Annotated in this window: 47 protein-coding genes, 2 tRNA genes and 2 pseudogenes (2 of these 51 cut by a window edge); 13 read left to right on the top strand and 38 right to left on the bottom strand. The window is 70.0% G+C overall.

The annotated features are described in order from the left end of the window. The 11 genes from OHT77_RS29630 to OHT77_RS29580 all read right to left on the bottom strand — a co-directional run. Positions 1-1064: the 5' portion of a bifunctional cytidylyltransferase/SDR family oxidoreductase gene (locus OHT77_RS29630; protein WP_328831461.1), read on the bottom strand. It extends 430 nt beyond the left edge of the window; the window shows 1064 of its 1494 coding nt (coding positions 1-1064); it begins with the start codon at positions 1062-1064; the stop codon falls past the left edge of the window. Between the two features lie 149 nt (positions 1065-1213). Beyond that, the gene (locus OHT77_RS29625; RefSeq protein WP_328831460.1) at positions 1214-2377 is read right to left on the bottom strand and encodes a hypothetical protein; all 1164 of its coding nucleotides are present in this window, start codon (positions 2375-2377) and stop codon (positions 1214-1216) included. 96 nt (positions 2378-2473) lie between these two features. Further along, positions 2474-4024 carry an alkaline phosphatase D family protein gene (locus OHT77_RS29620; RefSeq protein ID WP_328831459.1) on the bottom strand — a complete coding sequence of 517 codons (1551 nt, stop codon included), beginning with the start codon at positions 4022-4024 and terminating at the stop codon, positions 2474-2476. A 224-nt stretch (positions 4025-4248) separates the two neighbouring features. Continuing rightward, positions 4249-5685: a GTPase ObgE gene (gene obgE / locus OHT77_RS29615; protein ID WP_328831458.1), complete on the bottom strand. Its 1437-nt coding sequence runs from the start codon at positions 5683-5685 to the stop codon at positions 4249-4251. A gap of 158 nt (positions 5686-5843) precedes the next feature. Continuing rightward, on the bottom strand, positions 5844-6098 hold the full coding sequence (gene rpmA, locus OHT77_RS29610) for a 50S ribosomal protein L27 (protein WP_019063244.1): 255 nt from the start codon (positions 6096-6098) through the stop codon (positions 5844-5846). A gap of 14 nt (positions 6099-6112) precedes the next feature. Then, positions 6113-6433, bottom strand: a complete 321-nt coding sequence (gene rplU / locus OHT77_RS29605) for a 50S ribosomal protein L21 (protein ID WP_006374708.1) — start codon at positions 6431-6433, stop codon at positions 6113-6115. 230 nt (positions 6434-6663) lie between these two features. Continuing rightward, a complete protein-coding gene (locus OHT77_RS29600) occupies positions 6664-10635 on the bottom strand; it encodes an Rne/Rng family ribonuclease (protein ID WP_328831457.1) in 3972 nt (1323 codons plus the stop codon). Positions 10636-10897: 262 nt separating this feature from the next. Beyond that, positions 10898-11665 carry a TIGR03936 family radical SAM-associated protein gene (locus OHT77_RS29595; RefSeq protein ID WP_328831456.1) on the bottom strand — a complete coding sequence of 256 codons (768 nt, stop codon included), beginning with the start codon at positions 11663-11665 and terminating at the stop codon, positions 10898-10900. Positions 11666-11711: 46 nt separating this feature from the next. Further along, positions 11712-12824 carry a hypothetical protein gene (locus OHT77_RS29590; protein ID WP_328831455.1) on the bottom strand — a complete coding sequence of 371 codons (1113 nt, stop codon included), beginning with the start codon at positions 12822-12824 and terminating at the stop codon, positions 11712-11714. 15 nt (positions 12825-12839) lie between these two features. Then, positions 12840-13373, bottom strand: coding sequence for a GNAT family N-acetyltransferase (locus tag OHT77_RS29585; protein ID WP_328831453.1), 534 nt, complete (start codon positions 13371-13373; stop codon positions 12840-12842). A 3-nt stretch (positions 13374-13376) separates the two neighbouring features. Continuing rightward, complete coding sequence (locus OHT77_RS29580; RefSeq protein WP_328831452.1) at positions 13377-14024, bottom strand: TetR/AcrR family transcriptional regulator; 648 nt, start codon at positions 14022-14024, stop codon at positions 13377-13379. Between the two features lie 163 nt (positions 14025-14187). Between OHT77_RS29580 and OHT77_RS29575 the strand changes: the two genes are divergently transcribed. After that, positions 14188-14730, top strand: coding sequence for a cysteine hydrolase family protein (locus OHT77_RS29575; RefSeq protein WP_266768644.1), 543 nt, complete (start codon positions 14188-14190; stop codon positions 14728-14730). Between the two features lie 115 nt (positions 14731-14845). Next, positions 14846-15667, top strand: a complete 822-nt coding sequence (locus tag OHT77_RS29570) for a hypothetical protein (protein WP_328834377.1) — start codon at positions 14846-14848, stop codon at positions 15665-15667. 22 nt (positions 15668-15689) lie between these two features. Here OHT77_RS29570 and OHT77_RS29565 read toward each other — a convergent pair whose 3' ends face one another. Beyond that, positions 15690-16439: an SDR family oxidoreductase gene (locus tag OHT77_RS29565; RefSeq protein ID WP_328831451.1), complete on the bottom strand. Its 750-nt coding sequence runs from the start codon at positions 16437-16439 to the stop codon at positions 15690-15692. Between the two features lie 182 nt (positions 16440-16621). Here OHT77_RS29565 and OHT77_RS29560 point away from each other — a divergent pair, with 182 nt between their 5' ends. Next, complete coding sequence (locus OHT77_RS29560) at positions 16622-17470, top strand: helix-turn-helix domain-containing protein (RefSeq protein ID WP_328834376.1); 849 nt, start codon at positions 16622-16624, stop codon at positions 17468-17470. Between the two features lie 5 nt (positions 17471-17475). Here the strand turns inward: OHT77_RS29560 and OHT77_RS29555 are convergent. Both OHT77_RS29555 and OHT77_RS29550 read right to left on the bottom strand, forming a co-directional pair. Next, a pseudogene (locus OHT77_RS29555) lies at positions 17476-17771 on the bottom strand (LysR family transcriptional regulator); the annotation flags it as partial. A 91-nt stretch (positions 17772-17862) separates the two neighbouring features. Then, positions 17863-18678, bottom strand: a complete 816-nt coding sequence (locus tag OHT77_RS29550; protein WP_328831450.1) for a S1 RNA-binding domain-containing protein — start codon at positions 18676-18678, stop codon at positions 17863-17865. A gap of 125 nt (positions 18679-18803) precedes the next feature. On the opposite strand from OHT77_RS29550, the gene OHT77_RS29545 reads away from it, so the two are divergent. Further along, positions 18804-19493, top strand: coding sequence for a DUF899 domain-containing protein (locus tag OHT77_RS29545; RefSeq protein WP_328831449.1), 690 nt, complete (start codon positions 18804-18806; stop codon positions 19491-19493). 43 nt (positions 19494-19536) lie between these two features. Here the strand turns inward: OHT77_RS29545 and OHT77_RS29540 are convergent, their stop codons facing one another. From OHT77_RS29540 to OHT77_RS29485, 12 genes are all read right to left on the bottom strand, one after another. Next, entirely contained in the window at positions 19537-21588 is a 2052-nt protein-coding gene (locus tag OHT77_RS29540; RefSeq protein WP_328831448.1) for a restriction endonuclease, read from the bottom strand. Positions 21589-21786: 198 nt separating this feature from the next. After that, on the bottom strand, positions 21787-23754 hold the full coding sequence (locus tag OHT77_RS29535) for a TIGR03960 family B12-binding radical SAM protein (protein WP_328831447.1): 1968 nt from the start codon (positions 23752-23754) through the stop codon (positions 21787-21789). Positions 23755-23840: 86 nt separating this feature from the next. After that, positions 23841-25364 (bottom strand): CYTH and CHAD domain-containing protein, encoded by a 1524-nt coding sequence (locus OHT77_RS29530; RefSeq protein ID WP_328831446.1) that lies wholly within the window; start codon positions 25362-25364, stop codon positions 23841-23843. A 104-nt stretch (positions 25365-25468) separates the two neighbouring features. Beyond that, on the bottom strand, positions 25469-26665 hold the full coding sequence (rodA, locus tag OHT77_RS29525; protein WP_328831445.1) for a rod shape-determining protein RodA: 1197 nt from the start codon (positions 26663-26665) through the stop codon (positions 25469-25471). Further along, positions 26662-28923 carry a penicillin-binding protein 2 gene (gene mrdA, locus OHT77_RS29520; RefSeq protein WP_328831444.1) on the bottom strand — a complete coding sequence of 754 codons (2262 nt, stop codon included), beginning with the start codon at positions 28921-28923 and terminating at the stop codon, positions 26662-26664. Before mrdA ends, rodA begins: the two co-directional genes overlap by 4 nt. Before the next feature lie 96 nt (positions 28924-29019). Further along, positions 29020-29688 carry a rod shape-determining protein MreD gene (gene mreD / locus OHT77_RS29515; RefSeq protein WP_266768656.1) on the bottom strand — a complete coding sequence of 223 codons (669 nt, stop codon included), beginning with the start codon at positions 29686-29688 and terminating at the stop codon, positions 29020-29022. A gap of 12 nt (positions 29689-29700) precedes the next feature. Then, positions 29701-30642 (bottom strand): rod shape-determining protein MreC, encoded by a 942-nt coding sequence (gene mreC / locus OHT77_RS29510; RefSeq protein ID WP_328831443.1) that lies wholly within the window; start codon positions 30640-30642, stop codon positions 29701-29703. A gap of 158 nt (positions 30643-30800) precedes the next feature. Further along, positions 30801-31820: a rod shape-determining protein gene (locus OHT77_RS29505; RefSeq protein WP_019065566.1), complete on the bottom strand. Its 1020-nt coding sequence runs from the start codon at positions 31818-31820 to the stop codon at positions 30801-30803. A 276-nt stretch (positions 31821-32096) separates the two neighbouring features. After that, entirely contained in the window at positions 32097-32510 is a 414-nt protein-coding gene (gene ndk / locus OHT77_RS29500; protein ID WP_033285892.1) for a nucleoside-diphosphate kinase, read from the bottom strand. 78 nt (positions 32511-32588) lie between these two features. Further along, positions 32589-32954: a DUF4233 domain-containing protein gene (locus tag OHT77_RS29495; RefSeq protein WP_266768663.1), complete on the bottom strand. Its 366-nt coding sequence runs from the start codon at positions 32952-32954 to the stop codon at positions 32589-32591. 6 nt (positions 32955-32960) lie between these two features. Further along, positions 32961-34448: a bifunctional tetrahydrofolate synthase/dihydrofolate synthase gene (folC, locus tag OHT77_RS29490; RefSeq protein ID WP_328831442.1), complete on the bottom strand. Its 1488-nt coding sequence runs from the start codon at positions 34446-34448 to the stop codon at positions 32961-32963. 221 nt (positions 34449-34669) lie between these two features. After that, complete coding sequence (locus OHT77_RS29485; protein WP_328831441.1) at positions 34670-37294, bottom strand: valine--tRNA ligase; 2625 nt, start codon at positions 37292-37294, stop codon at positions 34670-34672. A gap of 136 nt (positions 37295-37430) precedes the next feature. On the opposite strand from OHT77_RS29485, the gene OHT77_RS29480 reads away from it, so the two are divergent. After that, entirely contained in the window at positions 37431-38438 is a 1008-nt protein-coding gene (locus OHT77_RS29480; protein ID WP_328831440.1) for a hypothetical protein, read from the top strand. A 79-nt stretch (positions 38439-38517) separates the two neighbouring features. Here the strand turns inward: OHT77_RS29480 and clpX are convergent, their stop codons facing one another. The 5 genes from clpX to OHT77_RS29455 form a co-directional block, all read right to left on the bottom strand. Further along, positions 38518-39804, bottom strand: a complete 1287-nt coding sequence (clpX, locus tag OHT77_RS29475; RefSeq protein ID WP_266768669.1) for an ATP-dependent Clp protease ATP-binding subunit ClpX — start codon at positions 39802-39804, stop codon at positions 38518-38520. A 160-nt stretch (positions 39805-39964) separates the two neighbouring features. Next, on the bottom strand, positions 39965-40645 hold the full coding sequence (locus OHT77_RS29470; protein WP_328831439.1) for an ATP-dependent Clp protease proteolytic subunit: 681 nt from the start codon (positions 40643-40645) through the stop codon (positions 39965-39967). 49 nt (positions 40646-40694) lie between these two features. Further along, entirely contained in the window at positions 40695-41297 is a 603-nt protein-coding gene (locus OHT77_RS29465) for an ATP-dependent Clp protease proteolytic subunit (protein WP_033285987.1), read from the bottom strand. A 254-nt stretch (positions 41298-41551) separates the two neighbouring features. Continuing rightward, a complete protein-coding gene (gene tig / locus OHT77_RS29460) occupies positions 41552-42937 on the bottom strand; it encodes a trigger factor (protein ID WP_328831437.1) in 1386 nt (461 codons plus the stop codon). A gap of 193 nt (positions 42938-43130) precedes the next feature. After that, positions 43131-43207 (bottom strand) — tRNA-Pro (locus OHT77_RS29455). 164 nt (positions 43208-43371) lie between these two features. On the opposite strand from OHT77_RS29455, the gene OHT77_RS29450 reads away from it, so the two are divergent. Further along, positions 43372-43445: transfer RNA gene (locus tag OHT77_RS29450), tRNA-Gly, on the top strand. Positions 43446-43538: 93 nt separating this feature from the next. Here OHT77_RS29450 and OHT77_RS29445 read toward each other — a convergent pair. Next, a complete protein-coding gene (locus OHT77_RS29445) occupies positions 43539-43733 on the bottom strand; it encodes a hypothetical protein (RefSeq protein WP_026178055.1) in 195 nt (64 codons plus the stop codon). A gap of 303 nt (positions 43734-44036) precedes the next feature. On the opposite strand from OHT77_RS29445, the gene OHT77_RS29440 reads away from it, so the two are divergent. Continuing rightward, entirely contained in the window at positions 44037-45170 is a 1134-nt protein-coding gene (locus tag OHT77_RS29440) for an acyltransferase family protein (RefSeq protein ID WP_328831436.1), read from the top strand. 10 nt (positions 45171-45180) lie between these two features. Here the strand turns inward: OHT77_RS29440 and OHT77_RS29435 are convergent, their stop codons facing one another. Next, positions 45181-45636, bottom strand: coding sequence for an HD domain-containing protein (locus OHT77_RS29435; protein ID WP_328831435.1), 456 nt, complete (start codon positions 45634-45636; stop codon positions 45181-45183). Further along, a complete protein-coding gene (locus OHT77_RS29430) occupies positions 45633-46820 on the bottom strand; it encodes a PP2C family protein-serine/threonine phosphatase (protein WP_328831434.1) in 1188 nt (395 codons plus the stop codon). Before OHT77_RS29430 ends, OHT77_RS29435 begins: the two co-directional genes overlap by 4 nt. 162 nt (positions 46821-46982) lie before the next feature. Between OHT77_RS29430 and OHT77_RS29425 the strand changes: the two genes are divergently transcribed. Beyond that, positions 46983-48242 (top strand): GNAT family N-acetyltransferase, encoded by a 1260-nt coding sequence (locus tag OHT77_RS29425; RefSeq protein WP_328831433.1) that lies wholly within the window; start codon positions 46983-46985, stop codon positions 48240-48242. Positions 48243-48260: 18 nt separating this feature from the next. Here OHT77_RS29425 and OHT77_RS29420 read toward each other — a convergent pair whose 3' ends face one another. After that, the gene (locus OHT77_RS29420) at positions 48261-49076 is read right to left on the bottom strand and encodes an Fpg/Nei family DNA glycosylase (RefSeq protein WP_328831432.1); all 816 of its coding nucleotides are present in this window, start codon (positions 49074-49076) and stop codon (positions 48261-48263) included. Positions 49077-49150: 74 nt separating this feature from the next. Further along, the gene (locus tag OHT77_RS29415) at positions 49151-49636 is read right to left on the bottom strand and encodes a ribose-5-phosphate isomerase (protein WP_266768680.1); all 486 of its coding nucleotides are present in this window, start codon (positions 49634-49636) and stop codon (positions 49151-49153) included. A gap of 215 nt (positions 49637-49851) precedes the next feature. Here OHT77_RS29415 and OHT77_RS29410 point away from each other — a divergent pair, with 215 nt between their 5' ends. After that, a complete protein-coding gene (locus OHT77_RS29410; protein WP_328831431.1) occupies positions 49852-51276 on the top strand; it encodes an amino acid permease in 1425 nt (474 codons plus the stop codon). A 6-nt stretch (positions 51277-51282) separates the two neighbouring features. Here the strand turns inward: OHT77_RS29410 and OHT77_RS29405 are convergent, their stop codons facing one another. Next, complete coding sequence (locus OHT77_RS29405) at positions 51283-53310, bottom strand: protein kinase domain-containing protein (RefSeq protein ID WP_443048151.1); 2028 nt, start codon at positions 53308-53310, stop codon at positions 51283-51285. Positions 53311-53583: 273 nt separating this feature from the next. Between OHT77_RS29405 and OHT77_RS29400 the strand changes: the two genes are divergently transcribed. Next, entirely contained in the window at positions 53584-54294 is a 711-nt protein-coding gene (locus OHT77_RS29400) for an LPXTG cell wall anchor domain-containing protein (protein ID WP_328831428.1), read from the top strand. A 199-nt stretch (positions 54295-54493) separates the two neighbouring features. Then, positions 54494-54709, top strand: a pseudogene (locus OHT77_RS29395) (BBE domain-containing protein); the annotation flags it as partial. 8 nt (positions 54710-54717) lie between these two features. Here the strand turns inward: OHT77_RS29395 and OHT77_RS29390 are convergent. Further along, positions 54718-55299, bottom strand: a complete 582-nt coding sequence (locus tag OHT77_RS29390; protein WP_266768689.1) for a biotin transporter BioY — start codon at positions 55297-55299, stop codon at positions 54718-54720. A 416-nt stretch (positions 55300-55715) separates the two neighbouring features. On the opposite strand from OHT77_RS29390, the gene OHT77_RS29385 reads away from it, so the two are divergent. Together OHT77_RS29385 and OHT77_RS29380 are read left to right on the top strand one after the other, a co-directional pair. Beyond that, positions 55716-56960, top strand: coding sequence for an ROK family protein (locus OHT77_RS29385; RefSeq protein WP_328831427.1), 1245 nt, complete (start codon positions 55716-55718; stop codon positions 56958-56960). A 223-nt stretch (positions 56961-57183) separates the two neighbouring features. Beyond that, positions 57184-57671, top strand: partial view of an ABC transporter substrate-binding protein gene (locus OHT77_RS29380; protein WP_328831426.1) — the 5' end (the start) only. 583 nt of this gene lie beyond the right edge of the window; the window shows 488 of its 1071 coding nt (coding positions 1-488); the start codon lies at positions 57184-57186; the stop codon falls past the right edge of the window.

The raw sequence follows: 57671 nt of genomic DNA, 5'->3' as shown, positions 1-57671 counted from the left end.
AGGTAGTTGACCTTCAGCGCCTCCTCGATCGTCGCGTTGTCCGTCTCGGCCAGCTTGCCGATGCGCAGCACGCCCGCGGTGTTGATGACGTAGTCGATGCGCCCGGTCTCGCCGTACGCCTTGGACAGCGCGTCGTCGACCTCCTCGGGGTTCTCGACGTGCGTGCCGGTGGTCGAGCGGCCCAGCGCGTACACCGTGGCGCCGTAGCCCTCGGCGACCTCGGCGATGTCCTTGCCGATGCCGTAGGAGCCGCCGAAGACGACCAGGGTCTTGCCGGTGAGCAGCTCGCGGTAGGCGGCCTCGTCGACCTGCTCGGGCGCGGCGGTGGAGGCGAGCTGGAAGAGCTTGTCGGCGATGAAGACGTCGACGGGCTGGGTGACCTTCATGTTGTACTCGTCGCCCGCGACGACGTGGATCGGCACGTCCGGCAGGTACTTGAGCACGACCGAACAGTCGTCCGTGGCCTGGAAGTTGGGGTCACCGGCCGCGACCTCGTAGGCGCGGCGGATCGTGGACAGCTTGAACGCCTGGGGCGTCTGGCCGCGGCGCAGCCGGGAGCGGTCCGGGATCTCGGTGATGAACTCGCCGTCGTCGCCGTGGGTGCGGGTCACGATGATGGTGTCGGCGGACGGGATGGCCACGTCCACGGCCTGGAAGCGCTCCAGGGCGACCACGCAGTCGTCGATCACGCGCCGCGAGAGCAGGGGGCGCACGGCGTCGTGGAACAGGACGTTGCGGTCCTCGCCCTCGGCCAGGCCCTCACCTAGGGCGGCGATGGCGCGCTCGGTGGTCTCGTTCCTCGTCGAGCCGCCCTCGATGATCCGGGTGACCTTCGTGAAGCCGGCCTTGGCGACGATCTTCTCGATGTCCGGGACGTAGCCCGGCGCCATCAGCACGATGATGTCGTCGATCGAGTCGGTGTTCTCGAAGGTGGTCAGGGTGTGCTCGATGACTGCCTTGCCGGCGATCTTCAGCAGCTGCTTGGGGATCGAGAGACCCACCCGCTGGCCGGTACCGCCGGCCAGGATCACTGCGGTGGTGCGGGGCTTGGCTATGTGCGACACAGGTGACCTTGACCTACCTCGGGACAACGGGGGAACTCGCAAATGGTCCCACTCGCGGTTACCGCAGTGCAAGGCGAGTGACCTCCGCCGCATAGGTGCGCGACACCTGTCATTCATCTTGCACTGCCGGTGACCGGGCGATGACACCCTCAGCGGCGGCGCAGCCTCTTCAGACAACGGTGTCCCAGAACGCGCACGAGTTCCTTCGACGACGTCTGGTGAACGGTCCGCGCCTTCGCCGGCGCGGAGTGCCGCACGGGCGCCGAGGCCGCCGCCGCGAGCGCCCCGTAGAGCGCCTGCGCGGCCACTTCGGGCGCGATCCGCGGCACCCCGGGCACCTTCTCCGCCGCCTCCGGCACGGCCGAGAGCAGTGCCGTGTCCCCTACGACCCGGACGCCCGCGGCGGCGATCGTCCCGGCCATCTCGGCGCCGATCGCGCCCGCCGCCTCGAGCGCCCAGCGGGGCGTGGTGATCTTCACGTCCTGCGGAGCAGGGCTGCACGCATTCTTCATATGCATGACCGCGCCGTTGCGCACGAGCTTGGAATACAGCTCGTCGGGGAGTCCATTTCCGCGGAATTCCACGTTCAGCTTCCGCAGCATTTCGGTCTCGGCGAGGGTGAGAGAGCGGTTCGCCGCGTCCGGCACCGGCCGCAGGAGACCGGCGGGCAGTCCGAGCAGCGCCTCGAAGGTGCGGAGCAGTCCGTCCCGGTCGCCGTCGTCCACCACGACCACGGTCACCCGCTCGGGGCCGACGACCCGGGCCCACCGCTCGACCAGCCGGTCGTGCCGGTGCCGCCGCCAGAAGCTGGGGTTGGGCTGCTCGTACGGCGCCTTGCGCAGCATGTGCTCCAGCCAGTCGCCGTAGCCCATGCGCAGGCCGTTCTGCACGTACTGCTGCCACTGCGAGGGCATGATCCTCGCCAGCGGGCGCAGGGTGATCAGGACGTGCACGCGCTCGCCGCCGAGCTGTTCCACGATCCTGGCCAGGGTCTCGTCGTCCTGGGCGTCGGCGAAGAACTCGCTGCTGATCACCGAGGTGCGGCCGCCGGTGGCGCGCACGGCGTCGAGGAGGCGCGTCCAGTGCTTGTCGGTGGGCACGGTGTCGCCCATCATCGCGGGCCGGGCGCAGGCGGCGAGGGCCGCTTCCATCGGGTGCCTGCTGTGCGCGGGGAAGTCGACGCCGTGCGCGGGCATCGTGTCCTTCGCGGCGAAGAGCGCGCCCTGGATGGCGGTCGTCCCGGTCTTGTGCGGGCCGATGTGCAGCAGCCGGGTCCCGACGGGCAGCGCGTCCTTAATACAATCCGTCTCCATGGTTAACGGACGGTAAGAGTTGTTCCTGAGTTTGCCCTGAGAGGAGCCTGGGACACAGATGAGTCCCAGGCTCCCGTCACACAGGGTTCACGGAGGTCAGACCACGCGGACGCCGGGATCGTCCGACTCCACCCGGAGCGAGGCATACGTGCTCGGGGTCGCCGTGGGTTTGAGCACGGTGTCCACGACTCTCACCTTCGCGTCGATGCCGTCCTTGCGGATGTCGAACAGGTGGTAGCCGCGGTGGGCGTCGATCACCTTCCAGTGCGGGTTGTCCGCCCTCAGCGGGTCCCACTGGGCGTGGAAGGCGGCCTGGTCCTGGTCGCCGTTGCTGGAGATCGACGTCCCCACGAACTCGGCGCCCACCACGTCGGAGTCGGGATCGGCGAAGTCCTCCTTGAGGTCGCTGATCATCGTGAGGTGCCGGTCGCCGCTGAGCACCAGCGGGTTGCGGACCGACGTGAACTCCTCCAGCAGCGCGTTCCGCTCGACCTGGTAGCCGTCCCAGGCGTCGTAGAACCACTCCTTGCCCGGGCCGAGCAGGATGTCCGTCTCGGCCATCATGATCTGCGAGGCGACGACGTTCCAGCGTGCGGGCGAGTGCTTCAGCCCCCTGAGCAGCCATGCCTTCTGCTCGGCGCCCATCATCGTCATCGCCGGGTCCTCGGCACCGGCCTGCGTGGTCGCCTGGTCGCTGCGGAACTGCCGGGTGTCGAGGACGTTCAGGCGCATCAGACGGCCGAATTCGAGCCGCCGGTACATCTGGATGTGCGGCCCGTTCGGTACGGCGCTGGCGCGCACCGGCATGTGCTCGTAGTACGCCTGGAAGGCCGCCGTCAGCCGGGCCACGAACGCGTCGTGCGACTGCTTGTCGGGGTCCTGCGGGACCTCCCCCGCCCAGTCGTTGTCGACCTCGTGGTCGTCGAAGGTCACCACCCAGGGGGTGTGCGCGTGCATGGCCAGCAGGTCGGGGTCGCTGCGGTACTGCGCGTACCGGTTGCGGTACTGCACCAGGCTGTACGGCTCCCCGGTCCCCTCGTGCCGGCGCGGCCCGCCGCCCGAGGGCGCCGACTCGTAGATGTAGTCACCGACGAAGAGCACGAAGTCGGGGTCCTGGGCCAGCATGTCGGCGTACGGCGTGAAGTAGCCGTTCTGCCAGTTCTGGCAGGAGGCGAGCGCGACGCGGAGCCGGCCGCCGGAACTGGTCGCGTGCGGCGCGGTGCGGGTGCGGCCGGTGGCGGAGATCTGCCCGCTGGTGCGGAAGCGGTACCAGTACTCGCGGCCGGGGCGCAGCCCCCGTACGTCCACGTGGACGCTGTGCCCCAACTCGGGCCTGGCGAGGGCGATCCCGCGGCGCAGGGTCTTTCTGAACCGGGCGTCCTCGGCGATCTCCCACTCCACCGGGACCACCCTGTCGGGCATCCCGCCGCCGTTCAGCGGGTCGGGGGCGAGCCGCGTCCACAGGACGATGCCGTCGGGCAGCGGGTCGCCCGAGGAGACGCCGAGGTTGAACACGCCGTCGGGGAGCGGGGTTTCGGCAGCCCGGGCCGAGGTCGGCAGCCAGAGCTGGGCGGAGGCGGCGGCCCCGAGCACCGCCGCGCCGGCCGCGAGAAAACGTCGTCGATCGGGTGATACGGCTCCGGTCATCGGTGAACTCCCTTGCGACGTTGGCCTCTTGGGTCACTTGGAAGCCTCACAGTGCGCGGAGTCCCGCCTGTTGAACAGTAAGTATCGCGTCCATGACAAATGAGCGCACAGCAAGAGACCCGTTACTCCGGGAGCAACGGGTCTCGGCCACTTTGGTCACGCCGGCGAACGATCTTCACGCCGAACGGACGAGCCCGGCGCGGGCGAGGCGCCGGGCGGGTCGGTCAGAAGGGCTTGAAGTCGTCGAACTCCTGCGCCGCCTCGTCCCGCTCGGCCTGGCTGTCACGGCGCCGCTGCGCCGCCGGGCGCGGGGCCTCGAAGCGGTGGTCCTCGCCACGGCGGCCCAGCATCTCCGCACCGGCCATGACGGTCGGCTCCCAGTCGAAGACAACCGCATTGTCCTCGGGGCCGATCGCGACGCCGTCGCCGGAACGGGCACCCGCCTTCATCAGCGCGTCCTCCACACCGAGGCGGTTGAGCCGGTCGGCGAGGTAGCCCACGGCCTCGTCGTTGCTGAAGTCGGTCTGGCGGACCCAGCGCTCGGGCTTCTCGCCGCGCACGCGGAAGAGGCCGTCCTCCTCCTGTACGACGGTGAAGCCGCTGTCGTCGACCGCCTTCGGGCGGATGACGATCCGGGTCGCCTCCTCCTTCGGCTTCGCGGCACGCGACGCGGCGACGAACTCCGCGATGGCGAAGGACAGTTCACGCAGTCCCGTGTGCGCGACCGCCGAGATCTCGAAGACGCGGTAGCCGCGCGCCTCCAGGTCGGGGCGCACCATCTCGGCCAGGTCCTTGCCGTCCGGTACGTCGATCTTGTTCAGGACGACCATGCGCGGACGCCGGTCGAGGCCGCCGTACTGCTTCAGCTCCTCCTCGATCGTGTCGAGGTCGGAGATCGGGTCGCGCTCGGACTCCAGCGTCGCGGTGTCCAGGACGTGCACGAGCACGCTGCAGCGCTCGACGTGGCGCAGGAACTCCAGGCCGAGGCCCTTGCCCTGGCTGGCGCCGGGGATGAGGCCGGGGACGTCGGCGATCGTGTAGACCGTCTCGCCCGCCGTCACCACGCCGAGGTTCGGGACCAGGGTCGTGAAGGGGTAGTCGGCGATCTTCGGCTTGGCCGCGCTCAGCACGGAGATCAGCGAGGACTTGCCGGCGCTCGGGTAGCCGACCAGGGCCACGTCGGCGACCGTCTTCAGTTCGAGGACGATGTCCTGGAGGTCACCGGGGACGCCGAGCAGAGCGAAACCCGGGGCCTTGCGGCGGGCCGAGGCCAGCGCCGCGTTGCCGAGGCCGCCCCGGCCGCCCTGCGCGGCGACGTAGGAGGTGCCGTGGCCGACCAGGTCGGCGAGCACGTTGCCCGCGCGGTCCAGCACGACCGTGCCGTCCGGGACCGGCAGGATCAGGTCCTGGCCGTCCTTGCCGGAGCGGTTGCCGCCCTCGCCGGGCTTGCCGTTGGTGGCCTTGCGGTGCGGGGAGTGGTGGTAGTCGAGCAGCGTGGTCACGGACTGGTCGACGATGAGGATGACGTCCCCACCCCGGCCGCCGTTGCCGCCGTCCGGGCCGCCGAGCGGCTTGAACTTCTCACGGTGGACGGAGGCACAGCCGTGGCCTCCGTTACCCGCGGCGACATGCAGCTCGACGCGGTCCACGAAGGTGGTCATGGGATGTGCCTCCAGTTACGTACAGGAAAGTCTTGGGGGTGCAGCCACGTGCTGCTACCAGTAGAAACACGCGAAAGGCGGACCCGCTTCCCGGAAGGGAAGTGAGGTCCGCCTCGCGAAAGCTTCCGATCAGTTGCCTGAATCAGCTACCTGATGTGTCAGGCGACCGGAACGATGTTCACGACCTTGCGGCCACGGTGCGTACCGAACTCCACCGCACCGGCGTTCAGCGCGAACAGCGTGTCGTCGCCGCCACGGCCGACGCCCGAACCGGGGTGGAAGTGGGTGCCGCGCTGGCGGACCAGGATCTCACCAGCGTTGACGACCTGACCGCCGAAGCGCTTCACGCCGAGCCGCTGGGCATTGGAGTCGCGACCGTTCCGGGTGGACGATGCGCCCTTCTTGTGTGCCATCTCTCCTCAGTCCCTTACTTCGCAGCCGCGGGGATCTCAGTGACCTTGATCGCCGTGTACTGCTGGCGGTGGCCCTGACGACGGCGGTAGCCGGTCTTGTTCTTGTAGCGAAGGATGTCGATCTTGACGCCCTTGTGGTGGTCCACGATCTCGGCCTGGACCTTGATGCCGGCCAGCACCCACGGGTCGCTGGTCACAGCGTCGCCGTCGACAACGAGCAGGGTCGAGAGCTCGACCGTGTCGCCAACCTTGGCAGTGGAAATCTTGTCAACCTCAACGATGTCGCCGACAGCAACCTTGTGCTGGCGACCACCGCTGCGCACGATGGCGTACACGCTGATCTCACTCTCTCGCTCTGGGACGGCACCCCCGCAGTCCAGCCGCCCTGCAGAGCAGACGGCCTCTCCCGGCGGAACACGCCCGGGAGGAAGAGGTTTACGGGGATGTGGCGTGTCACCTGTGGACACGCCGACAGTCAAGGTTACGGGGCCGCAGCCGAACGGGTCAAACCGGGCCCCTGCGGGAGTGCGACCGATCACATGGACCGGTCGCACACCCCCTGGGTTCAGCCCTCGTCGGTGGAGGCGGTGACGGAGGACGGGCTCGTCTGCTCCGCCGCCGCGGTCTTCTTCGACGTGGTCTTGGCGGCCTTCTTGGCCGTCGTCTTCTTCGCGGCCGTCTTCTTGGCCGCGGTCTTGGTGGCCGCCGTCTTCTTGGCGACCGCCTTCTTCGCCGGGGCCTTCTTGGCGGCCTTGCGAGCGGCCGTCTTCTTGGCCGGAGCAGGGGCCTCAGCATCGGCTTCGGCCTCGACGGCCGGCGCCTCGGACACGGCCGACGGTACGACCGTCACGGCCGCCTCCTCGGACGCGGTCGGCGCGGTGGCCTTGCGCACGGCACGACGCCGCGGGCGGGCCGGAGCCGCGCTCTCGGTGGGCGCCTCGGGCTGCTGCTCGACCGGCGCGGGCGTCTCGACGACCACCGGAGCGGCCTCGGTCACCGTCACCACGGCGGCCTCCTCGGACCCGGCCGGGGACCCGGCGGGCGCGGTCGCCTTCCGGGTCGCGCGACGGCGCGTACGCCCCTTGGGCGCGGCATCGTCGACCACCGGAGTCTCGACGACCGGCGCCGGGGTCTCCTCGACCGCGGGAGCCTCGACCACCGGGTCCTCCACGGCGACGGGCTCGGCCTGCGCGACGGCGGCCGGCTCGGCCTCCTCACGCACCTCGCGCGACTGCCGCTCGCCCCGCGGCGCACCGGCCGGAGCCGACGCCCGCCGGCTCGTCCGGCGCCGCGAACGCCCACCGCGGCCGGCCGCGGCCTCCGCCTCGGCGGCGCTGCTGTACAGGTCCTCGTCGGGCCGGAACTCGGGCTCGGCGAACGGAACCGGCGTGGCGACCTCGGCCGCCACCTCCGCCTCGGTCTCGACCTCGTCGTCGGCCACGTCGTGCTCGTGCGTGTCGTGACCGTCGTGGCTGTCGTGGCCCTGCCCGTCACCACCGCGCCCGCGGCGCTTGCGCTTGCCGCCGCCACCGACCGAGGTCGGCTGCTCCATGTGCACGATGACACCGCGGCCGTTGCAGTGGACGCAGGTCTCGGAGAAGGACTCCAGCAGGCCCTGGCCGACGCGCTTGCGGGTCATCTGGACCAGGCCCAGCGAGGTGACCTCGGCGACCTGGTGCTTGGTGCGGTCGCGCCCGAGGCATTCGAGCAGGCGGCGCAGGACCAGGTCGCGGTTGGACTCCAGAACCATGTCGATGAAGTCGATGACGACGATGCCGCCCAGGTCGCGCAGCCGCAGCTGGCGCACGATCTCCTCGGCCGCCTCCAGGTTGTTCCTGGTCACGGTCTCTTCGAGGTTGCCGCCCTGACCGGTGAACTTGCCGGTGTTGACGTCGATCACGATCATCGCTTCGGTCTTGTCGATGACCAGCGAACCGCCGCTGGGCAGCCAGACCTTGCGGTCCAGCGCCTTCATCAGCTGCTCGTCGATGCGGTACGTCGCGAAGACGTCGACCTCGGAGGTCCAGCGGGACAGCCGGTCGGCGAGGTCGGGGGCGACGTGCGCGACATAGCCGTGGATGGTGTCCCACGCCTCGTCGCCGCTGACGATGACCTTGGTGAAGTCCTCGTTGAAGATGTCGCGCACGACGCGGACGGTCATGTCCGGCTCGCCGTACAGCAGAGTCGGCGCGTTGCCGCTCTTCGACTTCTTCTGGATGTCCTCCCACTGCGCCTGGAGGCGTTCGACGTCACGGCGCAGCTCGTCCTCGCTCGCGCCCTCGGCGGCGGTGCGCACGATGACGCCCGCGTCCTCGGGGACGATCTTCTTGAGGATGGTCTTCAGCCGGGCCCGCTCGGTGTCGGGCAGCTTGCGGCTGATGCCGGTCATCGAGCCCTCGGGGACGTACACGAGGTAGCGCCCCGGCAAGGAGACCTGGCTGGTCAGGCGGGCGCCCTTGTGGCCGATCGGGTCCTTGGTGACCTGCACGAGGACCGACTGGCCGGACTTCAGGGCGGACTCGATGCGGCGCGGCCCGTTGGCCATGCCGAGCGCCTCGAAGTTGACCTCACCGGCGTACAGGACGGCGTTGCGCCCCTTGCCGATGTCGATGAACGCGGCCTCCATGGAGGGCAGCACGTTCTGGACCTTGCCCAGGTAGACGTTGCCGACGTACGAGGTCGACTGCTCCTTGTTGACGTAGTGCTCGACGAGCACGCCGTCCTCCAGGACGCCGATCTGCGTGCGCTCGCCGGTCTGCCGGACGACCATCACGCGCTCGACGGCCTCGCGGCGGGCGAGGAACTCCGCCTCGGTGATGATCGGGACGCGGCGGCGCCCCTGCTCGCGGCCTTCGCGGCGGCGCTGCTTCTTGGCCTCGAGGCGCGTGGAGCCCTTGATGGACTGCACCTCGTCGCTCGGGTGGTCGTCCTTCTTGGCGCGCGGCTCGCGGACCTTGACGACGGTGCGCTCGGGGTCGTCCGACGACGAGTTCGTCTCGCTCTCGCCGCCCGAGTCACCGGCGCGACGGCGCCGACGACGCCGGCGACGGCTGCTGCTCGACCCGGAACCGCCTTGGTCGTCGTCCGCCTCCTCGGCGTCCTCCTCGACCTGCTCGGCGGTGTCCTCGGAATCCTGGGCCGCCTGCTCGGCGGCGTACTCCTCGCCGTCCTCGCCCTCGTCCTCACCGGTGGCGGACTCGCCACGGCGACGGCGCCGGCCCCCACGCCGACGGCGGCGGCGCGAACCGGTCTCCTCGGTCTCGTCACCGTCGGCGGAGTCCTCGGCCTCGTCGGCCTCCTCGGGCTCCTCCTCCACGACGACGGCCTCGACGACCGCGGGCGTCTCGGGCTCGGCCTCGAAGGCGGCACCCCGGCGACGACGCCGACGGCGACCGCCGGTCTCCTCCTCGACGGCCTCGACCGCGACGGGCTCCGGTACGACGACGACCTCTTCCTCGTCGTCCTCCACGGCCTCGGCGGCGGCAGCTGCGGCGGCGCGCTCCGGCGTCTGGAACATCGGCTCGGTGAAGACGGGCGCCTGGAACACGGCCACGGCGGGCCGACGCGGGCGGCGCGGGCCGTCCTCCTCCTCGGCGGCGTTCCCGTTCTTCGGCGCGGGCGCGGAGAACCCTCCGGCGGCGGACCGTACGGCCCGCCGGCGACGGCGCGGTCCGGTCTCCTCGACCGGCTCGGCGTCCTTCTTGGTCTCCGCGGTGGTCTCGTCGTTCACAGGGGCCTCCTCGCCCACGGGCGTCCCGGCAGGCGCGGACACACGGCGCGTGGCGCGACGACGGCTCCGACGCGGCCCGGCATCCTCGTCGGACGCGGCGGCGGCGGAACCTTCGGTCACTTCTTCGGTCACTGCGGTGGCTTCGGCACTCTCGGCGGCCTCGACGGCCTCAGCGGCCTCGGGCGCACCGGCAGGCGCGGACACCCGGCGCGTGGCACGCCGACGCGTACGCCCGGCGGGCGCGGCGGCCTCTTCCTCTACGGCGGCGGGCGCCGCAGGCTCCTCCACCGGCTCCGGCTCGGTCACGGCAGCGGGCGCGACGGTCTCCGGCTCGACGGTCTCGGGCGCGGTCACCCGGCGCGTGGCACGGCGGCGGCCGCGGCGCGGCGCGGCGTCCTCGTCGGACGCGACGGCCGGCGTCTCTTCCTCGACGGCGGCGGGCGCGGCGGCGGCAACGGCCGGCACCACGATCTCGGCCGCCTCGGGCACCTCACTCGCCTCGGGCGCACCGGCGGGCGCGGACACCCGTCGGGTGGCACGCCGACGCGGGCGCCCGGCAGGCGCCGCCTCGTCCGCCACAGGCGTCTCGACGGCAGCGGGCGGCACGACGGTCTCGTCGGCCCCGCTCTTCTCTTCTGCGGCGCTCACCTCGGCCGGTATGGCCGGAGCGCTGTTCTCGACCGTGCCCTCGGCGCCGGTCGGCGGTCCCGCTGGGCGAGACGCGGCGCGGCGCCTGCGGCGCGGCGGCAGCGTGTCGCTCGGGCTGTTCAGTTCGGAACCCTCTGCGGGTTCGGTCGGTTCGAGCATGCGGGCGTTTCTCCCGTCAGGCTCCCGGGCGCCGCGCCTGGTCCGGCATGGATGCCGGTGACGTCCGCGGCTCGCGCGTTGCGCGGTGCCGCCGTCCGGGGCGCGGGCGCCGCACGGGAGCTCTCTGTGTCCTGTCTCGCCGGTTCCGTACGCCCAGATGCGGACGGCCTGGCGAAAGTCTTGTGGTCGGTGCGCCGCCCGACCCAGGTGGCTCCCGAGTCCGAGGGCTGCGCTACGACGTCCGTCCTACGCGGAACCTTCCCTACGCAGGTGCCTTCGCGGCGGCGGCTTCGGCGACCGTGCGGTGCGCGGTCTCTGCTGCCTCGCGGTCGGGCGCGAGCGGGTCGGTCACCGTGCCGGTCTCTTCATCGAACAGCCCCTGCGCCAGCCTGGTCACCGCTGCGGCGACCGGCGGCGCCAGGTCGGCCACGGCGCGAAGACCGGACAGGACGTCGTCGGGTCGAACGGCAGGCGTCACGTGCCGAACAACCAGCCGCAGTATCGCACAAGCCTGGTCGGTAGGCCTATCAGCCAGTGGACTCAGCGTCTCAAGGTCGGCTACGGCGGGTCGGGCGTCGAATGTCCGCATGCCGTTCTTGGCCATGCGCTGGACCTCGACGCTCTCGGCCGCGTTGAACGCGGCCACCGCGCGCTCGGCGTCCTCGGGTGCCACCCCGTCGAGCCGCAGCTCCCACACGGAAGCCGTGAGCCGGTCGGCGAGCCCGGAGGTCCGGGCCTCGACCGCGTCGATGATGTCGAGGCCCACGGGCATCGACTCGTCGAGCAGCTCGCGCAGCGTGTCGGGGTCGCGCTCGGCGGTGAGCGCGATCTCCAGGTATTCCGCCTCACTGCCCGTGCCGGTGGGTGCGGCATTGGCGTACGACACCTTCGGATGCGGCGTGAACCCCGCCGAGTACGCCATGGGCACCTCGGCGCGGCGCAGCGCACGCTCGAAGGCGCGCTGGAAGTCACGGTGGCTGGTGAACCGGAGGCGGCCGCGCTTGGTGTAGCGCAGTCGGATGCGCTGCACCGCGGGTGCGGGCGGCGGGCCTTCGGGCTGTCGCTTGCCCAGTGTCCTAGTCCTTCGTGAGAACGGTCGTACTTCTACCAAGAGTACGTGTCTCGTCGCCCATCGGTTCCCGCGGCTCCACCGGCCGGGGTACCTGCGGCTCGCCGAAAACCATGCGCCGGAAGTCGGCGCGGGCCTGCCGGGCGGAGTCACGGACGGCGGTCAGCACCTGCCGGGTGACCCGTCCCACAGCGCGTGCGGCCTCGGCGGCGGGCCGCAGCACGAGGTCCCGTACGACGTGTCCGACCGGGGTGAGGACCGTCCGGTACACCCAGCTCACGGGCTCGACGAAGATCCACCGGAAGAGGGTCGCGAGGACCCGCCCCACGGCGAGGGAGATGTGCCCGGCGATCCGCCAGGCGTGCCCGAGGGCGTCCCAGACCTCCCGCCCGATGACCGCGAGCACGCGCCCGACCGGGGTCAGCACCCAGCGCCAGAGGCCGATCGCGGGCAGCACGAGCAGAATCCGGGCGGTCCAGTACAGGACGACACCGATCCCGGTACCGACCGCCTTCACCAGCCACACCACACCCCGCCCGCACCAGGCGAGCGCCCGCCCGACCGGCGCGAGGACCCAGGCGTACAGCCACCCGGCGGGCACGACCAGCAGATACCGCCCGAGCCAGGCCAGGACGGCGGTCACCCCGCCGGCGACCCACGCCACACCGGCGGCGACCCCGTTGAGGACCCACGCGCACGCGTGCCCGACGGGAGTGAGCACGCGCGTGTGGACCCACACCAGCCCGGCCGCGATCCGCCCGGCGACCCAGGCGAGGCCGTGCCCGACCGGGGTGAGCACATACCGGTACAGCCAGCCGAGCGGTACCAGGAGAAGAACGGTGGCGAGCCGGCCGAGCGCCTTGGCCAGCGGCACCACCACGTAACGCCACAGCGCCACCCACGGCCACACGAACACCGCGCGTGCCACCGGCCGCAGCACGGTCCGGTAGAGGAACCGCCCGCTGACCACCAGCCCGTCCCACACCAGCCGCACCGGCACGACGAGCACGAGCACGACGATGCGCACCGGCACGCGGATCGCGACGGCGAGACACCCCTCGGGCGGTTGCGGCGACGGCCGCGCGGGGGGCGGCTTCTCGAAGTGCACAGGGGCGTCCATATCCATCAGGACGCGTCAGCGCCCTGTTCGTATCCAGTAGCGCAGTTTCCCGTCCCGCTCGTCCTCGAACTCGCCGCCGGCGGCCTCGATCACCTTGCGGGACGCGATGTTGGTGACATCGCAGGTCACGAGGACCGGGTCAAGACCCAGCGCGTGGGCGTACGGCAGTACGTCACGCAGCATCGCGGTCGCGTGCCCCCGGCGCCGGGCCCCGGGCCGGACGCCGTATCCGATGTGACCGCCGTAGTCGAGGAGCCAGGGGGTGAGCCGGTGGCGGACCTGGATCCGGCCGAGGTAGGTGTCGCCGTCCACGTACCAGTACCAGGTGTTGGGCACGAACCCCTCGGGCCGCCGCCCGTCCTCGGCCTCCTCCTGCCGTACCGCCTCGACGTACCGTTCGAAGCCCTCCGGCCGCTGCCACGCACTGCCGTGCTCCCGCAGTTCGCGCGCGAGCGTGCCGCCGAAGAAGTCGTCCTCGGCGATGTGCTCGTGCACGGCGTCCAGGAAGGACACCCGGAACCGCGCGTCGGGCAGGATCAGTTCAGGCATCGGTCAAGGGTAGGGGTCGGCGGGCGGCGACAGGAGCGCGTCGACGATCTCCCGCAGTGGCGCGGCCAGTTGGGCGGCGGTCGCGTCACGCAGGGGGCGCAGGCCCACGGCGGAGCGTACGACGGCGACGCCCACGCCGAGGGCCACGAGGAGTTCCGCGCGCAGCAGGCGTTCGTCGTCGTCCCCCGCCGGGCCCTCGCCGGACGCCTGGAGGATCTGGTGGCTGTAGTCGTCCAGGGCCCTGCGGCGCAGGGCGTCGACGCGTTCGTCGCCGGAGCCGCGCAGGAGCATCAGCACGGGGTGTTCGCCGAACTCCGGCCAGGCGCCGGCGGACAGTTGGCGGCTGAGTGCCTCGGCGAGGCCGGCGCGGTCCGCGGGGAATTCCTCATCTCGGCCCAGGAAGCGGGGAGTCGAGGCGAGGGCCGCTTTGAAGAGGCCCTCCTTGGAGTCGAAGTACCGTTTGATCAGGGCCAGGTTGACCCCGACGTCGGCGGCCACGTCCCGCAGCGTCGTGCGGTCGTAGCCGAGTCGGGTGAAGCGGCTGCTCGCGGCCTCCAGGAGTGCCTGCCGGGTCGCCGCCGCGTCCCGCCGACGGCGCACGTCGCCCTCGCCCTCGCTCGCCTCACCCTCGTCACGCGTCTCACCCGTCACCACCGGCGGCCTCCCTCCAGCACCCTCGCCCAGGTCAAGTCATCACTCGTTGACATGACTACAGGGCGTGGTTACGTTAGGCAAGTAATCACCTGATGACTTAGCCCGCCATCTCACCGTCACCTCGCCCTCCCCCCTCCGCCCCCCGTACGAAAGGCCCGCCGTGTCCCAGCAAGCCCTCCTCGTCATGGACGTCCAGCAGATGATCGTGGACCGCTACCCGGACCCGGCGTATCTGCCCCGCCTGCGCGAGGCGATCGACACGGCACGCGCGCACGGCGTCCCCGTGATCTATGTGACCGTCGGATTCCGTCCCGGCGCCCCGGAGATCAGCCCCCGCAACAAGATGTTCGGCAGGCTCGCGGGCGCCCCCGCTTCGGCCCAGGCCAACGAGATCCACCCGGACGTGGCCCCCGGCCCCGACGACATCCTCGTCACCAAGCGCCGTGTCAGCGCGTTCGCCGGCAGCGACCTCGACGTGGTGCTGCGGGCGAAGGGCATCGACCACCTGGTCCTGACGGGCATCGCCACCAGCGGCGTCGTCCTGTCCACCCTCCGCCAGGCCGCCGACCTGGACTTCACCCTCACCGTCCTGTCCGACGGCTGCCTCGACAACGACCCGGAGGTCCACGGCGTCCTCATGGAGAAGGTGTTCCCGAGGCAGGCGGAGGTCACGACGGTGGCCGAGTGGGTCGCCGCGCACTGAACTCCCTATATTTGGGTGCGCACTTGAGGCCCCTACGTGAGAGGCCTCGGTCGATGTCCGTGCGATCCGGGGGGATTGAGCGCTCGTGGGACCAGTCAGAACACGTGGGGCGGCCGTGCTGGCCGCCCTCTGCGCCGTAGCGGCCGTACTGTTCCTCGCCGCCTGCGGGACACAGGTCGCGGGCGGTACGGACGGGGCGACGCCGACCGGGTCGATCCCCTGGACCACGGGGCAGCCCTCCCGGGTCACGGGGGCCCGACTGGCTGCCGATCAGCGCACGTTGACCGTGACCGCCCAGGTCCCCGACGGCAGGAAACCGTGTGTGCGGGCGCTCAAGGCCGTGGTCACCGACACCGAGAACAACACCGTGTGGGTCCAGATCACCTTCTCCTCCCCCTCGGGGGACAGAAGCTCCGGCTGCACCAAGGAACGGTCGGCCTCGACGAGCGTCCGGCTGCCCCGGCCCCTGGGCGACCAGAAACTGGTCGTCGACCTCGACAACCAATTCACCACCGACGGCGCCACGTTGCCCGCCCTGCGCCTGTGCGGGGAACTCGGCTGCCACCCGCCGGCCACCGGCTGCACCAGCGCCTCCTACGACCAGGCGCTGATCGCGGCCGATGCCCCCGCGCACACCTACCGCGACGCGGAACACTGCGACGGCAAGTGGCTGGTGCTCGACTTCTCCTGGCGTACGGGCCCGGTCTGCGGCGACACGACCGCGACCCCGTCGGGCTGCGCGTCCCGGCTGGGCGACCGCTGGTTCTTCCGCGCCAAGCCCGCCGGCTGGGCGCCGATCACATCGAGCGCGACGGGCGGCTGTACGGCCGTGCACCGCGCGGAACCCGCCTTCCCCACGGCGCTGTGCGCGGGCCTGGACCCGCTCTCCCCCTCCCTGCACCCGAGTTACCCGCCGGCGTCACCGACCAGCAGGTAACTCCCTTGCTGCCGAAGGGACTTCAGGCCTGCGCCGTGGGCCGGACGACGATCTCGTTGACGTCGACCTCGGCGGGCTGGTTGACGGCGTAGACGATCGCCTCGCCGATCGCGGCGGCCGGGATCGCGATGGCCATCATCTTGTCGGCGAACGCGCGCATGTCCACGTCGTCGATGCCGTCGGTCAGTTCGCTCCGGGTCAGGCCGGGGCTGATCACGGTGACGCGGAGGTCGCGGCTCTCCTGGCGCAGGCCTTCGGAGATGGCGCGGACGGCGTACTTGGTGGCGCAGTAGACGGCCGCGGTCGGATCGACGCGGTGCCCGGCGACGGAGGCGACGTTCACGATGTGCCCCGCGCCCTGCTCGCGCATGACGGGCAGCACCGCGGCGATGCCGTGCAGCACGCCCCGGATGTTCACGTCGATCATGCGGTTCCACTCGTCGACCTTCAGCGCCTCCAGCACCGCCAGGGGCATCACGCCCGCGTTGTTGACGAGCACGTCGACCCGGCCGTACGACGCGTGCGCGGCCCGCACGAAGTCCTGGACGCTTTCCAGGCTGGTCACGTCCAGCTCGCGGTGGTCGGCCGTGCCGCCGTCCGCCCGGATCTCCTCGGCCAGGGCGGCGAGGCGGTCTGCGCGCCGGGCGCCGAGGAACACCCGGTGCCCGGCGGCGGCCAGCAGCCGGGCGGTGGCCTCGCCGATGCCGCTGCTCGCGCCGGTGACCAGGACGGCCTTGCCGGGGCCGGTGGTGGAGGGGACGGTGGTGGTCATGGGTGCAGCCCTTCGAGGTAAGCCGGTGAAAGCCGGTCCACGCGGCGGTATCCATCGCGCTCGCCGTGCCTTCCGTGCCCTCCGAGCATCGGCGGGATCGGCCCGATGAGGCAGGACGGGGCTTCCGGGGTGCGCCACTCCTAGGAAGCGCGAGGGCGCCGTAGGCTTTTGGAATGGACGGCATGGACGGTTCGGACGGTTACCCGCTCGGTGACTTCCTGCGGGCGCGGCGTTCTCGGCTGACGCCCGCGGAGGTGGGTTTTCCCAGTTCAGGGGCGCGCCGGGTGGCCGGGCTGCGGCGCGAGGAGGTCGCCGTGCTGGCCGGGGTCAGCGCCGACTACTACGCCCGGCTGGAGCAGGGCCGCGAGCGCAGCCCCTCGGGCCAGGTCGTCGACGCCATCGCCCGCGCCCTGCGCCTCGACACGGACGCCCGCTGGCACGCGTACCGCCTGGCGGGCCTGGTCCCGAGGCCCGTCCCGGACGGGCCGTCCGACGAGGTGGACCCGGCGCTGCTCCAGCTGATGCACGGGTTCCCTACGGCGGCGGCGTACGTCATCAACCGGCGCCTGGAGGTCCTCGCGTCGAACCCGCTGGCCGACGCGCTGCTCGCGCCCCTGGGCGACCGTCGCCGCATGGTCCGGTCCCTGTTCCTTGACCCGGCGGCCCGCGAACTCTTCGCCGACTGGCCGCACGTCGCCCGCTGCTCCGCCGAGGCGCTGCGGCTGGCCACGGGCCACGACCGTGACGACCGTGCACTCGGCTCCCTGATCGCCGAACTCCTCAGTGACAGCGAGGAGTTCGCGACACTGTGGCGTCAGCACAGCGTCAGCAGACCCGGCCGCCAGACCAAGACCTTCAACCACCCGGACGTGGGCCGCATCACGCTCACGTACCAGACGTTCGACGTGCAGAGCACCCCCGGCCAGTGCCTCCTGGTGGGCACGGCGGAACCGGACACGACGGACGCGGCGGCCCTGGCCCGACTGGGATCCCTGCACACGGCCGGGACCCCCAACTCACCCTTGGCGTAAGCGAGTCAGCGGGCCGCGAGCCAGTCCGTGCAGTGCGTGGCGGCGATACGGGCGCCCTCCGGAGCGGTGAGGACGTCTCCGGGGGGGCGGCGGCGAACATGCCCGCGGCGACCTCGGCGGCGATGGCGGCGACCTCCGCGGCGGCGATCGGCTGGACCGGCGTACACGGCAGCCGGACGGTGTCGACGTCGGTCGCCATCGCGAGGGTCTCGTCCATGAACTCCATGAACTGCGTGGCCCGGACGACCGAGTACGGCACCGGGCCGCCCTTGAGCAGCTCCTCCTGATGAACCTTCGCCCGGGCCAGGCGCGGCAGCGTCGCGTCACGGCCCTAATACGACGACCCGCACCACACCCGCCCTCAACCAGCCGTCAGCGGCGCGAACCCCTTGTCACACCGACCGCCGCGACAAGGTCAACCGGCGTCGCTCCCGGTCGATCTCCTTGACGGTCACGGAGATCTCCTCCCCCACCCGCACCACGTCCTCAGGCGGGACCCCCGGCGCCGCACCGAGCTCCCGCAGGGGCACGCACCCCTCGACACCTGCACCGACCGCGACGAAGACGGCGAACGGGAACACCTTGGTCACCCGCCCCCGCAGGGTCCGCCCCGCCGTGATGCCGTCGGCGAACGCCTGGAAGGGGTCGGGCTGTGTCGCCCGGAGGGACAGCCGGGCTTCCCCGTTCCAGGTGTCGAACTGCAGGAACTCGCACGTCACCCGCTGCCCGACCTGGACAACATCGGAGCCCGCCTCGAAATGACTCCAGGACAGCTCGGGATACGTGATGAAGCCGACGCCGGGATAGACCGGATGCTCGGGTCCGTCGTCCAGCGCCACGAACACACCGAACGACTCGATCGACGCCACCGTGCCGGTCAGCGTCACCCCGCGACGCAACTGCTTGAGGAACGCCCAGAGTTCCGGGTTCTCCGTGGCCGCCATCGACATCCGTACCCGCCCCTCGTCCGGATCCACGGCGACCACCTCACCGCTGACCCTCCGCCCGACCACGGCGACGTCGGAGAAGCTCCGGCCCCAGGGACGGTCCAACGGCCCCACCACGCCGAGCGGTTGAGCGGCGAAGCCGTCCAGTGTCACCGACATCGTGGACCGGGAGACCGCCGCAACTGTCCCGTGGCAGACGTCACCCACCTTGATCGCCGCCAGAAATCCCATGACGGCCTGGTCGACAGACGCTTCCCCCATGCCGCCCAGGCTCCCACACCCCGCCACGGCCCGCCCCGGCGCCCACCGATGAGTTCCGCACCCCGGTGGGGTCTACCCCGTAGCAGGGGACAGCCCTGCCCACACCACGAGCTCTGTGAGGGATCATGACCGCCGACGCACTGCCGCCCGTCGTGGACACCGCGACATGGGAGTCCCAGCTCGCGGCTCTCCGTAGCCGCGAGAAGGCCGCGACCCGGGAGCTGGACGCCATCGCCGCCGAGCGTCGTCGGCTGCCGATGGTGGAGATGCCCGACTACACCCTCGACGGCGAGGACGGCCCCGTACGCCTGGCTGAACTCTTCGACGGCAAGCGCCAGTTGATCGTCTACAACCACATGTGGTTCGCCGGCAAGGAATGGCAGTGCCCGGGCTGCACGGGGTTCACCTCGCAGTTCACCCGCCTGGAGTTCCTGGACAACTACGACGCCCGGTTCGTCATCGTCACCCAGGGCCCGATCGACGAGGCCCTCGCCTACAAGGAGCGCGTCGGCAACCGCATGCCCTGGTACTCGACCGCGAACAGCCCCTTCGGCACGGACGTGGGCGCCCCGCCGGACGGCGGCTTCGCCGTCAACGTCTTCCTCCGCGACGGCGACACCGTCTACCGCACCTGGCACACCACAGGCCGCGGCACCGAGCAGCTCACCCACACCTTCTCCCTGATCGACCTCCTGCCCTACGGCCGCCAGGAGGAATGGCAGGACTCCCCCGCCGGCTGGCCCCAGTCCCCCACCTACAGCGGCTGGGCGGGCTCGAAGGACATCGCGGCGATCTACGGCCCCAACTCCGGCTGAGAGTCGGGGGGTTCAGCGGTCGGGCACGGCAGTGTGTAGGGCGTCAGTCCACGTCGATCCCGTAGTCCCGGATCAACTGCTCAAGCCCGCCCGCGTACCCCTTGCCGCCGAGCACGAAGTCCCAGTCGCCGCTGCCCCTGCGCCGGAAGGAGCCGAGGACCAGGGCGGTCTCCCGGGGCCGCCCGTCGGAGACCTCGAGACGGCCGAGTTCCGTCATCGCGGGGTCGAGCAACCGGATGCGGGCGTCGGTGAACCCGGAGAGGTCGGCCTCCGGGTTCACCTCGGGGTCGACGGCGGCCACGAGGACCAACCGGTCCGCATTCGCGGGCAGCGCGTCGAAGGAGACACGGATCGCGGCCTTGTCGGGAGGCGTGGCCGGCAGGGCGCACACCGCGCCGTCCGGGGTCCGCGGGTTGTTGAAGAACACGAAGTGGTCGTCGCTGAGGACCCTGTTGCCGGCACAGACGAGCGCGCACACGTCGAGCGCGACCCGGCCGGACCAGGACATGCCCAGCACGTTGTAGTCGGCGGGCGGGGTGGTGGCCGCCGAGGGACGGGGCCGCGCCGGCCGGCCGCCTCCCCCGAGGCGTCCGCGCAGTCCGTGCCGGTGCAGCAGGTCGATGAGTTCGCTGCCCGAGATGAGTTCCAGGGGCTTGCCGTTGGCGAAGTTGTAGGAGCCGGGGCCGAACCCCGCGGTCGTCACCAGGACACCCTTGTTGGCACCGGCGTCCTGGACGGTGCCGTACAAATCGCGTACGGCCGTGGGCGGCACCGTGTTGCGGTAGCGCTTCACCTGGACGACGATCTTGCCGCCCCGTATCGGCGTGGGGTCCAGGGCGTCGACGTCCACGCCGCCGTCGTTCGAGCGCTGGGTCGTGACCGCCTGCATCCCCATGGCCCGGAAGAGCTCGGCGACCAGTGACTCGAAGGCGATCGGGTCCATCTCGTACAGGTCCGGTTCCTCGTCGCCGCCGTGGGTGACGACACGGTTGCCCACGTCCTCGGGCGTCCGGGCCGGCCGTACGGAACCCAGTTGGTCGGGCCGGGCGGCGAGCTGCCCGCGAAGGCCGTCCGTCAGGCAGCTGACCGCGTCCACCTGCTCCAGGTGGAGGCCGGAGAACACGGACCGCTCGGCCATGACGGTGGCGAGGAAGATGTGGGCCTGCCGCCCGGTCGCCGGATCGTGGTCGTCCACGAAACCGTTCGCCGCGACGGTCTCCAGCGCGCCGAACTCGTCCGCCGCGAACAGCTCGTGCAGGACGAGCAGCATGCACTGCGCGACGATCTCCCGGTACAGCGCCCGCCGTTGCCCCACCGGACGGGGCGTCTCCTTGTCCTGGTCGAGGGTCGGCATGTACCGCACCGACTTGCTCTCGGGCACGACGTCGTACGACGGCAGCTGCCAGTCGAGGACCAGTTGCCGCGCCGCCGGGTCGTAGGCGGCCACGACCTGCCGGGGGAAGCCCTCGGGCCATGCCCCGGACGAGTAGAGGGCGGCCGTGAAGTACTCGACGACGGACTCGGGATCGCGTCCCCTGACCCCTTCGGTCACCTCGGTGATGCCCGCGTTGTGGCGGCGCACCTCCGCCAGCTGTGTCTCCGCCCACCGTGTGTGCTCGCGCTGGTAGGCCGCCAGCTGGTGCTGCCGCTGGGCCTCCGCGGCCTGTGCCGCCTGCCGGTCCCGCTCGAAGCGGGCCCGCGCCTCGGCCTCTGCCTGTGCGCGCCGGTTCGCGGTCCAGCCGCCCTGGGCCCGGTACTGGTTCGGATCCGGCATCGGGAGGGGCGTGGCCAGCGGCCCGGGAGCGAAGGGCTGCAGGTCCGCGGACCGCATGAGCGAGGACGCTCGGAAGGCGGGTGCCCGGCAGCCGGCGGCCAGCAGCCCCTGCAGGGCGACGACCTGCGCTTCGAGTTCCTCGGTGCGCCGCCTGGCCTCGGCGTGCCGGAACTCCTTGTGGCTCTGCGCGACATGCCGCTGATAGGCGTTGGCCTGCCGCGCGTGCTCCCGCTGCTGTCTTGCCTCGGCCTCCCGCTGGCGCTGCTGCTGCCGTTGCATCTCGGCCCAGACGCCGACAAATCCGCTGGCGCGACGACTCATGTGCTGCAAGCCCTCCCCAGGACGCCGGCATCGCCGGCCGAGCTCATGCCACTCCCCCGACAAGCTGTGACGGGACGACTCTAGCCAGCGACAGCCGTCCCGCCCATGGGTGTGCCGAAAGCGACCTGCGGCGACCATCCGCGCAGGTCATCACCCTTGAAGCGGCACCACGCCCGCGACAGGGGGCGAGCACACACCTCAGTGCGTGTGTCCGCTCCCCGCAGGCTGCTTCACCGTCAGCGGCAGCAGCTTCTTGCCGGTCGGGCCGATCTGGATCTGGGTGTCCATCTGCGGGCAGACCCCGCAGTCGAAGCACGGTGTCCACCGGCAGTCCTCGACCTCTGTCTCGTCGAGGGCGTCCTGCCAGTCCTCCCAGAGCCAGTCCTTGTCGAGGCCCGAGTCGAGGTGGTCCCAGGGGAGGACCTCCTCGTAGGTCTTCTCACGGGTGGTGTACCAGTCGACGTCGACGCCGAAGGCGGGCAGCGTCTTCTCGGCGCAGCGCATCCAGCGGTCGTAGGAGAAGTGCTCGCGCCAGCCGTCGAAGCGGCCGCCGTCCTCGTAGACCGCGCGGATGACCGCGCCGATGCGGCGGTCGCCGCGGGAGAGCAGGCCTTCTACGATGCCGGGCTTGCCGTCGTGGTAGCGGAAGCCGATCGAGCGGCCGTACTTCTTGTCGCCGCGGATCTTGTCGCGGAGCTTGGTGAGGCGGGCGTCCGTCTCCTCCGCGCTCAGCTGCGGGGCCCACTGGAACGGCGTGTGGGGCTTGGGGACGAAGCCGCCGATGGAGACCGTGCAGCGGATGTCGTTCTGGCCGGAGACCTTGCGGCCCTCGGCGATCACGTTCATCGCCATGTCGGCGATCTGCAGGACGTCCTCGTCGGTCTCGGTCGGGAGGCCGCACATGAAGTACAGCTTCACCTGGCGCCAGCCGTTGCCGTACGCCGTGGAGACCGTGCGGATCAGGTCCTCTTCCGAGACCATCTTGTTGATGACCTTGCGGAGGCGCTCGGAGCCGCCCTCGGGGGCGAAGGTGAGGCCCGATCGCCGTCCGTTGCGCGTCAGTTCGTTCGCCAGGTCGACGTTGAACGCGTCCACGCGGGTCGACGGGAGGGACAGGCCGACCTTGTCGTCCGTGTAGCGGTCCGCGAGGCCCTTCGCGATCTCGCCGATCTCGGAGTGGTCCGCCGAGGAGAGCGACAGCAGGCCGACCTCCTCGAAGCCGGTCGCCTTGAGGCCCTTCTCGACCATCTCGCCGATGCCGGTGATCGACCGCTCCCGCACCGGGCGCGTGATCATGCCGGCCTGGCAGAAACGGCAGCCGCGCGTGCAGCCGCGGAAGATCTCGACCGACATCCGCTCATGGACCGTCTCGGCGAGCGGCACCAGCGGCTGCTTCGGGTACGGCCATTCGTCGAGGTCCATGACGGTGTGTTTCGACACCCGCCACGGGACACCGCTCTTGTTCGGTACGACGCGCGCGATGCGGTGGTCCGGCAGGTACTCGACGTCGTAGAAGGCCGGGACGTAGACCGAACCCGTCTTCGCGAGGCGGAAGAGGACCTCCTCGCGGCCGCCCGGGCGGCCCTCCGCCTTCCAGCCGCGGATGATCTTCGTCATGTCGAGCACGGCCTGCTCGCCGTCGCCGATGATCGCCGCGTCGATGAAGTCGGCGATCGGCTCGGGGTTGAAGGCCGCGTGGCCGCCGGCCAGCACGATCGGGTCGTCGAGCGTCCGGTCCTTCGACTCCAGCGGGATGCCCGCCAGGTCCAGGGCCGTGAGCATGTTGGTGTAGCCGAGTTCGGTGGAGAAGCTCAGGCCGAACACGTCGAACGCGCCCACCGGGCGGTGACTGTCGACCGTGAACTGCGGGACCTTGTGCTCCCGCATCAGCGCCTCCAGGTCCGGCCACACGCTGTACGTGCGCTCGGCGAGGACGCCCTCCTGTTCGTTCAGGACCTCGTAGAGGATCATGACGCCCTGGTTGGGCAGGCCGACCTCGTAGGCGTCCGGGTACATGAGCGCCCAGCGGACGTCGCACGAATCCCACGGCTTGACGGTGGAGTTGAGCTCGCCGCCGACGTACTGGATCGGCTTCTGCACGTGCGGGAGCAGGGCTTCGAGCTGCGGAAACACGGACTCTGCGGCCGCAGCGACTTCGGCAGGCATCTCGCGAACCTTCGTGAGCGGGACTGAACGGACGGGTGACCATCCAGACTAACGCGATCCCGGACCTCACCCGTACGCACCAGCGGTCACACCTGGACTGGCCCCTCGGCCACGATCGCCCGCCACGCCTCCGGGAGGGCCGCCTCCACCCCGGCCGCCCGCTGCTCCTCGCGCCCGTACAGCACCCCGTACGTGAAGGAGCTCTCCCCCGCCGCGTGCGCCACCGCGGACAGCTCCCGCAGGGTCACCCGGACCATCACGCTGTCCTGGTGCTCACCGAGCAGGCTGGTCAGCGACTTCATCGACTTGGTGAGCGCGCGGGCCGAAGCGCCGAGCGCCGGGGTCGCCGCCTCCGCCGCGTACCGCGTGCGCTTCGCCTTCTTGCGCGCCTCGTGCAGCGCGAGGTCACGGTCCGCGCCGGGCGGCGCCTCCATCGCCTCCTCGACGAGCGCGGAGACCTTCCCGAAGTCCTTGCGTACGGCCTTGGTGATCACCTTCTCCGGCTTGCCCGCGGCGTCCGGCAGCAGGGGCGGTTCGGCGATCACCGCGTCCAGGGTGTCGAGGAGCGCGAGGTACCGCTTGGAGTCGAGGACGCCGATCAGCCGGCGCCGCGAGCCGCCGCGCCGGGCGTTGGCCCAGGTGCGCAGCCGGGTGCGGATCGGGCCCGAGATCAGGGTGCGGGGCAGTTCGCCGAGGACCGTCGCCAGCCGCTCGGTCATCACCTCGCGGTCCCGGTCGACCCCCAACTCCCCTGCCAGCCATTTGAGTTCCTCGCCGATCGGGTCGGTGACCCCGCGGTCGAGGACCTTCCCGAACGACCGGAACGTGCTGCGCAGCCGCCGGGTGGCGACCCGCATCCGGTGCACCGAGTCGTGCGCGTCCTGCCGTACGGCCGGGTCGAGTTCGAGGAGCGCGTCGCGCTGGGCGCGGACGTAGGCGAGGACGTGGTCGCCCGCGGTGACCGGGTCCTGCGGGGCGGCCGAGGACGCCTTCCGCTTCTTCTTCGCGGACCTGGGAGCCGTCTCCCGCAGCGCCCTGGCCAGCTTGGAGGACGACGAGGACGGCCGTACGCCCGCCTTGCGCAGCCGCTTCTCCACCTTGTCGAGGAACACCGGGTCGCCGCCGTCGGCGAGTTCGACCTCGATCTCGGTCCACTGGGCGGTGCCGCCGCCCTCGGTGAGGCGCTCCGCGCGGACGGCGTCCACGCTGACCTCGGCGAGGAGCTTGCCCTCGGCGTCGACGAGGTGGCGGACGTCGCGGTCGGAGCGCAGGCGGACGACCGGCGCCAGCTCGGCCTCGCGGACGCGGGCCCGGACCAGGCCCGCGAGGGTGCGGGGCACGGTGTCGGAGAGGGGTTCCCGGATCTCGTCGCGGACGCCGGGCGCGACCGGCACCTTCAGGTGCCAGCCCGCGTCGGAGCCGCCGGTGCGGCGGCGCAGGGTGAGCGCGGCGGCGGCGAGGCGTTCGTCGGCCGTGTCGTAGTACACGGCGTCGAGGTTCATGACGCCCTTGTCGATGACGGTCGCGACGCCGGCGACGGCGGTCAGGTCGGGCAGACCGCTGTCGTCGGACTCGTACTTGCGCTCGATCTCCCGCTGTGTGTCCGCCATGCACCGAATCTAGTTGCCGACCAGCCGAGATGACAGGGGGCGTCCGAAATGAACCCCCGGGAAACCCGGGTAAATGGGGCGGTCATGACGGGGTGAAGAACGGGCTAAGCGGACATCGGGCGCTGCACGCGGATCGACTGGAGCAGCCCCACCGCGAGCCACACGGCGAACATCGATGTGCCGCCGTAGGACACGAAGGGCAGTGGCAGACCGGTCACCGGCATGATGCCGAGGGTCATGCCGACGTTCTCGAAGGCCTGGAAGGCGAACCAGGCGACGATTCCGGCGGCGACGATCGTGCCGTAGAGCTCGGTCGAGTCGCGGGCGATGCGGCAGGCGCGCCACAGGACCACGCCCAGCAGGACGAGGATCAGGCCCGCGCCGACGAAGCCCAACTCCTCGCCCGCGACGGTGAAGACGAAGTCCGTCTGCTGTTCGGGGACGAACTGGCCTGTTGTCTGCGATCCGTGGAACAGACCCTCGCCGGTGAGACCGCCGGAGCCGATCGCGATGCGGGCCTGGTTGGTGTTGTAACCGACGCCCGCCGGGTCGAGGCTCGGGTTGGCGAAGGCGGCGAAGCGGGCGATCTGGTACTCGTCCAGGAAGTGCAGCTGCCACACGGCGATCGCGCCCAGGGTGCCCGCGCCGAGGAGGCCGAAGACCCAGCGGTTGGAGGCGCCGGAGGCGAGCAGGACGCCGAGCACGATGATGACCATGACCATGACCGAGCCGAGGTCGGGCATCAGCATGACGATCATCATCGGGACCGAGGCGAGGCCGAGGGCCTGGAGGACCGTGCGGTGGTCGGGGTAGGGCTTGTCGCCCGCGTCGACCCGGGCGGCGAGGATCATCGCCATGCCCAGGATGATCGTGATCTTCACGAACTCCGAGGGCTGGAGCGAGAATCCGCCGCCGAGCACGATCCAGGAGTGCGCGCCGTTGACCGTGGAGCCGAGCGGGGTCAGCACCAGCAGGATGCCGAACACCGAGGCGCCGTAGAGGAACGGGACGACGACGCGCAGGGTGCGGTGGCCGACCCAGATGACGCCGATCATCAGGGCGATGCCGATGCCGGTGTTCATCAGGTGCCGGATCAGGAAGTAGTACTGGTCGCCCTGGTTGATCTCGGTGCGGTTGCGGGTCGCCGAGAAGACCAGCAGCGAGCCGATCAGGGACAGGCCGATCGCCGACAGCAGTATCGGCCAGTCCAGCCGGCGGGCCAGCGAGTCACGGGCGAAGACCCGTGTCCAGCCGGCCCGTTCGGGCCCGTATCCGGAGACGGAGAAGCTGTTGCCGGTCATGTGAGCATCCTCCGGCCACCCCTTCTGCGCGGACGCCTGCGGGTGTTGCTGTTGGTCGTGTTCGTCGGCGAGGTGGCGGGCGGCTGGGTGTCGTCCGTGGCGTTGACGCCCTGCTCGGTCGCCTTCTCCTGCTGCTTCTCCAGCTCCTTGGCCGGGTCGGCGGTGATCTTCGGGGAGGCGATCGTGCCGTCGGCGCGGACCTTCGGGAGGCTCGTCTGCGGCGTGGGCAGCATCGCCTTCTTCTTGTCGATGGAGCCGTCGGCCTGGACGCCGTACATCGCGTTGTAGATGTTGCGCACGGCCTCACCGGAGGCGCCGGAACCCGTACCGGCCTGCGCGATCGTCATGACGACCGTGTAGTCCTTGGTGTAGGTGGCGAACCAGGAGGTGGTCTGCTTGCCGTAGACCTCCGCCGTACCTGTCTTGGCGTGCAGCTCGATCTTGTCCTGCGGCCAGCCCTGGAACTTCCAGGCGGCGGTACCGCTGGTGACCACGCCCGCGAGGGCCTTGTCGATGCCCTTGTGGGTGGCCGCGCTGATCGGCAGCTTCGCCTTCACCTGCGGCTTGATCTCCTGGACCGTCTTGCCGTCGGCGCTGACGATCGCCTTGCCGATGGTGGGGACGTACTCGGTGCCGCCGTTGGCGAGCGCGCCGTAGATCATGGCCTCCTGGATCGGCGTGACGAGGGTGTCGCCCTGGCCGATGGAGTAGTTGATCGAGTCGCCCTCGCGCATCTTGTTGCCCTCGAGGCAGTTCTCGTACGCGATCTGCTGGACGTACGTGCCGCCCTTCTTGCCGGTCTTGCACCAATAGGCCTTGTTGGCCTCCCAGGTCTCCTGCTTCCACTTGCGGTCCGGGACGCGGCCGGTGACCTCGTTCGGGAGGTCGACTCCGGTGACCTTGCCCAGGCCGAACTGGTGGGCCGCCTTGTAGAAGTAGTCCTTCGGCTCACCCTTCTTCGGGTTGATGCCGCCGTCCTTCTTCCACTGGGCGTCGGCGAGGCCGTAGAAGACCGTGTCGCAGGAGACCTCCAAGGCGCGGCCGATGGAGATCGGGCCGAAGTTCTCGCCCTCGAAGTTCTTGAAGACCTGGCCGCCCACCGAGTACGAACTCGTGCAGGGGTAGCCGCCGTCCCACTTGTAGCCGGCCTCGATCGCGGCGGCCGTGGAGACCACCTTGAACGTCGAACCGGGCGCCGACTGACCCTGTATGGCCCGGTTCAGCAGCGGGTAGTCGGAGTTCTTGCCGGTGAGCTGCTTGTAGTCCTTGGCGGAGATGCCGCCGACCCAGACGTTCGGGTCGTACGTCGGCGCGGACGCCATGGCGACGACCCGGCCGGTCTTGGCCTCCATCACGACGACGGCACCGGAGTCGGCCTTGTAGTTCTCGCCGGTGATCTTGTCGAACTGCTGGCGGGCGCTCTTCATCGCCTTGTCGAGCTGGTACTCGGCGACGCGCTGCACACGGGAGTCGATGCTGGTGACGAGGTTCGAACCGGGCTCCGGGGCATCGGACTTGGCCTTGCCGATGACGCGGCCGAGGTTGTCGACCTCGTAGCGGGTGACGCCGGCCTTGCCGCGCAGCTGCTTGTCGTACTCGCGCTCCAGGCCGGAGCGGCCGACCTGGTCGGAGCGGAGGTACGGCGAGTCGCTGTCCTTGGCCTGGGTGATCTCGTCGTCGGTGACCGGCGAGAGATAGCCCAGCACCTGGGCCGCGTTGGCGTCACCGGGAGCCGCGTAGCGCCGTACGGCCTCGGGCTCGGCGGTGATGCCGGGGAAGTCCTCGGCGCGCTCGCGGATCTGCAGGGCCTGCTTGGCGGTGGCCTCGTCGGTGATCGGGATCGGCTGGTAGGGCGAGCCGTTCCAGCAGGGCTGCGGGGTCTTCGCGTCGCACAGCCGGACCTTCTGGATGACGTCCGCGGGCTTCAGCCCGAGCACACCGGCCAGCTTGGTGAGGACGGCCCTGCCGTCGTCCGCCTGCTTCAGCAGGTCGGTGCGGGAGGCGGAGACCACGAGCCGGGTCTCGTTGTCGGCGAGGGGCACACCGCGCGCGTCCAGTATCGAACCGCGCACCGCGGGCTCGACGACCTGCTGGACGTGGTTGCCGGACGCTTCCTTCTGGTAGGCGGAACCCTCGCGGATCTGCAGGTACCAGAGGCGCCCGCCGAGGGTGCCGAGGAGGGAGAGGACGAGAATCTGGATGACGACGAGCCTGATCTGAACCCGTGGAGTCCGACCGGTCTCCGGGATGTTGGTCATGTGGTGCTGCCTCCCCCTCTCAGGACGTGTACGCGTCGACGCGTGTATGAGTCATATACGAACTGCCTGTGAGGCCGTACGCCAACTCCCCGGAGATCAAAGCCTCTTGACCCCCTTGATACGTCCCGCACGGGCCACGCGGGCGCGAGCGGTCTTCAGCTTCAGGCCGCCGCGCTGGCCGCCGATCTTCAGGCCGGTGCCGGAGGAGAGCCAACCCGAGGAGATGTCGGCCGACTTGGCCGCGTTCGTCTCCGCGAGCGGGTCGTTGTCGGCGCGCCGGGCCAGCGCCATGATCCCGGGGACCACGAACGGGGCGAGCAGCAGGTCGTACAGCGAGGCCGTGAACAGCAGGCTGACCAGGCCGACATGGCGGGCGGCGGTGTCGCCGACGAGGGCGCCGACACCGGCGTAGAGCAGGGTGGCGCCGATCGCGGCGGCGACCACGACGGCCATCGGGCCGGTCGCCGACTTCAGGCGGCCGTTCTCCGGCTTGGCCAGGCCCGCGAGGTAGCCGATGACGCACAGGACGAGGGCGTACCGGCCGGCCGCGTGGTCGGCGGGCGGGGCCAGGTCGGCGAGGAGGCCCGCGCCGAAGCCGATGAGGGCGCCCGCGACATGGCCGTAGACCATGGCCAGGCCGAGGACCGTGAGGAGCAGCAGGTCGGGGACCGCGCCCGGGAGGTGCAGGCGGGCGAGGACGCTCACCTGGATCACCAGGGCGACGACGACCAGCGGCGCGGAGAGGAGGATCCGGTTGACACGCATGGGGATGAGCTCCTACTGCTGTTGCTGGCCGTCGACCGGCGCGTTCGCGGACGGGGTGACCGTGACGGTCACCGTCGGGGTCGGGGTCGGCTTGGGCTTCGCGGGCAGGACCGTGTCACGCGGGTCCTTCTTCGGGGCCTCCACGACCACGCCGACGATGTCGAGCTTGGTGAAGTTGACGTACGGCGTGACGTACAGCGTGCGGGTCAGGCCGCCGCCGGAGGGGTCGACGCGGGAGACGACACCGACCGGGACGCCGGGCACGAACGGCTTGTCGGCCTGCGAACCGAAGGTGACCAGACGGTCGCCCTTCTTGACCTCGGCCTTGCCGTTGAGGAGTTCGACGCGGAGCGGGCCGTCGCCCTCGCCGGAGGCGAAGCCGAGTTCGTCGCTGCCCTCCATCCGGGTGCCGACGGTGAAGTCGGGGTCGTTGGCGAGGAGGACGGTGGAGGCGTCGGGGCCGACGGTGGTGACACGGCCGACGAGTCCGTTGCCGTTCAGGACGGTCATGTCGCGCTTGATGCCGTCGTTGGCGCCGACGTCGATGGTGATCGTCCAGGAGAAGCTCTGGGCGGCTCCTATCGCGATGACCTGGGCGCCCTTGATGCCGTACTGGCCCTCGCCGGCCACCTTCAGCATCGTGTCGAGCTGGGTCAGGCGGCTGCGGTTGCGGTCGTCGCTGCCGAGCTTCGCCTTGAGGGCCGCGTTCTCCTTCTCCAGGACGGCGAGCCGGTCGTTCCGCTCACCCGAGTCGCGGACCGCGGAGACCGCGTTGCCCACCGGGTCGACGGCCGACGACACGCCGTTCTCGATCGGACCGAACACGGTGGCCGCGGCCCGGCGGGCTCCGTCGACCGGCGAGTCCTGCCCTCCCCGGATGTCCACCGTGATCAACGCGAACGCTACGGCGATCAGCAGCACCAGGAGCAGCCGGCTCTCTCGTGTGTCCCTCACGTGCGGCGGCCGTGCCTTCCTCATAGAAATGTGCAGAGGTACAGGTATGCAGGTGTGGTGGGTCGTGGGCGGAGGCTCATGACGGAGCCTATGCCTCCATATCAACGATCCGCCGCACGAGAGGAGATCATCCCGTACGGCGGAATCGAAGCGTTACGTCATCTGCGCGGCTGGGCGTCGAGGACCTGCTGCAGCGCCTCGAACTCCTCGACACACTTGCCGGAGCCGAGCGCCACGCTGTCCAGCGGGTCCTCGGCGATGTGGATCGGCATCCCGGTCTCCCGGCGCAGCCGCTCGTCCAGACCCTTCAACAGGGCTCCGCCGCCGGTCAGAACGATTCCTCGGTCCATGATGTCGCCGGACAGCTCCGGCGGGCACTTGTCGAGGGTCGTCTTCACCGCGTCGACGATCGCGTTGACGGGCTCTTCGATCGCCTTGCGGACTTCGCCGGCGGAGATGACAACGGTCTTGGGCAGACCGGAGACCAGGTCCCGGCCGCGGATTTCGGTGTGCTGGTCGTCGTCGAGGTCGTACGCGGAACCAATCGTGATCTTGATCTGCTCAGCCGTCCGCTCACCCAGAAGGAGCGAGTACTCCTTCTTGATGTGCTGGATGATCGCGTTGTCCAACTCGTCGCCCGCGACGCGGATGGACTGGGCGGTGACGATGCCACCGAGCGAGATGACCGCGACCTCCGTGGTGCCGCCGCCGATGTCCACCACCATGTTGCCCGTGGCCTCGTGGACCGGCAGGCCGGAACCGATGGCCGCGGCCATGGGCTCCTCGATGATGTGCACCTGGCGGGCGCCGGCCTGGGACGACGCCTCGATGACGGCACGGCGCTCGACGCCCGTGATGCCCGAGGGCACGCAGACGACGACGCGAGGACGGGCGAGGTAGCGCCGCTTGTGGATCTTCAGGATGAAGTAGCGGAGCATGCGCTCGGTGATCTCGAAGTCGGCGATGACGCCGTCCTTCAGCGGGCGCACGGCAACGATGTTGCCCGGCGTCCGCCCGATCATCTTCTTGGCTTCGGAGCCGACCGCGAGAATGCCACCGGTGTTGGTGTTGATCGCGACGACGGACGGCTCGTTGAGTACGATCCCGCGACCCCTGACGTACACCAGCGTGTTGGCGGTCCCGAGGTCGACAGCCATGTCACGGCCGATGAACGACATTGAGTTCCCCATCAGGATTCGTCTGGCCTTCCTGGGAGCTTTTGAGGGCTTTTCAGGTCGGCGAAGTGGGTGCTGTGACGTGAAGGCTTCCATCGTAGACGCGCCTGCACGAACACTGCGCGAGGGTCTTCGCCATTGTCAGCATGTGAGGCGCCGCCTCGCTTGTGGAGACGGTCCAACGGGGGCACGCGTTCCCCCGATCGGCACGCATATGCCGCAGGACGGCCGGAAATTCACGGCCGCCCCTGGTCAGGCATGTGGGTTACTGATGGAGAATCAGCCGCGCCCGGGGAAGAAGATCTTCACCTCGCGTTCGGCGGACTCCTCCGAGTCCGACGCGTGGATCAGGTTCTCCCGGACGATGACACCGAAGTCGCCGCGGATCGACCCCGGCGCGGCGGCGATCGGGTCGGTCGGACCGGCCAGCTGACGGACGCCCTCGATGACCCGGTCGCCCTCGACGATCAGCGCGAGCACCGGGCCGGAGGCCATGAACTCCATCAGCGGCTCGTAGAAGGGCTTGCCCTTGTGCTCGCCGTAGTGCTGCTCCAGGGTGTCCTGGTCCAGGGTGCGCAGCTCCAGCGCGGTGATCTGCCAGCCGGCCTTGCGCTCGATGCGGCTGATGATCTCGCCGGTCAGGCCACGACGTACGGCGTCGGGCTTGAGCAGGACGAGGGTGCGCTGGGTCACGACGGGACTCCTTCGGATCATGATGGTGCGGGACGTCTCACGACAGGCCCGAGGCTACAGGGCGTGTCCCCGCGCCCATTACGCAGCGTCAGGTGTAGGGGAGTCGGCCTGCGCGGCCTGCGCCGCGAACCGCGCCTTCGCCTCGTCGATCTTCCGGCCGTAGTGCACCGAGGCCCACCACAGGGCCGCGAAGATCGCCCCGAGGAAGAACATGGACGGCACGACGAAGCCGGACGCGATCAGCGCGATCTGCAGCGCCCAGCCGAGCGCGATGCCGCCCGGCCGGGTCACCATGGCGCACAGCGCGACCGACAGGAACATCGCGATCCCGCAGACCGTCCACACCGTGGCGGTGGTCAGGTCCGGGTCCTTCATGGCGACGAGACCGGCGAAGCCGATCACGAAGAACTCGCCGATCAGCGTGGAAGAACAGAGCGTACGCACGGAAAGTCAGCCCCTCCCCAGGAGCAGTCGGGCTTCACCGACGGTGATGACGGAACCGGTGACGAGCACACCGCCGCCCGAGAACTCGCCGTCCTCCTCGGCCAGCGTGATCGCGGCCTCCAGCGCGTCCGGCAGCCGCGGCTCGACCTGCACGCGCTCGTCGCCGAACACCTCGACGGCGATCCCGGCCAGCTCGTCCACGTCCATCGCACGGTGACTGGAGTTCTGTGTGACGACGACCTCGGCGAACATCGGCTCGAACGCCTCGAGGAGACCCCGGACGTTCTTGTCGCCGCTGGCCCCGACGACCCCGATCAGCCGGCTGAAGTCGAACGCCTCCGCCACCGCCTCGGCGGTCGCACGGGCGCCCGCCGGGTTGTGCGCCGCGTCCAGCACGACGGTCGGCGACCGCCGCACGACCTCCAGCCGCCCCGGCGAGGTCACCGACGCGAACGCCTTCCGCACGGTGTCGATCGCGAGCGGATCGGGCCGCTGCGCCCCCACCCCGAAGAACGCCTCCACGGCGGCGAGCGCCACGGCCGCGTTGTGCGCCTGGTACGGGCCGTGCAGGGGGAGGAAGATCTCCTCGTACTCCCCGCCGAGCCCGCGCAGGTTGATCAACTGCCCGCCGACGGCGACCTGCCGGGACACGACCCCGAACTCGAGACCCTCCCGGGCCACGGTCGCGTCCACCTCGACGGCCTTCTTCAGCAGCACCTGCGCCGCGTCCACCGGCTGCTGCGCCAGGATCACGGTCGCGTCCTGCTTGACGATGCCGGACTTCTCCGTGGCGATCTCACCGGTCGTCTCGCCGAGGCGGTCGGTGTGGTCGAGATCGATGGGGGTCACCACGGCCACGGCGGCGTCGATGACGTTGGTGGCGTCCCAGGTGCCGCCCATGCCGACCTCTACGACGGCGACGTCGACGGGCGCGTCCGCGAACGCGGCGTACGCCATGCCGGTCAGCACCTCGAAGAACGACAGCCGGAACTCCTGCTGGGCGTCCACCATCTCGACGTACGGCTTGATGTCCTCGTACGTCTCGATGAAGCGCTCGGCGGAGATCGGGGCGCCGTCGAGGCTGATCCGCTCGGTGATCGACTGGACGTGGGGTGAGGTGTAGCGGCCGGTGCGCAGCTCGAAGGCGCCGAGGAGGGCCTCGATCATGCGGGCCGTGGAGGTCTTGCCGTTCGTGCCCGTGATGTGGATCGAGGGGTACGAGCGCTGGGGGTCCCCCAGGACGTCCATCAGGGCGGCGATGCGGCTGACGGAGGGTTCCAGCTTGGTCTCGCCCCAGCGGGTGGCCAGCTCGGCCTCCACGTCACGGAGGGCCTTGTCCAGGGCGGGGTCCTCGGGGCGGCCGGGGACGTCTGCCTGGGGGGCGCCGGTGCCCTGGGCTCGGAGGGTGCGGCTGCCGGCCTCGATGACCGCGAGGTCGGGGTCGCGGTCTGTCTCGGCCTCGATGATCTCGTCGAACGGGTCGCTGTCAGTCACACGGGACAGTCTACGGAGGTTGGAGCTGTCTTTCGTCTGCGGGCCGGGTGGGGGGGGTGGGGGGCTTTCGGCTGCGGGCCCGGTGGGGGCTGGTCGCGCAGTTCCTCGCGCCCCTTAGGTACGGGAAGGCGCCCGGTGCTGAAAAGCCCCCGGCGCCCTGAGGCAGGTGAGGAGCCCCGGTGCTGGATACGCACCGGGGCTCCTCACCTGTCTACGAACCCTTACGCCTCCGGCAAGCCGTCCAGCTGGTTCTTGATGCGGGCGATGTCCTCGTCGGCCTTGGCGAGGCGGCCGCGGATCTTGTCGACCACGTTGTCCGGGGCCTTGGCCAGGAACGCCTCGTTGCCGAGCTTGGCCGTTGCCTGGGCCTTCTCCTTCTCGGCGGCGGCGAGGTCCTTCGCGAGGCGCTTGCGCTCCGCCGCGATGTCGATCGTGCCGGAGAGGTCGAGGGCGACCGTGGCGCCGCCGACCGGGAGGGTGGCCGTGGCGGTGAAGGTGTCGCCCTCCGGCTGGAGGCGGAGGAGCTGGCGGATGGCGGCCTCGTGGGGCGCCAGTGCCGTGCCGTCCAGCGTGAGGCGGGCCGGGACGCGCTGACCGGGCTGGAGGCCCTGGTCGTTGCGGAAACGGCGGACCTCGGTGATGACCTGCTGGAGGGTCCCGATCTCCTTCTCGGCGGCCCGGTCCCGGAAGCCGGAGTCGGTCGGCCAGTCCGCGATGACGATCGACTCGCCGCCCGTCAGCGTCGTCCAGAGCGTCTCCGTGACGAACGGGACGATCGGGTGCAGGAGCTTGAGGGTGACGTCGAGGACTTCGCCCAGGACACGGCCGGAGACCTTGGCCGGCTCGCCGCCCGCCATGAACGTCGTCTTGGACAGCTCGACGTACCAGTCGAAGACCTCGTCCCACGCGAAGTGGAACAGCGCGTCGGAGAGCTTCGCGAACTGGTAGTCCTCGTAGAGCGCGTCGACTTCGGCGACCGTGGAGTTCAGGCGGGACAGGATCCAGCGGTCCGTCGCCGACATCTCCGACGCCTCGGGCAGGTCGCCCTCGACCGTCGCGCCGTTCATGAGGGCGAAACGGGTCGCGTTCCAGAGCTTGTTGGCGAAGTTGCGGGAGCCCTGGACCCAGTCCTCGCCGATCGGGACGTCGACGCCCGGGTTGGCACCGCGCGCGAGGGTGAAACGGAGCGCGTCGGAGCCGTACTTGTCCATCCAGTCGAGCGGATTGACCGCGTTCCCGAAGGACTTGGACATCTTCTTGCCGAACTGGTCGCGGACCATGCCGTGCAGGGCGATGGTGTGGAACGGCGGGGTGCCGTCCATCGCGTAGAGGCCGAACATCATCATCCGGGCGACCCAGAAGAAGAGGATGTCGTAGCCGGTGACCAGGACGGAGTTCGGGTAGAACTTCGCGAGCGAATCGGTCTGTTCGGGCCAGCCGAGCGTGGAGAACGGCCACAGGCCGGAGGAGAACCAGGTGTCGAGGACGTCGGTGTCCTGGTGCCAGCCCTCGCCCGTGGGGGCCTCGTCGTCGGGGCCGACGCAGACGACCTCGCCGTTCGGGCCGTACCAGACCGGGATGCGGTGGCCCCACCACAACTGCCGTGAGATGCACCAGTCGTGGAGGTTGTCGACCCAGTCGAAGTAGCGCTTCTCCATCTCCTGCGGGTGGATCTTGACCCGGCCGTCACGGACCGCGTCGCCGGCCGCCTTCGCGAGCGGGGCGACCTTGACCCACCACTGCATGGACAGCCGCGGCTCGATGGTCGTCTTGCAGCGCGAGCAGTGGCCGACGGAGTGGACGTACGGCCGCTTCTCGGCGACGATCCGGCCCTCGGCGCGCAGCGCGGCGACGATCGCCGAGCGGGCTTCGAGGCGGTCCTGGCCCTGGAAGGGGCCGGGGACGGTGATGACGGCGTGCTCGTCCATGACCGTGATGGCCGGGAGGTCGTGCCGCTGGCCGATCTCGAAGTCGTTCGGGTCGTGGGCCGGGGTGACCTTGACGGCACCCGTGCCGAACTCGGGGTCGACGTGCTCGTCCGCGACGACCGGGATGGAACGGTCGGTCAGCGGGAGCCTGATGAGCTTGCCGACGAGGTGCTTGTAGCGCTCGTCCGACGGGTGAACGGCGACGGCCGTGTCACCGAGCATGGTCTCGGCGCGCGTGGTGGCGACGACGATGGTCTCGTCCCCGTCGCCGTACTTCATGGAGACGAGCTCGCCGTCGTCGTCCTGGTACTCGACCTCGATGTCCGAGATCGCGGTGAGACAGCGCGGGCACCAGTTGATGATGCGCTCGGCGCGGTAGATCAACTCGTCGTCGTAGAGCCGCTTGAAGATGGTCTGGACGGACTGGGAGAGACCCTCGTCCATCGTGAAGCGCTCGCGCGACCACGCGACACCGTCGCCGAGGCGGCGCATCTGGCCGGAGATCTGGCCGCCGGACTCGCCCTTCCACTGCCAGACGCGCTCGACGAAGGCCTCACGGCCCAGGTCGTGCCGGGACTTGCCCTCCTTGCCCAGCTCGCGCTCGACGACGTTCTGCGTGGCGATGCCGGCGTGGTCCATGCCGGGCTGCCACAGCGTCTCGTACCCCTGCATGCGCTTGCGGCGCGTGAGGGCGTCGATGAGCGTGTGCTCGAAGGCGTGCCCCAGGTGGAGCGAGCCCGTGACGTTCGGCGGCGGGATGACGATCGTGTACGGCGGCTTCTCGCTCTTCGCGTCCGCCTCGAAGTAACCCCGCTCCACCCAGCGCTCGTACAGCGGCCCCTCTACATCGGCCGGCGCGTACTGGGTCGGCAGTTCGGAGTCGGGCGCTGGTGGCTGCTGCTGAGCGTTCTCGGTCACGGGCCCAGTTTAGGGGTGTCGCGGGGGTGTCCCGAAACGCGTTTGTTCTGTAACGGTGCGGCCCCCGATGCCGTGTGCTTCCTGTGCCTGGGTCAGGATGTCGGGAACACATAAGCATCTGGAGGGGAACCCAGAAATGAGCTACAACCAGCCGGGCCCGTACGACGGGCAGCCCCAGCAGCCCGGACCGTACGGTCAGCCGGGCCCTTACGGCCAGCCTCCCCAGCAGGCACCGCAGGGCACGCCTCAGCCCGGCTACGGCTACCCCCAGCAGGCTCCCCCCGCCCAGCCCGGCTACGGCTACCCGCAGCAGCCCCAGCCCCCGCAGGGCGTCCCGCAGCAGGGCCCCTACGGCCAGCCGCAGCAGCCGTATGGCCAGCAGCCCTACGGCCAACCCCCTTACGGGCAGGCCCCGTACGGTGCTCCGCAGGCCCCGGCGCCCGGCGGGAAGAAGAAGACCGGGCTCATCATCGGCGGGGTGGCGGTCCTGGTCGCCATCGGTGTGGGCGTGTACTTCGTCGTCGGGAACGCCGGGTCCTCCGGTCTCGCGGACGACGGTCCCCACAAGCTGACGACCCCGGCGAAGGTGCTCGGCGACTACAACCGGGCCACCAAGGACGGCGACACCAGCGACAGCGGCTCCTCGACCGTGAAGGACCTGGAGAAGAGCGGCGTCAAGAACGGCACCGCCGTCTTCGGCGCCTACTCCACGGCCGACCTCAGCGGCTACGACCCGAACGACCCGTCCACCGCTCCCAGCGCGTCCGAGCTGCTCACGGCCAAGGGCATCTCGGTCATCGGCGCCTACGGCAAGATCGCCGATCCGCAGAAGGCCCTGGACGCGTTCTTCGCGGACATCCAGAAGGACGTCAACCAGAGCGGCTCCTCCAGCAGTTCGTCGGGCGGCAGCAAGCTGGTCGGGGACCCCGAGTCGGTCGACGTCGACGGCGCGGTCATGAAGTGCCAGGCGGCCAAGGGCACCAACCAGGTGACCAAGAAGACGCAGACCGACTGGTTCTGCGCCTGGGCCGACTACAGCACCATCGCGATGGTCTCCCCCGGCGACAACACCGCCGACGTGTCCAAGGACACCGCCGTCTCCATGACGACCAAGCTGCGCAAGGAAGTCCGGGTCAAGCTCTAGCCCCGGAGGCTTCAACCACGAAGGGCGCCCGGTCGGTTGATTGACCGGGCGCCCTTCGTTGTCGTACGGAGTGCGGCTGTTACGCCGTCTTCTGCTCCCCCGGGCCCCGGCCGCGTGCGTCGCGCGGGATCAGGGTCGGGTTGACGTTCGACAGGACCACGTCCGCCGTGATGACGACCCGGGCCACGTCCTTGCGGGACGGGACCTCGTACATGACGCCCTGGAGGACTTCCTCCATGATGGCGCGCAGTCCGCGGGCGCCGGTCTGGCGGAGGATGGCCTGGTCGGCGATGGCCTCGAGCGCCTCGCGCTCGAAGTCCAGCTCCACGCCGTCGAGTTCGAAGAGGCGCTCGTACTGCTTGACGAGTGCGTTGCGCGGCTCGATGAGGATCTGGAGCAGGGCCTCGCGGTCCAGGTTGTGGACCGAGGTGATGACGGGGAGCCGCCCGATGAACTCGGGGATCATGCCGAACTTGACCAGGTCCTCGGGCATGACGTCCTCGAACTGGTCCTTCGACTGCAGCTCCCGCTTCGAGCGGATGGTCGCCCCGAAGCCGATGCCCTTGGCGCCGGCCCTGGACTCGATGAGCTTCTCCAGGCCCGCGAAGGCACCGCCCACGATGAACAGGACGTTCGTCGTGTCGATCTGGATGAACTCCTGGTGCGGGTGTTTCCGGCCGCCCTGCGGCGGGACGGAGGCCGTGGTGCCCTCCAGGATCTTCAACAGGGCCTGCTGGACGCCTTCTCCGCTCACATCGCGCGTGATCGACGGGTTCTCGCTCTTGCGGGCGACCTTGTCGATCTCGTCGATGTAGATGATGCCCGTCTCGGCCTTCTTGACGTCGTAGTCGGCGGCCTGGATGAGCTTCAGCAGGATGTTCTCGACGTCCTCGCCGACGTAGCCCGCCTCCGTGAGCGCGGTCGCGTCGGCGATCGCGAACGGCACGTTCAGCATGCGGGCCAGGGTCTGGGCGAGGAGCGTCTTGCCCGAGCCCGTGGGGCCGAGCAGGAGGATGTTGGACTTCGCCAACTCGATGGCGTCCTCGCGGCTTTGGCCGCCGCCGTTCTCACCGGCCTGAACGCGCTTGTAGTGGTTGTACACCGCGACCGAGAGCGCCTTCTTCGCCGACTCCTGGCCGACGACGTACCCCTCGAGGAACTCGTAGATCTCGCGGGGCTTGGGGAGTTCCTCCCAGCGGACCTCGCTCGTCTCCGCGAGTTCTTCCTCGATGATCTCGTTGCAGAGGTCGATGCACTCGTCGCAGATGTACACACCGGGCCCTGCGATGAGCTTCTTGACCTGCTTCTGGCTCTTGCCGCAGAACGAGCACTTGAGCAGATCGCCGCCGTCACCGATGCGTGCCACGGTGTGCTTCCCCTTCGCCTGGGAGACGCCTAGGTCCAGCGACTCCTGGTGCTGCCTTATGTCCGACGGTACCTTGCCGGGCCCCCCGTTCGGGCCCCCCTTGGCACGGTTCACTTCCACGTGGACCGTGCCGAGGGGTGGTGGACGATACAGGTCCGGGTCAGCGGACGTCGGCGTTGTTCATCTTCCGGGTGGAGATGATCTGGTCGATCAGGCCGTACGACAGGGCGTCCTCGGCCGTGAGGATCTTGTCGCGCTCGATGTCCTCGCGGATCTTGTCGATCGGCGTGGTCGAGTGCTTGGCCAGCATGTCCTCCAGCTGGGCACGCATGCGGAGGATCTCGTTGGCCGCGATCTCGAGGTCGGAGACCTGGCCCCGGCCCGTCTCGCTGTACGGCTGGTGGATCAGCACGCGCGCGTTCGGCAGCGCCATGCGCTTGCCCGGCGTACCGGCGGCCAGCAGGACGGCGGCGGCGGACGCGGCCTGGCCCATGCAGACCGTCTGGACGTCCGGCTTCACGAACTGCATCGTGTCGTAGATCGCGGTCAGCGCGGTGAAGGAGCCACCGGGGCTGTTGATGTAGATGGAGATGTCGCGGTCGGGGTCCATCGACTCCAGGCACAGCAGCTGCGCCATGACGTCGTTGGCCGACGCGTCGTCGATCTGGACGCCGAGGAAGATCACGCGCTCCTCGAAGAGCTTCGCGTACGGGTCGTACTCGCGGACGCCCTGCGAGGTGCGCTCCACGAAGCGCGGGATCACATAACGGGACTCGGCGGCGGGGGCCGTGTATTCGGCGCGTGCGCGGTCGTACAGGCCGGTGCCGGGGAAGTCGTTCACTGTCTCTCTCCTAGGGGCTGTGCGGTCGGCTGGGGGCTGTCCTGGGGCCTCAGGCCCCGGTACCGCCGCCGCCCGGCATACCGGCGGCCGTGGGGATCACGTCGTCGATGAGGCCGTACTCCTTGGCCTCGAGCGCGTCGAACCAGCGGTCGCGGTCGGAGTCGCGGGTGATCTGCTCGATGCTCTGGCCCGTGTGCTGGGACGTGAGCTCGGCCATGCGCTTCTTGGTGTGCAGCAGCCGCTCCGCGTGGATCTTGATGTCGGAGGCCGAACCGGCCAGGCCGGCGGAGGGCTGGTGGATCAGGATCTCGGCGTTCGGCAGCGCGAAGCGCTTGCCCGGGGTACCCGCGCTGAGAAGGAACTGGCCCATGGAGGCGGCGAGGCCCATGGCGATGGTCACCACGTCGTTCTTGATGAACTGCATGGTGTCGTAGATCGCCATGCCGGCCGTGATCGAGCCGCCGGGGCTGTTGATGTAGAGGTAGATGTCCTTGTCGGGGTCAGCGGCAAGGAGCAGGAGCTGTGCGGTGATCTTGTTCGCGATGTCGTCGTCGACCGCCTGGCCGAGGAAGATGATCCGCTCGCCGAGCAGTCGGTTGTAGACCTGGTCGCCGAGGCCACCGATGGAGGGCTCGCCGGCGGCTGTAGGCATCAGATTCGTCACGTATCCACCTGCTCGTCTTTACGACGGCGCCGGGCCGTCTCACGTGTACTGCCGAGGGCAACGGAGACTCCCCTGCCCTCGTATTCATGGACCCTAACGCGCGGGTCCCTCCGGGGAATCCCGCAAAGGGAACTGTTCGCTGTCAGCGCATGTACGGCGCTGGTGAGACCCCGGGTAAGGGCAAGGGCCCCGGGGCGCGATGTCCCCGGGGCCCTTTGCTCTACGGCCTGTTCTACGGCTGGTTACGCCTGGGCCGACTCCTCGTCGGAAGCGGTCTCCGTGGCCTCGGTCGACTCGGCGGCCTCGGCGGCCTCCTCTTCGTCGTCCAGGTCCACGATCTCGCCGTTGGTGTCCTTCACCGTGGCGGCCTCGACGACGACGGCCAGGGCCTTGCCGCGGGCGACCTCGCCGACCAGGAGCGGAACCTGACCGCCCTCGACGACCGCCTGGGCGAACTGGTCGGGGGACATGCCGGAGGAGGCGGCGCGCCGCATGAGGTGCTCGGTGAGCTCCTCCTGGTTGACGTTCAGCTTCTCCTTGTTGACGAGCTCGTCCAGGACGAACTGCGTCTTGATGCCCTTGACCGCGGCTTCCTTGGTCTCGGCGTCGAACTCCTCGGCCGTCTTGCCCTGGATCTCGAGGTACTTCTCGAGGTCGAGGCCCATCTGACCGAGCTGGTGGTGCTCCAGGTTGTGCTTGCGGGTGTTGATCTCGTCCTCGAGCAGCTTCTCGGGGACGGGCACCTCGACGAGCTCCAGCAGCTTCTCCAGGACGCGCTCCTGGGCCTGCGTGGCCTGGTCGTACTGCTTCATGTTCTCGAGGCGCTTGCGGCTGTCGGCGCGCAGCTCCTCCAGGGTGTCGAACTCCGAGGCGAGCTGAGCGAACTCGTCGTCCAGCGCGGGCAGTTCGCGGGCGGCGACCTGGGTGACCTTGACGGTGACCTGGGCCTCCTGGCCGGCCGCGGAGCCGCCCTTGAGCTCGGAGGCGAAGGTGGCCTCGCCACCGGCCTCCAGGCCCGTCACGGCCTCGTCGATGCCGTCGAGCAGCTCGCCGGAACCGATGGTGTAGGAGACGCCCTCGGCGACGCCGTCCTCGAGGACCTCGCCGTCGACCTTGGCCTCCAGGTCGAGGGTGAGGACGTCACCCTCGGCGGCGGCGCGCTCGACCGGGGAGGTCGAGGCGAAGCGCTCGCGGAGCTGCTCGACGGAGGTGTCGATGTCCTCTTCGCTGACCTCGACGGCGTCGACCTCGACCTCGATGCCGGAGTAGTCCGGGATCTCGATGGCCGGGCGGATGTCGACCTCGGCGGTGAAGTTCAGCGTCTCGCCGTCCTTCAGGTCCGTGATGTCGACCTCGGGCTGGCCCAGGACGTTGAGCTCGGCCTCGTTGACCGCCTCGGTGTAGAACTTCGGAAGCGCGTCGTTGACCGCCTCCTCCAGGACCGCACCGCGGCCGAACCGCTGGTCGATGACGCGCGCCGGGATCTTGCCCTTCCGGAAGCCCTTCACCGTGACCTGCTGGTTGATCTTCTTGTACGCCGCGTCGAGGCTGTCCTTGAGCTCCTCGAAGGGCACCTCGATGCTGAGCCGAACCCGGGTCGGGTTCAGGGTCTCCACGGCGCTCTTCACGGTTCGGTCTCCTTGGGGGCTGACTTCTTGGTTTGCGGACCCAGACAGGTCCGGCGGTTTCTGGTCGCCCGGAGGACTTCAGAGTGTGAGAGACACACGGGCGCGCAGCTTGCATAGTAGCCGCAGCGGCAGGACGCCCCAAAAGGCGATCTCGCGAGGTACTGGTGTGATACCGGTCCGGAGGTCCGGTACATGGTCGGGGTGGCGGGATTTGAACCCACGGCCTTCCGCTCCCAAAGCGGACGCGCTACCAAGCTGCGCCACACCCCGTCTGGTGCGACACGTAGGGTACATGCCCGCAGGCGGTGGAGCCGCCGCATTTACCGAGCACCGGGGCGCCGGACGGGGCCTGAGGATGGCGGTGTGCGCGGAGGGCACCCGACCCGCTACGATGCTCTCTGTGCCGCGGTCGTCTGACCTGCGGCGCGTCGCGTGCGGGCGTAGCTCAATGGTAGAGCACTAGTCTTCCAAACTAGCTACGCGGGTTCGATTCCCGTCGCCCGCTCCAGGCAGCTCAGGGCCAGGTCGGAGGATGAATTCCCCGGCCTGGCCCTGAGTCGTTCCCGGAGTCCTGTCGTCTGGTGCGCCACCTGGTCACGACTCAGAAGCTGATCGAGTTGATCGTCTCCGCTATCGAGTTCAGGAACCGGTTGATGGACGGTGCCATGCCGGTCGAGGCGAGGAAGAAGCCGAAGAGGATGGCGACTATGGCTGGGCCCGCCTTGATCGATCCCCCTCGGATCAACACCACCAGGATGATCGCCAACAGCAGCACCACAGACAGTGAAATGGCCACAACTGATCACACCCTCGGTCGGTCCGCTCCCGGCCCGGGGACGCGACCCCGCGCACCCCCGCCAGGTCCATCGTGCCACCAACGCGGCCTACGTATGCGGCGGGTGACGCATCGTTGGTAGCAAAGGTTCGGAAGAGACGCGTTCGCAGGTCGTTCGAACAATTGGCACACGCACACGAACAGACCTTTTCCGCGTACCCTTTTGCGCCTTTTGATCGGGATGAATCGTGACATATTGATGAGATTCCGGACGCGAGCCCGATGGTTTCACCGATTTCCACGGGCAACGCTAGGGTGCCTCAGATGTTCCACGCTGACACGCCCCCGGGCCAGAACGAACAGAGCAAACAGAACGAACAGACCAAACCGCGCGACGCGTTCTTCGACAACGCGAAGTACCTGGCGATCCTGCTGGTCGCCATCGGACACTCCTGGGAGCCCCTCAAGGGCGACAGCAGAGTGCTCCAGGGGCTGTACATGGTCGTGTACACGTTCCACATGCCGGCGTTCATCGTCATCTCCGGCTATTTCTCCCGCAGTTTCGACATGCGGCCGGCCCGCCTGAAGCGTCTCCTCACCGGCGTCGCGGTGCCGTACATCCTCTTCGAGATCGCGTACTCGCTCTTCAGCCGCTACGCCAACGACGACCCGCATCAGAAGATCACCCTGCTCGATCCGCTGTATCTCACCTGGTTCCTCTGCTCGTTGTTCATCTGGCGGCTGACCACCCCGATCTGGAAACTGGTCCGGCACCCGCTGGCGGTCGCTCTCGGCATCGCCATGCTCGCCTCCTGCACCCCGGAGCTGACCGACGACTTCGACCTGCAGCGGACGGCGCAGTTCCTGCCGTACTTCGTGCTCGGCCTGGTCCTGAGGCCCGAGCACTTCCAGTGGGTGCGGCGGCGCGCGATGCGGGTCCTGGCGGTGCCGCTGTTCGCGAGTGCGGTGGTGTTCGGCTACTGGGCGGTGCCGCGGATGAACGCGAGCTGGTTCTACCACCACGACTCCGCGCAGGAGTTCGCCGCGCCCTGGTGGGTGGGGCCGGTGATGATGCTCGCGATGTTCGGCTGCTCGCTGCTGCTGACGGCCGGGTTCTACTCCTGGGTGCCGAGCCGGAAGACCTGGTTCACGGCACTCGGCGCGGGCACCCTCTACGGCTACCTGCTGCACGGCTTCGTCATCAAGGGCGCCGGCTACGCGGGCCTGTTCGACCACGCCTGGCTGCACCGGCCGTACGGCGTCGCCCTGGTGACCGCCCTCGCGGCCGGCGTCGTCACCCTGCTGTGCACCCCGCCCGTACGACGGGTGTTCCACTTCGTGATCGAGCCGGGCATGGAGTGGGCGTTCAAGCACGACGCGGCCCAACTGGCCCGGGAACGCGAGCAGTTCGAGAGGCCGCAGGGTCAGCAGCCCGTGCGGGAGAAGGTCAACGCCTAGACAGGGACGCCTACTCGGGGACGTCCAGGCCGAGAAGCGCGCGCATCCGTGCGTACTTCTCGGTCAGCCGTCGCCGGGTCGGTCCGTCGAGGACCGCCAGGCGGGCCGGGTCCGCGTTGTGCGCCAGGTCCGCTTCCTTCACCAGGAGCGCGCCGGGGGTCGCGAGCACCCGCTCGGCGTACGACTCCGGCGGCTCCCCCGCCCGCTTGGTGACCGCGCGCACGATGTCCTTCGTACGACGGCTCAGCGCGGCCTCGCGCAGCCACCGCTCGGTGAGTGCGTCGTCCTCCACGGAGTCGTGCAGCCAGGCCGCCGCGATCTGCTCGGCGTCCCCGCCCCGCAGCCGCACCCCCTCCGCCACGGCCTGGAGGTGCTCGGCGTAGGGCCGTCCCGCCTTGTCGGTCTGGCCCTCGTGGGCGGCGCGGGCCAGGGTCTCGACCTCGGCCTCGGTGAGGTGCGCGGTCACCGGGGCAGGGCCTGGGCCGCGGCCGTCGGTCCCTCGCGGCACACCAGCAGCAGCGCCCGGTCGTCGTTGACGTCCTTGGCGACCGCCTCGATGAGATGCCAGGCGGCGCCGTGGAAGCCGCCGGCCACATAGCGGTCGGCCTCGCCGGTGAGGCGGTCGATGCCCTCGACGATGTCCCGGTCGGAGGTCTCCACCAGGCCGTCTGTGAACAGCATCAACACGTCCCCGGGCCGCAGCGATCCCTTCACGGGGTCGAACTGGGCGCCGTCGTACACACCCAGCAGGGGCCCTTCGGCGGCCTTCTCCTCCCAGCGGCCGCTGCCCGCGCTGAGCTGGAGGCCCGGCGGGTGGCCCGCGGAGAAGAGTTCGTAGTCGCCGGAGTCGAGGTCCAGGACGAGGTGGATCGAGGTCGCGAAGCCCTCGTCCCAGTCCTGGCGGAGCAGGTAGCCGTTGGCGGCGGGCAGGAACGCGTGCGGGGGCAGCGAGCCGAGCAGGCCGCCGAAGGCGCCGGACAGCAGCAGGGCGCGGGAGCCCGCGTCCATGCCCTTGCCGGAGACGTCGGTGAGGACCACCTCCATGGTCCGACCACCGTTCGTCCGGGCCGCGACCACGAAGTCGCCGGAGAACGACTGGCCGCCCGCGGGCCGCAGCGCCATCTCCCGGTGCCAGCCCTGCGGGAGTTGGGGCAGCTTGCTCTGCACCCGGATCCGCTCGCGGAGGTCGAAGAGCATGGTGCCGCCGCGCCGCCAGGGCACGCCGACCCGGCTGCGGAACTGCGCGATCAGCAGCCCGAAGAAACCGCACGCGGCCACCACGAGCACCACGCCCGGGGTCACCCGCGCCGGGCCCTCGGTGTACGGGCCGAGCTTCACCGACTCCACGATCAGGCCGGTGGCCGCCGCCGCGTACAGGCCGAGCAGGCTCGCGGGGCGCAGCAGCAGGCCGCCCGCGACGATCGGGAGGACCAGCGCTGCCGCCGAGAACCACACCGAGTTGGCGAGCGTCACGGCCACGATCACCGGGATCGTGATCAGCAGCCCGGCCAGCGCGACCCAGTCCGAGCCGTCCCCGCGGAAGTAGTCGACGGCACTTCTGCGCAGGCCGGTGCGGACCCGGTGAACCAGCTTCTTCAACCGGGCCGTGAACGTGTCGGCCTCCGCGCGCCGCTCTCGTCCTGCTGCCATTAGTTCGGGACCCTATCCATCCGACCAGCCGCTTGGCACGGGAGGTCCCACTTGTCCCCCCTGCGAGGTTCAACTTCACAGTGAACTTCACCGGAGGCCCTCGCGGAGGCGCCGAGCGGAAATTCCCTGGCTCGTCCCGCAATGCCCTGGTAGGCATGGCCCATGGGGACAGTCACGAAGAACACGCCCGCCGAGCCGACCGAGCTGCGCGTCCTGCGCAAGGACGAGTGGGACACCTGGTACGACAAGCTGATCGACGCTTTCGGCGGCACCCCGGAGCCGCCCGAGGAGCGCGAACTGTGGCGGGAACTCACCGAGCTCGACCGCTCCATCGGCGTCTGGGACGGCGAGACCTGCGTGGGGACGGCGGGCGCGTTCAGCTTCCGGCTCACCGTGCCCGGCGGCGCCTCGGTGCCGGTGGCCGGCGTGACGATGGTCAGCGTGGCCGCCACCCACCGGCGGCGGGGCATCCTGCGGTCGATGATGCGGCGCCAGCTGGACGACGTCCGCTCCTGGGGTGAACCCCTGGCCGTGCTGACGGCCTCCGAGCCGGTGATCTACGGCCGTTTCGGGTACGGCATCGCGACGATGAACATGTCCGCCGAGATCGACACGGACCGGGTACGCCTCTCGGTGCCGCCGGGCACGGACGACGTACGTCTGCGCTTCGCCGAGCCGACCGCCGTGCGCGACGCGTGCGAGGCGGTGTACGCACGGCTGGTGGCCGGGCGGCCGGGGATGCTGGCGCGGCGGCCCGGGTGGGAGAACCTGCCGCTGCTGGACCCGGAGAGCGAGCGGGAGGGCTCGTCGCCGCTGCGGTGCGTGGTCGCCGAGCGGGAGGGTGAAGTCGTCGGCTACACGCGGTACTTCATCAAGCCCGAGTGGGACACGCAGGGCCCCAAGGGGGCCGTACGGCTGCGGGATCTGGAGGCGCTGGACCCGGCTGCGTACGCGGCGCTGTGGCGGTTCCTCTGCGAGATCGACCTGACCGGGAAGGTGACGACGCACAGCAGGCCCGTCGACGACTCCTGGCAGCATCTCGTCTCCGACATCCGCCGGTGCTCGATCCGGCAGCGGGACTCGTTGCACGTACGGCTGGTGGAGCTGGGGGCCGCGCTGGAGGCGCGGACGTATCAGGCGCCCGTGGACGTCGTGTTCGAGGTCGCGGACGCCTTCTGCCCCTGGAACGAGGGGCGTTGGCGGCTCACCGGCGACGCGAAGGGCGCGTCCTGCGAGCGGACCGACGACCCGGCCGATCTCGCCCTGTCCGTAAGGGAGTTGGGGGCCGCGTATCTCGGCGGGGTGTCCCTCGCGTCGCTCGCGGGCGCCGGCCGGGTGTGGGAGCTGCGGGCCGGGGCGCTGGCGGAGGCGTCGCTGGCCTTCGGGTCGACGGTCGCGCCCTGGCTGCCGCACGGGTTCTAGCCGTACCGCCGAACGCCCCTACGGCTTCTGGCAGTTGGGGCACCAGAAGAGGTTGCGGGCGGCGAGGTCGGCGGTGCGGATCTCGCCGCCGCAGATGTGGCAGGGCTGGTGGGCCCGGCGGTAGACGTAGACCTCGCCGCCGTGGTCGTCCACGCGCGGCGGGCGGCCCATCGCCTCGGGGGTGTGTTCCGGGCGGACGGTGTCGATGCGGTTGTTGCGGACGCCCTCGTGCATCAGCTCGACGAGGTCGGCCCAGATCGCGTCCCACTCGGCGGGCGTGAGGTCCTTGCCCGCGCGGTAGGGGTCGATGCCGTGCCGGAAGAGGACCTCCGCGCGGTAGACGTTGCCGACGCCCGCGATGACCTTCTGGTCCATCAGCAGGGCCGCGATCGTCGTACGGCTGCGGGAGATGCGTCGGTACGCCGCGCCCGGGTCCGTGTCCTCCGGCGGGCGCAGGGGGTCCGGGCCGAGGCGGGCGTGTATCGCGTGCTTCTCGGTGTCCGTGATCAGGGCGCAGGTGGTGGGGCCGCGGAGATCGACGTACGACGTGTCGTTGGCGAGGCGCAGGCGGACGGTGTCCGTGGGCGGGGGTGCGGGGGCTCCGCCGAAGGTCACCTTGCCGAAGAGGCCGAGGTGGATGTGGATCCACTCCTCGTCCCGGAAACCGAGGAACAGGTGCTTGCCGTGGGCTTCGGTGCGGGTGAGTTCCGTGCGGTTCAGCAGCGCGGCGGAGTCACTGAACTTGCCCTGGGGGCTGGTGACTTGTACGGGGCCGCCCTTGAAGTGACCGCCGTAGTCCAGCGCCAGTCGGTGGATCGTGTGCCCCTCTGGCACCTGGCGAACTTCCTTTCCCACCCGCCCACCTGTCCAGGTCGGTCGACAGGTGGGCGTTCCGAAGACCTCGTTACCTACTGCTTCGGGTGATGCGCCGGAATCTCCGGCAGCTCACCCGTCTCCTCGTACTTCGTCAGCATGTCGATGCGCCGAATGTGCCGCGGGTCCTCGGAGAACGGCGTACCGACGAAGATCTCGACGAACTTCGTCGCCTCCTCCGTCGTGTGCATCCGGGCGCCGACGGCCACGACGTTCGCGTTGTTGTGCTGGCGGCCGAGCGACGCGGTCTCCTCGCTCCAGGCGAGGGCCGCACGCACGCCCTTGACCTTGTTCGCCGCGATCTGCTCGCCGTTGCCGGAGCCGCCGATCACGATGCCGAGGGCCTCGGGGTCGGCGGCCGCGCGCTCGGCGGCGCGGAGGCAGAAGGGCGGGTAGTCGTCCTGGGCGTCGTAGATGTGCGGGCCGCAGTCGACGGGCTCATGTCCCGCCTCCTTCAGCCACTCGACGAGGTGGTTCTTGAGTTCGAAGCCCGCATGGTCGGAGCCGAGATACACGCGCATGGGTCGAGTGTGACACGGCTGTTTCCGGGAAGCAGCTCCGGGGCCCGACCACGTTAAATACCGGCAACGCCTCGCAACCTCAAGGAAACCTCAAGTAACGATCTGGATTCAAAGGTTCAGGAATTCCTTTACCTCCGATTCACTGGACCGACTCGTACGCCGCTCGTACGAGCACCCCCCACCGGCATCCCAACCGGCGTAAAGGAAATCCCCCCATGACTTCTGGTTCTGGCCTTCAGGCAGGACTCAAGAACCGGCATCTCTCGATGATCGCCATCGGCGGCGTCATCGGCGCCGGCCTGTTCGTCGGCTCCAGTTCGGGCATCGCGACGGCGGGCCCGGGCATCCTGCTCTCCTACGCGCTCGTCGGCACGCTCGTGGTGCTGGTGATGCGCATGCTCGGTGAGATGTCCGCCGCGAACCCCACGTCCGGCTCGTTCTCCGCGCACGCCGACCGCGCGCTCGGCCGCTGGGCCGGTTTCTCGATCGGCTGGCTGTACTGGTTCTTCTGGGTCGTCGTCCTCGCCGTCGAGGCGACCGCGGGCGCCAAGATCCTCGAAGGGTGGATACCGGCCGTACCGCAGTGGGGCTGGGCGCTCATCGTGATGGTGGTCCTGACCGCCACAAACCTCGTGTCGGTGGGCTCCTACGGCGAGTTCGAGTTCTGGTTCGCCGGGATCAAGGTCGTCGCGATCGGCGCGTTCATCATCATCGGCGCGCTGGCGATCTTCGGCGTGCTCCCCGGCGCCCACACCGACAAGGCGGGCCTCGGCAACCTCACCGACCACGGCGGGTTCCTGCCGAACGGGCCCGGCGCGATCCTCACCGGCGTCCTGCTCGTCGTCTTCTCCTTCATGGGCAGCGAGATCGCCACGCTCGCCGCCGGCGAGTCCGAGGACCCGCAGCGCGCCGTCACCAAGTCGACCAACAGCATCATCTGGCGCATCGGCGTCTTCTACCTCGGCTCGATCTTCATCGTCGTCTGCCTGCTCCCGTGGAACGACCCGTCGATCAAGGCGCAGGGCTCCTACGTCGCCGCCCTCGACTCCCTCGGCATCGCGCACGCCGGCCAGATCATGAACTTCATCGTGCTGACCTCGGTGCTGTCCTGCCTCAACTCCGGCCTCTACACGGCCTCCCGCATGGCCTTCTCGCTCGGCGGCCGCGGTGACGCCCCGAAGGCGTTCGCCCGGACCACGTCCCGCGGTGTCCCGATGGCCGCGATCATCGCCTCGGTCGTCTTCGGCTTCGTCGCCGTGTTCTTCAACTACGCCTACCCCGACACCGTGTTCCTCTTCCTCGTCAACTCCTCCGGCGCCGTCGCCCTGTTCGTGTGGCTGGTCATCTGCGCGTCACAGCTGCGCATGCGGCGGATCATCGAGCGCGAGTCGCCGGAGAAGCTCGTCGTACGGATGTGGCTGTACCCGTATCTGACCTGGGCGACGATCGCCCTGATCGTGTTCGTCCTCGGCTACATGCTCACCGACACGAAGGGCGAGAGCAGCGGACGTACGACCGTGCTGCTGTCCCTGCTCGTCGCGCTGGCCGTCATCGCGGTCTCGGTGGTCAAGGAGCGGGTGCGGGGCGGCCGGGCGACCGCCGTCGCGGACACCGACACCGACAAGGTGTCCGTGGGCTGAGGCAGTTCACAGCACGACGAAGCTGTCCCTGACCTTGTCGTAGGTCTCCAGGGCCCGCGTCTCCACGTCCGGCTGGTACCAGGTGTTGATCTGGTACGACTTCCCGTCCTCGTCGAATCCGAGCAGCCGGGCGTGCCAGGCGACGCCCTTGAGCGTGAACGTGTACTCCCAGCTCACCGCCGGGAAACCCCGGAACGTCGTCCTCTCGAGCCGGATCTTTCGATAGTCCCGCCCCTGCTGGGCGTTCCGCTCCGACGCCTCCCACGTCTCCATCAGGTCCCCCCGCGCGAGCGCCGACTTGCCGACGAGCTCCTGACTCCCGTCGGGCGACGTGTAGTGCACCTCGGCGCCCGTCTTCAGGTCCCGCCGCCACCCCGCCGGCGTCGCCCACGCGAAACCGCCCGCCTCCTGGTGCGTGCCTGGCGGGAGAGTCGGGGGGCGTGAGGTGCCTTCGACCGTGGGGGACGGGGAGGAGGAAGGGGCTGTGGGGGACGGCGACCCGGACGAGGAGGCGGACGGTTCCGCCGACGTCGATGAACCAGCCGCTGAAGTGCCGGACGAGCCACCGGAGTTCGCGAGGATCGTGCCGGTGACCGCGGCGGCTACCACTACGGCCGCGACGGCGATCAGTGCGATACGGCGGCGGGTGCGGTGAGGGCGGTCCGGAGTGAACGGCTGGGCGGGGCCCGGGAGTTCGCCGCCGGGAGGCACACGGGCCGGGTGCGGGCCCAGGTCGGGGCGTCGGGGCGCGGGGTGCGGTGGAGCCGGGCGCGGGGCCGGCGGGTGGGCCGGGGGTGGCACGGGTTTTCGCTCGGTCAACGCCTGTGCGCGCTCGGCCAGTTGGGGGTCCGCGCCGGGCCCGGCTTGTGCGGCGGGTTCGGTTCGCTCACCTTGGTCGGCGCGAGCGAAGGAGACGCCGGTCCGCCGTGGCCCAGATCCCCGGGAGTTGCTGGAGGGAGCCTCGGAACTCAGCTCCGAGGCGGCCTCGGACGCGGCTTCGGACACGGCTTCGGACGCGGCTTCGGACACGGCTTCGGACGCGGCTTCGGACGCGGCTTCGGCGGCGGAGACCGGTTCCTCTACGGCGGGACGCTGCGTCGGTATCGCGTCTTCGACGGGGTGGGGGTCGTACACCCGAGGATCGCGTGCGGCGCGGACGAGTGACGGCGCCAGGAACACCGGGGTCGGTGACTCCCGATAGACCTCGGGTGGCGACTCCGGCTCCAACTCCGCGTCAGGTGCGGCGGGTTCGCCGGGCGGCTCGGCGCTCTCCGCCTCCTCCGCCGGGAACGCCACCCGAGTCAGCGCCCCCTCCACCTCCTCCAGCCCCGGGCGACCGGACGGCTCCTTCTCCAGCAGCGCGGCGAGGATCTCGCGCAACGGGCCTGCCGCAGCCGGGAGTTCGGGCTCCTCGTACAGAACGGCGTGCAAGGTGGCCAGCGTCGTGTCCCGGGAGAACGGTGACCGCCCGCCGAGCGCGGCGCAGAGCGTGGCGCCCAACGACCAGATGTCCGACGGCGGTCCCTGCGGGTGCCCGGAGATCCGCTCGGGCGCCATGTAGTCGGGCGAGCCCACCAGCATGCCGACCACGGTGAGCGCCGTGGCGTCCTGGATCGCGGCGATGCCGAAGTCGGTGAGGACGACGCGTCGGCCGCCGTTCTCGACGAGCACGTTGCCGGGCTTGATGTCCCGGTGCAGGACGCCACCCGCGTGCACCTGGCGCAGGGCCGCCACCAGGCCGAGTCCGAGGCGGGCCACCTCGCGCGGGCCGAGCGCGCCGTCGTCGGTCAGCATGCGTTCCAGGGAGCGGCCGGCGACCAACTCCATGACGATCCACAGGCGTTCGCCCTCGTCGACGACGTCGTAGACCCGCACGACGTTGGGGTGGTCGATGCGGGCGGTCGCCCTGGCCTCGCGCAGGGTGCGCTCGCGGCGGGTGCGGGTGTCCTCCGCGTCGAGGCCGTCGATGCGCATTTCCTTGACGGCGACCTGCCGGTCGAGTATTTCGTCGGCGGCTCGCCACACCCGCCCCATTCCCCCCTGCCCGATACTTTCGACCAGCCGATAACGTCCGGTCACCAACAGCCCCGGAACTCCGCCGCTCCTCATGCTTCCCGAATTTCCCGCATTCCCCGGCAATCCGCTGCACCCCCACAATGGTCACACTTCATGCCGTACCAGCATAGTGCGGAGAAATCTTGTGGTACCTCTTCAAGTACTGCGAATTCAGGCGCAGTCCCAGGGGGATACAGGGGAACGCAAGGGAACACAAGGGGGACGAACATGAGTTCTCGTCGTGCTACGACCATGACCATCACAGGATCGCTGCTCACCGCATCCTTCTCGGCGGTGATGATCCTTTCCTTCAGCGCCTCGGCGGACGACCAGGGGCCGGGGAGCGGAAAAGGCGGAAAGGCCGTGGACGCGGCTCCGGCCGGAGTGAAACTGACCACGCTCCTGCCGTCGAAGATCTCGGTCGACAACGGTTCGAAAAAGACGGCGATCACCGCCACCGTTAAGAATGAGGGGACCAGGGCGAGCGGCGATGTCAATCTTCTGGTCGTCGGATTCGACGGCCTCAAGGTCAATGGTGTGCAGGGCTGTTCGGCGATCGCCGAAAAGGATCTGCCCGCCGGTTCGAACAGCGGATTCAAGTGCTCCGTGGGCGCGCTCGCCGCGGGCAGGTCGAAGTCGTACGCGGTCGACGCGACGTACGACCTGAGCAAGGCCGGGAAGATCTGTCTGCCGGTGATGTCCGCCGACGGCAAGAAGACGTTCTGGCAGCAGGGCCCGGTCCCGTTCGGTACGGCGAACCCGTCGCCGAACGCCCCGGCCACCCCGCTGCTGCTCGGCACCGACAACAAGCCGGTGGCACCGGGCGGCGACACGCTGCCCAAGACGGGCGTCGGCGACGACGTCCTGCCCCTGGGCGCGGCCGGCGCGGCCCTGATCGCGGCGGGCGCGGCGGGCCTGTACTGGTCGCAACGGCGGCCGGGCCGGCAGGCCCTACGGGGCTGAGCCACCGACGCCCGACGGGACCGACCGGCTGAGGTCAGGCGGGACCGGACAGGGAGGGCCGGGTCGCGGGAGCACCCAGCCCTCCCTCTTGCCTGTCCCGGAACACCCCGAACGCGCCGCATTACCTGACGGCACATGTCAGGTAATGCGGCCAGCATGAACCTCATGAACCACCACACACAGCCGCTACTCTCCGCCCTTCCTGGTACGGATGTTGGCCGTCGGGGAGCGGGAGGCCGTGCGGGAACGGCTGGACCCGGCGTTCGTGCTGCTCGCGCCGTACACGCTCGGGCGGACGGTCAACTTCGCGTTCGGGGCCGGTGACAGGACCGAGGGGCTGTACGACGCGGAGACGCGGAAGAGGCTCGCCGGGATCAAGTCGTCGTACGACCCGGCGAACCTCTTCCGGCGGTAACAGCCGTGTCAGCGCTGCTTGTTGACGAACTTCCAGGCCGTCGGGGCCGCGCCCATGGCCAGGGCGGCCTTCAGGGCGTCGCCGATGAGGAACGGGGTGAGGCCCGCGGCGAGCGCGGCGCCGGCCGAGAGGTCGAGGCTGAGCGCCAGGTACGGGACGCCGATGGCGTAGATGATCGCCTCGCCCAGCAGCATCGTGCCGGCCATGCGCAGGACCGAGCGGTCGGCGCCGCGGCGGGCCAGGGCGCCGACGGCGGCGGAGGCCAGCAGCATGCCGGCGATGTAGCCGAAGGAGGCGCCGGCGCCGGAGGTGCCCCCGGCGAACCACGGGACGCCGGCCAGGCCGAGCAGCGCGTACAGGGCGAGCGAGAGGAAGCCGCGGCCGGCGCCGAGGGACGTGCCGACGAGGAGGGCGGCGAAGGTCTGGCCGGTGACCGGGACCGAGGAGCCCGGCACGGGCACGGCGAGCTGTGCGGCGAGGCCGGTGAGCGCGGCGCCGCCGAGCACGAGGGCGATGTCCCGCACACGGGAGGCGGGCAGCAGGTCGGCGAGGACCTGGCCCGGGCGGGTGGTGGCGACGGCGGTACTCAAGGGGGACTCCGCAGGTTGACGGGGTACAGGGGGACTTTGTGACGCTATCCCAGGGCCCTCGGACCGATCACCGTCAGCGTTCGACAAAGGCTGGATCGGGGACTTGGTGGGCTCCGGACAAAGGATGCCCGTTACACGCGCCGGGGTGTGATGCCGGTCACGCGGATGCCGTGCCGTCTCGCACACCCGTCGTCGTGCCGTCTCGCACACCGGTCGCGGTCTGGGCAGCCGTGGGCCGCTTTGCTAGCTTCGAGCGCATGGTTGCCCAGGCCCGGAACTTCGCGTCGCGTCGCTATGTCGACCTGCGACGCCAGGCCGCGGCGACCTGTTACCGCCCCTGAGGCGGGCGGAGCGGATCCGGTGCGCCTCGTATCCCAGACGGCGCACTGTCGGACCCGTTCCCGAGGAAGATCCCCATGCCCCGTAACGCGGCACCCCTGCTCGCCTCCCACTCCCCCGGCTCTCCCAGCTCTCCCGGTTCCCCTCGCTCCCCCGTACCCCGCGCCGCCGACAGCGACCGGCGGCGCACCAACGCGAGCGTCGTCCTGCGCTCGGTGCTGGAGCACGGCCCGGTGGCCCGCTCGACCGTGTCCCGGCTGACCGGGCTGTCCCCCGCGTCGGTCACCGACTACTGCGCCCGCTTCACCGAACTCGGGCTCATACGGGAGGCCGCCACACCCCGACGCTCGAACGGTGTGGGCCGACCCCATGTGCCCGTCGACCTGGATGCGTCACGGTTCGTTGTGGGCGGAGTCCATGTGGCGGTGCCCTATACGACGGTCGCGCTGCTGGATCTGCGCGGCCGGGTGGTGACCGAGCGCCGGCTCGGGCACGACAGCACGAACCCCGCCCTGGTGCTGGCGCGCGCCGCCGAAGGGCTGCGAGCGCTGCTCGCGGAGGCGGCCGGAGCCACCCCGCTGGGGGTCGGGGTCGCCGCCGGCGGCTGGGTCGACCGGGACTCAGGGAGCATCGTCGACCATCCGCTGCTGGGCTGGCGGGACGTGCCGGTGCGCGCACTGCTCGGCGACCGCACCGGACTGCCGGTCCATGTGGACGGCCACGCACGGGCGTTGGTGAACGCGGAGCGCCTCTTCGGGCGGACGGCGCGCGGCAGCCGCAGCGTGCTGCACCTCTTCGTCGGCAACGTGGTCGACGCGGCCTTCGCGACCAACGACGAGGTGCACCACGGCCCGCGTTCGCAGGCGGGCGCGATCGCCCATCTGCCGCTGCGCGGCGGCACGGAACCGTGCGACTGCGGGCGCGTCGGCTGCCTCCAAGTCGAGCTGAGCGAACGGACGTTGTGCCGCCGGGCCCGGGAGGCGGGCATCGTCGACGGGGTCAACCCGACCCACGTCGTGACGGCGGCCGAGCGCGGAAACCCCCTCGCCGTACGGCTGTTGACGCAGCGGGCGCGCATGGTGGGGCGGGCGGCCGGGCTGCTGCTCGACATCCTCAACCCGGAGACGGTGGTCGTCACCGAACTGGGGGTCATCCGGCGGGAGGACTGCCTGCGGGCGCTGCGCGAGGAGGTCGGTGACGCGCGGGCCTCGGCTGTCGTGCCGACGAGTTTCCCGGATTCCGTACTGGCCGTGGCGGGCGGTTCGGTGATGCTGGATGTGCTGTTCCGGGATCCCCTGAGCCTGTCACCGGGGCGTATTTAATTCAGAAACTCGGAATGTTGACAGCGGGCGCGCATGGCCGGGAACATCCTGGTCATGAGCCTGCAGATGAGTTGTCGCACTTCTTGTTGCTGACCCGTTGACGCGCCTTCGGCGCCGGTCTCATCCTGCCTGAATTTCCTGTCCCGGACTGTTCCGTCTTTCGCCGTCCGTGAATTTCGCGTGCCTTCCCGCGTTCCCATGACTTTGATCAGGGAGTCCTCCCATGCCTCATTCCCGTGCGCCCGGCGTCGACCGGCGGCTCTTCCTCACCTCCGTGCTGGGTGCCGCCGCGGGTGTCGCCGGTCTCAGCGGCTGCGCAACGAGCAACGCCGCCACCGCCAGGTCGGGGGCCGGTCTGTCCGCCCCGCTCGCCGAGAAGGTCCCGTCCGGCACGAGCCTGAAGATCTCCTCGTACCTGAACACCCAGCAGCTCCAGTTCAAGCTGGCGAAACTGCCCAAGTTGCCGTTCACCGTGTCGAGTTGGGTGAACATCGGGGCCGGCCCCGATGTCATCAACGCCTTCCGCGCCAAGTCCCTCGACCTCGCCAACAACGCGGGCATCCCGCCGATCCAGGCGCACTACCAGGGCTACGACGCGAAGATCGTCGCGATCGACGTCACCCGCAAGCCGAACTACCTCTTCGCCACCAAGCCCGGCAGCGACATCCACACCGTCGCCGACTTCAAGGGCAGGAAGCTGGCGTTCTCGCA

The organism is Streptomyces sp. NBC_00252 (assembly GCF_036187565.1).
Taxonomy (GTDB): domain Bacteria; phylum Actinomycetota; class Actinomycetes; order Streptomycetales; family Streptomycetaceae; genus Streptomyces.
Note: the sequence above shows the minus strand (reverse complement) of the source record. Positions and strands in the feature narration are given on the sequence as shown.

Bases quoted from the DNA above. Each gene is read 5' to 3' on its own strand.
- OHT77_RS29425 (WP_328831433.1), top strand. From the start codon at position 46,983: ATGGGGACAGTCACGAAGAACACGCCCGCCGAGCCGACCGAGCTGCGC.
- mreD (WP_266768656.1), bottom strand. From the start codon at position 29,688: ATGCGTGTCAACCGGATCCTCCTCTCCGCGCCGCTGGTCGTCGTCGCC.
- OHT77_RS29550 (WP_328831450.1), bottom strand. From the start codon at position 18,678: ATGGGGGAAGCGTCTGTCGACCAGGCCGTCATGGGATTTCTGGCGGCG.
- OHT77_RS29505 (WP_019065566.1), bottom strand. From the start codon at position 31,820: ATGTCGTTCATCGGCCGTGACATGGCTGTCGACCTCGGGACCGCCAAC.
- OHT77_RS29540 (WP_328831448.1), bottom strand. From the start codon at position 21,588: ATGAGTCGTCGCGCCAGCGGATTTGTCGGCGTCTGGGCCGAGATGCAA.
- OHT77_RS29585 (WP_328831453.1), bottom strand. From the start codon at position 13,373: ATGCCTGAACTGATCCTGCCCGACGCGCGGTTCCGGGTGTCCTTCCTG.
- OHT77_RS29385 (WP_328831427.1), top strand. From the start codon at position 55,716: ATGCCCCGTAACGCGGCACCCCTGCTCGCCTCCCACTCCCCCGGCTCT.
- OHT77_RS29620 (WP_328831459.1), bottom strand. From the start codon at position 4,024: ATGACCGGAGCCGTATCACCCGATCGACGACGTTTTCTCGCGGCCGGC.
- OHT77_RS29410 (WP_328831431.1), top strand. From the start codon at position 49,852: ATGACTTCTGGTTCTGGCCTTCAGGCAGGACTCAAGAACCGGCATCTC.
- obgE (WP_328831458.1), bottom strand. From the start codon at position 5,685: ATGACCACCTTCGTGGACCGCGTCGAGCTGCATGTCGCCGCGGGTAAC.
- rpmA (WP_019063244.1), bottom strand. From the start codon at position 6,098: ATGGCACACAAGAAGGGCGCATCGTCCACCCGGAACGGTCGCGACTCC.
- OHT77_RS29600 (WP_328831457.1), bottom strand. From the start codon at position 10,635: ATGCTCGAACCGACCGAACCCGCAGAGGGTTCCGAACTGAACAGCCCG.
- OHT77_RS29590 (WP_328831455.1), bottom strand. From the start codon at position 12,824: ATGGACGCCCCTGTGCACTTCGAGAAGCCGCCCCCCGCGCGGCCGTCG.
- OHT77_RS29415 (WP_266768680.1), bottom strand. From the start codon at position 49,636: ATGCGCGTGTATCTCGGCTCCGACCATGCGGGCTTCGAACTCAAGAAC.
- OHT77_RS29535 (WP_328831447.1), bottom strand. From the start codon at position 23,754: ATGCCTGCCGAAGTCGCTGCGGCCGCAGAGTCCGTGTTTCCGCAGCTC.
- OHT77_RS29560 (WP_328834376.1), top strand. From the start codon at position 16,622: ATGGACGGTTCGGACGGTTACCCGCTCGGTGACTTCCTGCGGGCGCGG.
- rodA (WP_328831445.1), bottom strand. From the start codon at position 26,665: ATGACCGGCAACAGCTTCTCCGTCTCCGGATACGGGCCCGAACGGGCC.
- OHT77_RS29405 (WP_443048151.1), bottom strand. From the start codon at position 53,310: ATGGGGCGGGTGTGGCGAGCCGCCGACGAAATACTCGACCGGCAGGTC.
- OHT77_RS29440 (WP_328831436.1), top strand. From the start codon at position 44,037: ATGTTCCACGCTGACACGCCCCCGGGCCAGAACGAACAGAGCAAACAG.
- OHT77_RS29625 (WP_328831460.1), bottom strand. From the start codon at position 2,377: ATGGAGACGGATTGTATTAAGGACGCGCTGCCCGTCGGGACCCGGCTG.
- mrdA (WP_328831444.1), bottom strand. From the start codon at position 28,923: ATGACCAACATCCCGGAGACCGGTCGGACTCCACGGGTTCAGATCAGG.
- OHT77_RS29530 (WP_328831446.1), bottom strand. From the start codon at position 25,364: ATGGCGGACACACAGCGGGAGATCGAGCGCAAGTACGAGTCCGACGAC.
- OHT77_RS29480 (WP_328831440.1), top strand. From the start codon at position 37,431: ATGAGCTACAACCAGCCGGGCCCGTACGACGGGCAGCCCCAGCAGCCC.
- OHT77_RS29465 (WP_033285987.1), bottom strand. From the start codon at position 41,297: ATGCCTACAGCCGCCGGCGAGCCCTCCATCGGTGGCCTCGGCGACCAG.
- OHT77_RS29430 (WP_328831434.1), bottom strand. From the start codon at position 46,820: ATGGCAGCAGGACGAGAGCGGCGCGCGGAGGCCGACACGTTCACGGCC.
- OHT77_RS29545 (WP_328831449.1), top strand. From the start codon at position 18,804: ATGACCGCCGACGCACTGCCGCCCGTCGTGGACACCGCGACATGGGAG.
- OHT77_RS29565 (WP_328831451.1), bottom strand. From the start codon at position 16,439: ATGACCACCACCGTCCCCTCCACCACCGGCCCCGGCAAGGCCGTCCTG.
- OHT77_RS29400 (WP_328831428.1), top strand. From the start codon at position 53,584: ATGACCATCACAGGATCGCTGCTCACCGCATCCTTCTCGGCGGTGATG.